Here is a 47,531-nt window from a genome sequence, read left to right as displayed (position 1 = left end):
TCGGTCACCACCGAGATGGCGGCGATCTTCGCCCACTTCAGCGTCGCGGCCGAGTAGCCGGCTGCGGTGACGGGCTTGCGATAGCCTTCACCGACCCATTGCGCGCTGCCGGCGGACGTCTTGCCCGGGATACGGCTATTGAACGGCACACGACGCAGCGCCGGAATGCCGCCGACACCGAACTGGCCAACGATGGTGCGCGGGCGCAGGAATTCGATGAACTCGCTCGACAGGTTCTGGTAGTCGACCAGATTGCCGGCCCAGGTGGGGCTGGTCGTGGTGCCGGCCGCGACGGCTGCCTTCATCACGTTCTGCAGACGCGTGTCCTGGCCGAACTTGTTCTCGGCGAAGGCCTTGGCGCTGTTCACGTCGCCCTTGGCAGCGAACATCGACAGAGCGAAACGGGCGAAGCCGATGCCCGGCTCGTCGTTGCGCTGCGTCTTGATGACGGCGGGGGCGCGCGATGCAGCGCCTTCTTCGCTGTTGCTGCCCTTCACCGGGGCGGCGCGCTGGATGTTCAGCTTCTCTTGGTCACGCAGACGGCCCAGATGCTTGTCGATCTGCTCGACTTCCGCCTTCAGCGTGTCGTAGCTTTCGGCCTCGGAATCGTCCAGAGTCCGCCCTTCGTCGGAAGCCTTCGTCATGATGCCGGCGAGCTCGGCGGCCTTGGCTTGGCGGCTGGCTTCGAACGCGCTGATCTGCTCGGCGACGGTGCGCACCTCGCCGGACATGGCGAACGGAAGCGCACCGGCAGCGCCCAAGGCGCCGAGGACATCGTGCGGGATGTAGTTGGTCACGGGGTGACCGGCGAACGCCGCCACGCAGGCGACGGCGACCACGGCCAGGAAGGCGATGGTCAGATGGTTGCGGGTGAGTTTCATGATTGCCTTTCAGTTGGAGAGATACACAGCGCCGGGACGGCGATCCTTCTTTCCCGAAGCGCCGGGAAGGTTGTTGCCGGCTGCGCCGGCATCGAGGTAAACGACACCCTTGCGCGTGAGGCCAAGCGCGGCCCGCGTTTGTGTGTCGATCGCCTTGATCGAGGTGATGGAGCAATCGGAGTTGGCAGGCACTGTTACCGCGCTCAACTCCAGAAGTTCCCATGAGAGGTATCGAAGACCATAGGTGCCTTCGATGCGCGCGCTCTCGAGCGCGTTGAACCCGATCGAAAGCCCGCGCACAAGCTTTGACTTGATCGACTGCCATGCCATGTCGAGGCGATCCTTCAGCGGACCTGGCTCGTCGATGTTCGCGATCTCGCAGTCGACTTCGATCTGCTTGGCGGAGACGCGCGCTGCGGTCACCCAACCAATCGGTTGCTTGCTGTCGTGTTGCCAAAGCAGCGGCGTCGGCAGAGTCGCGACCATGCCCTTCGGCTCTACGATGTCCGACATGCGGTCGGTGCTCACCGTGCTGGCGATGCCTGTGAAGAGACGCTTGCCGGAGGATTCATCAACGGCCTTCAGCTCCATCTTGGAATACGCGCGTGTGGACATCTTGATGCTCCAAAAAGAAAAGCCGCCTCGATCACTCAAGGTGGCTTTGCGGGGCTTAGCCCTGAAATGAAAAACCCGCCACTGGCGGGTCTGCTTACTATTCGGCGGCCAAGAGTCTCCAAGGTATCCCGGCTGCTTTCTTTGCGGCCCACGCCGCTCGAACGCTGGCGCCTCGGCGCGCTCGCTCTTCTTCCGTCTGCACTCTGCCAGCGGCGTGCTTATTGCCTAGCAACTTTGCCGCGTGTTCGGGTGCCAGCTTCCGTCCTCGCAGCTTTTCTGCGGCTTTCGCGACGGTCTCCGGCGCTCTAATGCGACCTGCAGCCTTCGCTGCAATCTTCGCTCTGGTTTCGGTGCTGCGTTTCATCCCCCTATGGGCGGAGGCGGTTGCCTCGACCGCCGCACGGTCGCGTGGCTTTCCTTTGGTTGGCGATTCAACCCCAGTTTGTTTCAAGCGCAACTTCTCGAGCGCCTCTGGTGTATGCCGATACCCCAGCGTGTGCTGGTTGCCCATTTTGGAAAGCGCCTGTTTTGCCTTAGTTTCCGGCGAGTGTCTCAATCCGAGGCAACTGCCAGCAACGCGTGCCGTGTTGTATTCGGGGATCAACGCATCCAGAAGGATCTGCTCGTAGAGAAGCAAGTTATCGCGGCTACACAGCAGAAGAATTCGAAATTCAAACTCATCCTCTCCCTGCTTTGCCCAGGAGTTTTGCAGATGCTTGCTGTGGTGCGTGCCGCGTTGCAAATGCAAACGGTGCAACTTCCATCGAAGATGGAAATTTACAGCGCTGCCGATGTACCTCTTGCCGTTGACCGTGTTGACGATCTCGTAAATCCCGGAACGCTCACGCTCCGCTAAACTGTACTCAGCCATTGTTGATCCTGATCCGATCGATGGTGGTTAGAGGCCCGCTTGTGTTGACGCACTTGCGGGCTTCGTCATTTTATTCCTCTCAGGCGAAGATGAGTTGGTACTTCTTGGCGCCCACAGCGACGGGGTTCATCGCCATGAGGGTGACAGCGTTGAAGGTGGACATCAGCGGGTCGATCTTGGCCGTCCCGGATGCCTTCTTGGTGATGTAGATCGCGTTGCCGGCGCCTTCGGTCTTGGCGTTTCCGACAACCCAGTTCATGAGCGGCGATCCGCCGTGAATCAGTTCGTTGCCGGCCAGCTTCCGCTCGGCGGTCTTGATGGCGCCGTTGAGCTTCCAGCCTTGCGAGATGGCGACGATCTGCTCGAGCTTGATGCCGCACTCAGGCGACGTCATGGCATCCACGATGTCGCCGATGCCCGCCGAGTCGGCGCCGACGGCGTTCTTCTCGGGCAGCAGGCCGGCATCCTTGATCTGCTTCGCCAGGTCGGCCACCTCTGCGACGTCGTCGCCCGGCTGATCAACTATGGTGAGCTCCTCGGCCTCCGCGAAGTCCAGCAGGACGGGAGCAATCTCCTTCCGGCGCTCAAGCACGATTCGATGCGCCCAGGCCTTCGACCACTTGAGCCAGCGGCGCGTTTCCTTCTCCCGGCCCAGGGCGGTGAAGCCCAGCAAATCGTCCAGGCCACCGCCGTCGACGCCGATCACCACAACCTCGCAGCGGCGCAGCAGTTCCTTGAAGCCCTCTGGGCCCAGGAGCCGCTCGTCTACGTTGGTCGGGCCCAGCGTTCCGGGCTTCGACCCCTTGGGCGCCGCCGCGTTGAGCCAGAAGTCCGCGCCGGCCCAGCGGTCCGCGTGCATCGCAAGACCGATCTCGACGTTCAGATGCTGCGAGGCCCAGGCCCGCAACTCGTCTTCGCTGGTGCGCTCGGCGACCTCGCACTCGGCGATCAGCCGCTCGACCGTGATCGAGCGGCCGGCGTTCGGCGTGACCATGTGCCAGTTCTTCGGATCGCGCCATGCCCGATCCTTGTCCTTCTGCATGGCCCGCGGCATCTCGTAGAGGATGGGCAAGATGGGCGCATCGAACTTGCCGTCCCGCACGTCGCGTGCCTTCTGCAGTTCGCTCTTGAACACCCCGACAGGCGCCTCCTCGCTCTGCGTCGTGATCGTCAGCAGGAAGGCTTCCGGGAATGGGAGCATGCCGCCGCGCAGCTGGCGTAGTGCGCTCGCAGCCTTGGCCATCTTCGCGATGACGTGGAGCTCGTCGATCAGAATCCCGACGGGCTTTTTGCCCGTCACCACGGCCGGATCGAAGCTCATCACCTCGAGTTCGGCCTTCGTTTCACGGTGCACGACCGTCTTCAGGTGCTCCCGAACATGCAGCTTCTTCTCCAGGACCGGGTCCAAAGCGATGGCGCCAGCGATCTGGCTGAAGGCGAGCTCGGCAGTGTCCTGCACCGGCGCCGTCAGGATGAACGGTGCGCGGGGCCGCTGGTTCAGCAGCAATGCCGTGAGCATGAGCTCGGCGCCGTAGGAGGTCTTCGAGTTCTTCTTCGGCACCAGGCAGAAGATCTCGCGGATGTAGCGCGTAGCGGTCGCCGCATCCCAGGATCCGAACAGCGCGCGAACGATGTCCCGGAACCAGTCGCCGGCCGCGTCCTCGAGGGTCGGCGTTCCAACCACGTCCGGCAGGCGCAGCTTGTTGAACACTGCCACCCCGCGGGCGGCTTGATCGTCGATCAGCGGCAGGTCCGGGACCAGGGAGCGGCCTTCACGCAGCCTCTGCTCCCAATCCGGACAGGCCAGGTTCCAGCTCATTGCAGCGGCGTGCCAGCCTTCGGCAGCAGGTCGCCCCACTCAGTCCCCACCGCGGCCGTCTTGGCATCTGCGTCAGCCTGTTCCTTCTTGCCCAGCTTGGGCGCTTTCGTACCCACTTCGGGCTCGGTAGGAGGCGGCACCGATGGCGTCGGGGTCATGGCGATGTAGGCCTTCTGTGCCGTGACGTTGCCCCCCTTTGCCGCCCGGTGCATGGCGGCGAGGACCTCCATTCGACGCTGGGACGCACCGACCGAAAGCTCGGCCTCGAAGTGCTTCTCCAGGGTGTTGCGGGAGATCCCGAGCGCGACCGCGATGTCCTGGTGTGCCATCCCGCCACCGGCGCAGATCGACACGTTCCGGCGCATCGCAGCAGTCGGTTTGAAAGAAGGTCTTGCCATATTCGATTTCTGCGCAAAAATGCGCTCCGGCCTGGATTTCGGCCAGGGGAGTAAAAAATCTCCGCGTGAGAGAACAGCAGGTCTAGGCCAAAGGCCCCCTAGGACCTCGGAACCACCCCCCCCCACCTTTGGCAATGCCACCCTGCCCGAAGAGCCCTACGCGCCTTCCAGGCGCCTCCGCAGCCATTGGCTGAGGGTCATGTCGCCCTTCGCCCCGTTGCAGTGCCGGCAAGCACACCTGGTGTTCGCATAGGAGTGAGGGCCATTGCCGGCTAGCGGCACGACGTGTTCCAGTTCCGGCGCGTCGGACTCACACGTGCCTCGCAGCCTTCTTGGGGTCGGGTCACCGCAGATGTAGCAGGTCCAGCCGTCGAGGCTGAACACCTTGTAGGGGTTGACGTCTTCCACCTGCGCGCTCAGCAGACGGGCTCTGTCCTTCGCTCGGCTTGAGCTCTTGGCCTTCCTCAGCAGGTCGGCACTGCACTCGGCAGAGCAACACTGATGGTTGCCCGAGCCGGGAAGCCGGCAGAACTTCGCGCCGCAGCCTGGGCACTGCCGATCTCGGGCGCGCATCACTTGTGCTTGTCGTACGGCGCGTGCTGCAATCTCCGCATCGAGCTTCACCTTGGCTGCCTCAGCCTTAGCGACGCGCCTTCGCTCCCTACGCTGTCCAAACTCAGGATCCTTTTGCCGCTTCCACACGTGCAGCTTGCACGCGGGGCGGCAGAACTTCGCAGCGCTGTTTACCGGACTGAAGACCGCTCCACATGCATCGCATTGGCGGTCAGGTAGATCCAGCGGCACGTACCGCTCTACCTGCCGGCGGAGCATGTACTTCTGCCTGCACTCGTCGGAGCAGTGCCGCCGAGCCAGCGGCAGGCCATCGATGGATACGCCGCAGTTCTTGCACCTGCGGCCTACCGATGAAACGCCTGCCAACTTCCGGTTGGCGCATCGCTTGCTGCACGCCTCAAGCTGGTTCTTTCTCGGCGTCCCGTCCTTGTTCAAGGTTGGCAGGACAGGGACGCCACAACCGCGGCACGACAGCCGCCTATACTCTTCCGTAGCCATATCGACCTCTCGTACAGGTTGATTGGTCAGAGCCTCGTCGGTGTTAGCGCACCTTCGAGGCTCGTCTGCTTATGGGATCTGATTGTCCTTTCTTTGGGCGTCCGAGTCATGGTGCGGCTTGCACAGCGGACGCCAATTTTTGCGATCCCAGAACAGGCCCTGATCGCCGCGGTGCGGGGTGATGTGGTCCACCACTGTCGCCGGCACCGGCAACCCGTCCTTCTCTTCACAAAGCACGCACAGAGGGTGTTCCCTCAGGAACTCTTCGCGAGCCCGCTGCCACTTCGAACCGTAGCCGCGCTCGGTGGTGGTCTTGCCAGCACGCCAGGACCCGGCGCTTGCCAGCGTCTTGACCCGAGATTCGACAGACTGGAGTCGCGGGCGCAGCGTGGTGAGGCGGGGCTTTGCCATGGTCAGGCCTGCTTCACCCGGATGCGGATGGCGCGCTGGGTTACAGCGCCGAACTTGTCCCAGTCCGGCTCGCGATGGGAAACGACCGCGACAAATATCAGCGCGCGGAAGTACCAGATCCACCACCAAGCGAAGTGAGCCTCGAGCTTGACCTCGACGTTTGCCACGGCTCAGGCCTTGACGAACTCTCGTTCGGTGCTGGCCAGGCTGGTCACATCCAGCAGGCCGGGTTCTCCGGGTCCGGGCGGATACTTGGCGGACAGGTGTAACAGCAGGGCGCGTTCCACGGCCTCGGGCAGCGACGTGCCACCGATGCGAACGACAGCCTGGATGTCGATGTCCTCGACACGAGACACCATGTGCAGGCGGACCAGGTTGGGTTCGCCCACGTGCATCTCGACATCCACGCCAGAGAGGCAGTGCTGCATTTCAGCACCATCGACCAGCACGCGAGCGCCATGGCTATGGACTTTGGGCGCTGTGATTTGGACGCGACTACCCATGGCGCACCTCGGAAAGAAGAAAGCCCGCACGAGGCGGGCAACGGCTGATTGCTCAGCCGGGAGACAGCTGCAGTCAGCGGAAAGGGTTCTCGACGCAGCGAGGCTCGGCGCTGTCTTCGTAGAAGGTCGCGACACGCAGCACCTCGGGCGTCAGGGTGAAGCCGCAGGCGCAGACGTGCGTTGGGTCGGTCGAATTCGGAGCCGGCTCCACGTCGTAGTCGATGCCGCACTGCGGGCAGTCGTATTCCATCCAGCGGTCGGTCATGGCTTTCCTCTGGCGGAAGTATGGGGCCGGCACGCCGCCCGCATCCCGAAGGAGGAGATGGGTGTGTAGCGGGCGGCGGTCGGAGGCGCACCGTTAGACCACGGGTAGGCGCTGGGCGCGAGCAGTCCGGCGGAAGTCAGCAGGCGAGGGAACGCTGGGTGCCGGGGGGTGCGCTCGGGGAATCGGGGCGGCCAGGCTGGGCTGTTGCCCACTTAGCCAACGCAGACGCATGGAGCGCTGCGTCGGGCCCTGCCGATCGAAGGTTCAGGCTGGCGTGAAGTCCACGTAGAACTGGCGGCCGGGCACGAACTGCGCTGCAGCCTCCGGGTTGATGGTGCCGAGTTGGATCTGCCCGCCGGGCGTCCACTTGAAGAACTTCTCGTTCTCCGGGCTGCCGCTGGTGACGGGCGCGAGATTGGCCGTCTTCAGGCCTCCCTCGGACTCGGTGACGCTTTGGACCTTGAACTTGGCTCGAACGGTGGTCATGGTGGTTGCTACCTTCTACTGGCGCGCTCGGACTTCCGGTCTGGGCGAGATGCCAAGCTCCGATTCCGTGCGTGCGAGTTGGGTTGCCGGTCTTTCCCGGCTGTCATTCGGACCTGTCCACCTGACCCCACGCTTCATATGCTGACGGGGCTGCTATCGGTGGCGGCGGTGTGGGGTGCCTGAATGCGGGTGAGTCCAACCGGGCCGAGGCTCCATGCAAGGCCCTACAGGTGCTTCACGCCGGCTGACCGGTCCAAAGTGATTGCGGCGGCCGGGAATCCCCAACCCTGCGCGAGGCGCTTGACCGCGAACCTGGAGCGAACCCGGGGAGTCGAACCCCGCAACGGCGGCTTGGAAGGCCTCCTGCCCCCACGGGCGACTCGCGGAAAGTCATTGACGGGCAATTGATGGCGATGCCCGATCTATCAATGAAAAAGCCACCTAGGCTTGCACCTGGGCGGCTGAGAGGTTGATGGCGGCGACCCGCGCGGTTCCCACGTCCCGAGCTTTCTGCCGTGGTTGAGTACCGGTATCGAGGAGCGAGTCACTCTTGCCGGTTCGGTTTTCGCATGCCCGTCAAAGTCGCAGTGCTGCGTTCTACTTCACCATCAAATCTGCAGCCTGCCTGACGTATGTTGCCCTTGTGGTCGCTTTCGCTCCCGCGGAGAAACGGTTCTCAAGCTGCAGACTTGATGACGGTCGGCGCCCTCTCCGACTCAACCTTGTTAAGGGTTGTCGCTCACGTAGCCCGGCGGCACCGGGCTTTCGCCATCACGGCTGCGGACTGCTTACCGTCTTCCGAACCAGAGGCACCGTTGGTACAGCGCCAAGGTTTTGGATCTTCCGGCAACCCGCATGCGTCATGGACCTGATTCGAAGACGGCTCCGCCATCACCGGCGGGCCTGATCTTGTTCTGCTCCGGAACACCCGGGCTATGTACAGGTGGGGCGGACTGTACCAGAGATTTCCCAGGATTTCCACGGATATGCATACAGGTGTCAGAGGTCGAGCGACGGCGCGATCTTCCGCATGGCGGCCGGGCCTGCGCGGGCCGATTGGCTATCCATGTACGCCGAGAGCCAGACGGCCAGTTGCCGCAGTTCGAACGGGAACTGGCTGGCGAAAGGGATGCGGCCGGTCCCGTTGCAGGGCTTGCAGATCGGGCCGCCCAAGGTCGTGCTGCCCTTGATGAGGCCTTGCCCGTGACCGCCGCAAGCCTTGCAGACGCTGTCCCGATGCCATGCGAGGCACGCTTTCGCCATGTCCGCGGCCTGCGGGCGCTTGAGCTTCACCCGGGAGTCCTTGGCCTTCTCCCAGACCTTCAAGGCCAGGATCTCCACGATCTGCATGGCGGCCTTGTTGTCGCCCATGAACAGGCGCTCGAGCGGCACGGCGATTTCTGCCTTGGGCACAGGCCGGCCGTCCCATGTCTTGCCCTCGGTCAATTCACGGTCGGCCAGACCCATGGCGCCGAGGACATCCGTGTCGGCGTAATCGGACCGCGCGTCGGTGCTCAGGTTCGAAGAGCGCACGGCGGTGGAGTAGCGTTCGATGATCTTCAAGGTGGTCCTCCAGATAGAATCAAGGCTCTCGGTTCGACTCTCTGGAAGGCCCTCGGCGCTGGCAGGCACCGGGGGCTTTTCGCTTGCTACTTCACGCTCACGAACGGCATCGGCGAGCCGGCGGCCACGTACTGCGGAAGCTTTCCATCCCACTTGGCGATCGCCTGCAACTGCACATAGCCGGCACCGCCGGACTTCTCGATTGCGGCGGACTGAATAGCGATGGCCTTGGCCTCGCCCTCCGCTTGTGCGATGCGCTGCTCGGCCTCGAACTTCGTCCGCTTGAGGTTGTTCTCGGCAGTGGCAGCCTTCTGATTGGCTGTGACCTTCTCCTCGATGGCCGCGTCGAACGCTTTGCTGAAGCCGAAGTTCACGAGGTTCACGTTCTGCACGACGAGGTGGTACTGCTTCATGCGCTGCTGCAGGTTGCGCGCAATCGCCGCGCTGACCTCCTGACGCTTCGTGACCAACTCCTCGGCGGTGTATTGCGCTACCACCGCCTTGAACGTCTCATAGGTCGCCGGCTGCAGTAGGAGTTCTGCGTAGCTCAGCGTTGGGTTCATCACGTACAGGTCACGCGCCTTCGTCGGGTCGATGACGAAGTTCACAACCAGATCGGCATGCACGCTCTGCAGGTCTTTCGACCCGGCGTCGCTCTTGGCGGCATCCACGCGCTGCTGTCCGAGGTAGATGTCGCGCGTCCGGCTCCAAGGGGCGATGAAGTGCGCTCCTTCTCCCAGGAGTTCCGGGGACACCTTCCCAAAGGTCGTGACCACGGCAACATTCGACGCCGGGACGGTGGTGAACATGCTGGACGCAAAGGACACCACCGCAAGCACGAAGAAGACGCCGGCCACGAGGCGAGGCACCGTTCGACCGCCGGGCCGCAAGACGAATGTTGAAGCGACCGTCAAGACGGCCAGCAGAATCAAGATCAGAGAGGCAATGAACATGGGCTTTCCTTTTGAAATGCGCCGTCAGGGGTGGCGCCGGACCCGTTGATTCAGCTGCGCCAGCACAAGTCCAGCGCTTGTGCCTCAGTGAAGCCTTCCTTCACCAAAGCCAAGTACTTCGCGCGCGTGACCTGCGCATTGAGTTGCGCCATTTCCAGCATCGCTGGCAGGTTCTCGCGGATGGTCTTGACGCCCTGCGCCAAGTTGATGCGGTCTTGTTCTTTCATGACGGTCTTTCAGGCAACGCAGACCTTCACGCTCGGGTGAGCGCTGCGGATCCGGTTGAGGGTTCGTTCGATGGCGGTCTCGTACTCGGAGCGGGCCACGCTGGTGCGCTGGAGGTGGTGCCACTGCTGGAGCTCGCGCATGGCTTGCAGGCCTACGCCGGTCGTACCCATGCGCGCCGTGGCTTGGTAGCGCTGATGCGACTCCTGCAGGACGCTCTCGACCTCCAAGGCGGCCGGCAACACCTCAGGCCCGATGCCCATCTCGCACATCGTCTCGGCGAGATTCACGATGTCAGCGATGGCGCGCCAGTCGTCCACCGTCGCTGCGCCGGTGGCGAAAGACTGGATCGCCGACAGCTCGCGCAGTTGCAGCTTGTCGAGGCGACCATCGTCAGTGATGCAAGCGCCAGCGATGGCGAGCGGGATGGGGTTGGTCAGCGCCCAGACCTTGCGCCGGCACTTCTTCCGGCTCATCGTTGAGGCTCCTCGCGGTAGAAGTCCCTCACCAGAACCGCGCAAATGTGCGGCTGGCCAGCAGCGTCCACAACGAGGGCGGCATCGACGAAGGTCAGCGGTGTGGTGGCCGGCTGGTCAGGGTCAGGCCTGCGGCGGCCGAAGCCGACCTCGAGCACGTCGCTCAGGGCCTGGTTCTGGTCGACGTTCACGTCCGCTCTCCGAATGGACGAGGATCAGCGAACACCGGATACAGGTCCTTGACGCAATCCGGGAGCTTGGCCCAGGCAGCGAAGAAGCCCTCCGAATAAGGCCGCGTTCCGATGAAGTCGTAGAAGCCGACGAATTCGCCGTCGTGGACGCGCGCTTCGACTTGGTGGTAGCCATCGCACTGGTTGAAGCAGATGCAATCGCAGGTCTCCGTCGGCTCAATGTCCATACTCTGGAACGTGAGTTCGAAGGTCTTCGCAGTCATGCCACCTCCCGGAGAAGCGCTTCCGCCGCAGGCGTCAACGTGACATGCACCCAAGGGTAGCCGCAAGAATGGTCGGTCTCGATCAGCTTGCCGTGGTTGGTGCGAACTCCGTCCTTGATCGTGGTCAGTCCTTTGTGGATGAGTCGCGTCATCGTGCGAGCAATAACCATGTTCTCTGAAGCCTCAAAGGCGCTGAATCGGCCCGTTCGCTTGAGCACACGCAACACCGCGATGTGGTCAGCCTGCTGCTTGCGGGTCAGGCCGTCGAGCCCTGCAGAGAACGAGCAGGCAATGAATCTCGTCATGCCATCACCTCATCTCGGCTTGGGGCCGACAGGCGCTGCAGAGTCTCGTCTACCGCGTCTTCGCCGGGGTCGCGGATGGGGCGAAGCCACCTGTCATGGATCGGACCACCAGGGACGGTTTCGATTCCGCCTTCGATGCCCTGCGCCGACAACCGGCCCTCCACCGCCCAAAACCCTTCGCCGCTAACCGGCTGAAAGGTGACGCCTTGGATCGTCATCTCTTCGCCGCGCACGAGAAGGCGAATGCAGCGCACCAGCCTGTCGCGGTTGATGCTCCTTGGGCAAACGATCCGCGCCAAGTCTCCAGGCTTGCAGTTCACAGCGTCTCTCCTTGCCCTACGGGCGTTGCGTTGAGTTGATCGAGTGCCCACTGCGCGGCAGCCCGGTCTTTCGGGTCGGCTTGAGTGCTGCCAGCAATGGCTCGCCATTCGCAGACCTGGGCAAGATGGCCGAGCATGAAAGCCGCAGCCTTCTGCGCCTTCGTCGCGCCGCCGTAGGCGTCCGTGTAGTGGTTGCAGGCACTGCAGCCCCAGCAGGTCAGCGCGTCGCTTACCTTGTAGGCCATGCCCTTGCCGTTGGCGACGCCGCCGCCGTGGCAGGCGACAGTCGTCTCAGGGTCGAAGTTGCATAGCGGGCTGCGGATCAGGCAGGGCTTGCCCTTCGCCATGCGCAGGAGGTGCGGGTTCTCGGCGCGGGGGTGCTTTGGTACTGGCGCGGCCGGCGGTGGCGCGGCGTAGCTACCGCGGCGCAGCGGCTTTGTGGCGGCCTGCTGCTGGTGCCCAAACGTGCCCGAATCGTCGGCAAAGCCGCATGCAGCCTCGATTTCTGCTGGTGTCCGAGTGGCCTGCTCGCGACGCCGAAAGCCCTGGCCGCGCGCCATTGGTTTGCGCTGCCTGAGGCCGTTCATTCCACACGCTCCACGCCGTGCCGGCCAGGCCCGGTCTCAGCAAAGCGAAACTTCGTCTTGTTGGCGCGCATGTGCCGGCCGCATTCAGCCTTCATCGTCGGCAGGTGCACCTCATCGAATTCGGCGCTGTCGCCCACGTCGAACTGCCCGAACCACTCTGCGAACTCTGCGCGGCGGCGCTCTTCCTTGGTCATCAGGCGCACGCCCTTGCGCACGGCGATGTCCTTGAGGTCGAGCTTCACCGGCGGCACCGAGGGAAACATAGACGAGCGCGGCGGCGTGTAGGTCGGCTCCTCGCCCACGTCGTCGCTTGCTTCATGTTCGACGGCGGCACGCCGGGTGCTGGGATAGCAGCGCGCCGGCAACTTGATGGGCTGTGCGTCGGACTGGTCGAGAACGAAGTCCTTGCTGTTCCCCAAGCACCAGACGACTTCCATCTCGCTGTTGCGCTTGCGAGTCAGGATGCCGCGCGAGGTGGGCAGGTTCAGAAGCGTGTCGACGGAACTGCTGGGAACGTCGAACTTGAGTCCGACGTCCTTGCGGGTGAGCTCCTCTTCCGGGTTCAGGAGCATCCAGGTCAGCACCCTGTAGGGAAGCGACCCAGGCTTCGGGTTGTATGGTGCAGTGGTGCTCGTGGTTTCCATCATTTCCAGTACCCCTGGTAAGACTCCCAGTCCTTGATCTCGAACGTCACGCCGAACTCGGTGGCGCCAATGGAAAGCACCTGCTCGAGGTAGTCCGACATGGCTTTGACCTTCAAGTCCTTGGTGGAGCGCAGTTCGCGCGTGATGCGCGGTCGCTTGCTGCCGGGAACGCGGGTCTTCGTGACCCGGTAGCCGAGCACGCGCCGCTTGAAGAAGAAGTTCCACCCCTGCTCGTCCGAGCCGATGCCGTCGATCACAGCCTGCTGGCTGATGCTCTTCAGCACGTAGCCCCAGTAGAAGGCGTTCTGCCGAAACGAGCGGTTGTCCTCGATCTCGCGAGCGATGACTTCGATCTCGCGCCCGGCTTCAAGCTGTTGGCCGAGCCACGGTAGGAGGCGACTCGTGACGACCTGGCGGCCCTGAGTCTTGTCGTGCAGTTCGATGCGCAGTGCTTCGCTCATGGCTGCTGCTCCTTGAAGAGGTCGGCTTGCCGAGGGTCGGGCGCTGGCGGGAGGCGGTCCAGCAACGATCGACGGCGCGGCTTCGGGCCGGCAACCGCGGCGGCGCAGCGAGGGCCGAAGGCCATGCCGCCGAGCTGGACAGGCGGGCGCGCGAGAGTGCGATGGCAGCGGCAGCAAATGGTCGTCATAACGTGTTGCCTTGGTGATAACGCCGCTTAGCCGACAGATATGCTTGATGGGCATCAGCCGGGCTATCAAAGCTCCCGAGATACATGCGGGTGCCATTGGCCATGATTCGGGCGCCCCACTTGCGGTGCAGCGGATACACACCCAGCAGGCCACTTCGATTCCTCGCTTGAGCACGCACGAGGTTCTGGCTGTTGATTGCCTGTGTGGCTTCTCTCAGGTTGCCAATCGCATTGTTTGTGCGGTTGTGGTCGATGTGGTCAATCAAGCCTTCGGGCCACACTCCATAGTGAATCGCCCATGCCACGCGATGAGCCTTGTACTGCCGGCCATCCAAAGCCAAAGTCCGGTAGCCTTTTGCATCCAGTCCGCCGCAGCGTTCACCGGCTTTCGCCCAACGCCCGTTGACGGTCTTTTTCCAGCGGAGTTCTCCGTTCACCGGGTCGTAGGCGATTGCGTGCCTGAGCCTTTCGATCTCATTCATTGGTCGCACCCCTTTCCCACCGAACCCTTGTCGCGCGCATCGGTGAAGTCCTTCCAGTGCACGAAGCCCTGCGGGCAGAGGAAGCCCCAAGGCCGGATGCGGGGACCTGTGATGAACAGCGTCCAGCAAGGCACGGGCTGAACGTTGTCCGGTTGCGAAGAGACGAAGTCACCGATGCTCAGCAGTTCGACGCGGTGCGCCGCGGCACCCCACCGAAACTTCCAATCCCCAGCGCGTCGATGGAATGCGCCTTCGGCCGTGTGCTCGCGGTACTGGCCATCCATGAGGAAGGAGCAGTTGAACAGCCACGGGTGCGTGTGTAGGGCACGGTCGTCATCGCTACGCAGGAACTCATGCACGTAGACGTTGAATACGGGATTGCGGGGGATCAGCCACCAGCGCCGGAGGTAAGGCTCGGCTCCCCCAATCACGAAATCGGGGTTGCGCGCGCGGGCCCATGCAAGGAGTCGGTCGCGGACGCTCATGACTTGTTGACCTTTCCCCAGTGCCCGAGCAGCAGGCTCTCGGCGCGGTTGTGATGGCTTGCGAGGGCCAACGGCGCCTCGGGGTACAGCGCGCGGGCGGTGGCCAGCGACTTCTTCTTATCGGCCTTGAGCCCGTACATGCGCTTCCACTTCTGCGGGCTCAACATGGTCACGGGGATGCCCATGCACTCGAACACGGTCTCGATGGCGCCAAGGGTCCGCATCAGCGAGCCTTGCGTCTGGACAGCGTTGTTCTTGCCGCCCATCGTTGCGACTTGCTCGAGGAAAACCTCGGCCTTCTCGCCGGCCGGCACGTTCGCCCGGACCAGCTTCGCGAGCGCGCGGCCGTCAATGCGGCGCTTTATCAACCCGTTGCCCGGCAGCGGAGTGGTGGGAAGGTCCTCGACCACCAGCGTGTTCGGGGAGATGAAGGTGATGGCGCCGGTCAGGCCGGGGTCTACGCCGATGTGGATCATTGGGAAGCTCCCCTGCTCGCCGACACAGGCACACTTGGAGCAACCTGTCCTAGCGGCGGAAGTGGAATCAGACCGTGTTGTGCACCGAAGAAGATCTCCGCTGCGCTGAGAGGCGTCTCCCCGGGCATCGGACGGCGCATTCCCATATTTGCCGCTCTCCGCTTTCCGGTAGCAGCTGCAACGACGCGGCGGCGAAATTGCCACGCTTCGAACTGGCGGCTCATGCTGCAACTCCCCTCGTTGCCTGCAGAACGCGCGCTTCCAAGAAGCACTCGAGTCGGCGTCCCCAGCTGTCGTACTGCTCTCTTGCCTTAGGCTGAAGTTCTTCCAGCCACGGGCCACCAAGCAAATCAGTGCGCAGCCTGGTCCACGCACTGGCAAGGTGCTGGTTTTGCGCCTTGGCATCCGTCATCGTCTCCGGTGCGACCAGCACTCGGCGGCACAGCAGAGCCTCGTCGCTAACGCACTTCCAATCAGCGAGTGCGCGCGTCACTCGACCCCAATCGGCTGGAAGCACCCCGTAGTGATATGAGCAGACCCCTGTAGAGCTTCCGCCTACGAAGATTGCGCCGGGCATCGGGCAGCCGTGGGCGCGACATGCGCACCGCGACGCAGAGCCACGTTCCTCAGTCATGACCGGCTCCCACTCTGGCGATGGCTGGCCCAGTTGCAGGGCACCATGACGGCGCCCTCCCGAAGCCTGTCGTACGCTCGATCGCCGAGCACCGGCTTGAGCTCAGACGCGGGCAAATTGGACAGCAGCACGGTCGGAAGCTGGTTCTTGTAGCGGAGGTCGAGCACATCGAAAAGCTGCACCGTTTCGCTCTCGCTGCCAAACGAGACACCGACCTCGTCCAACACGAGGAGCGCGCACGTGCCGAGATCCTGGATGACTTCTGCTTCTGTCTGCGGAGCGTCGTGCCCGTTATTTCGGCTATGGCGGTTCCCCCACGTGGCACGAAGCATTCGCACGATCTCGCGGGCACTGAGAATCGCGGCCCACCGCTTTTGTCGGATGACATGGTTGACCATCGCGCTGCCAAGGTGGGTCTTGCCCGTTCCCGGTGGGCCGATGAGCCAGAGCCCACCAGTGCGGCCCTCCACGTTCTCTGCGAAGTCCCTGCACATGGTGGCGGCGCGAACCTGGGCAGGATCGACGGCCGCGAAGTTGTCGAACGTCGCGCTCAGGAAGCGTCCGACCAGACCGCTCTGTGCGATGCGGCGTTGCAAGGCCTCTTCGGCCAACTGCGCATCAGCACGTCGGCGGCTTTCGGCTTCTTCGGCTGCACGCTGTGCTTCCGTAGCTGCTGCGCAGACTGGACAAGGCGTCCAGATACGGCCAACCACGTGCCGCGCGGAGTACTCGCCATGCTCCGGGCATTGGACAGTGCGATCTCCTTCGCGACGCATCACGTCGCCGAGCGAGCGCACAGGCTCACGCTGGGATTGAACCATCGGGTTCTCCTTCGTAGTTGCGTTGATCGAAGCCGGTGTGTCGACTCGGTTGATTGCTGCGGTCTTGCTTGCCGCCACTTGCCACCCACTCCGCGTTGAACCCGCGCCAGCTGCGCTCACAACACATCCGCATGACATCCGTCAGCGTCATGCCGGCTTTCTTGGCCTCGCGGACGAGGCCAGCGACAGCGGTATCCGTCAACGGTGCTTTGAGCTTGGTCCTCAACTTCCTGAAGTCGGCCAGCACCTTCGGATCAACATCGGTGAACGGACCTCCGAAGAAATCAGCGCTCTCTTCTTTGGGTTCCTTTGGTGTCCTTGATGTGTCCTTGATGGTTCCGACCCCCGTTTTTGGGGGTGTTTCATGGGAAATTTGGGGGTCTTGCGTGGGAAAAACGGGGGTCTTAACGGGAAAAACGGGGGTCTTTGGAGCGACGGAAACAACACCGTTTTCGGGGCTCTTACTGGGAATTTCGGGGGTCTTTTCCATCGGCCTAACACCACCAAATTCGGGGGTGTTGAGTCGGTAGACGATCACCTGGCCGGTTGACCCTTTTCGCTCGCCGGTATCCGTGATGTAGCCGTCATCACGCAGTCGACGCAGTCCCGCCTGGACTGTCTTGATGTCCTGAGCAGTGGCTGAGGTCAAGTGCTTGTACGAAGGCCAGCAAGTCATGTCGGCGCCCGCGAGGTTTGCCATCGCCACCAATACGAACTTGGCGGACGACTTGCTCACTGGCTGCCCCAAAGCCCAGTTGATCGCTTCATTGCTCAAGCGCCCTGCCCTTCCTCAGTCCGGCGTGCAAGTTCTCCAGCAGTGCAGAAGAAGCAGTCGCTCGTGCCATCGCAGTCCGGGATCTGTGTCAGCCATAGGGCTAGGCCCTGCTGCTCGCGGTCACGCGCGATCTTGATTTGCAGGGGAGTCATGCCGCACCCCACACAGTTGCCAGCGCCGGCCGCACGCGGATAGCGCGCGCCACGATCGGCTCGGTGATAGTGGACTCATCGGGGACCGGAGCAACCAACGCCCTACCCCTGGGCGTGAGCACGAAGAAGGCTTCTTCGTTCAGGCCGGCAGTAGGGTTGGCGCGGTCGAGGTAACCGTGGCGGCGCAGGCGCGACGCACGGGCGAGCAACGTGCGCCTTTGCGCGCCCAGGGCCTCGGACATCTGCGCGTACCCCACGGCCGCGCCGGTTTCCTCTTCGATAGAGCCGATGGTGCTCAACAAAGAGAGAAGGGATGCGGCGAGGCTCATGGGCGCTCCTGGTCCAGCGCTACGCCGTCTGCTGCGTCGCAGTGATCTGCTCGAGCACTGTCAACTTCGCGCGGAAGGCGAGCCACTGGCTTACCAGCGTGTTGCCAACCCACGACTCGAAGTCCGGGATCTCGGTGGCCGGCAGGCTGCGACGCATCTTGCGGTCGTCCTCCGCCAGCCAGTCGCTGATGTGCTGGGCGTAGAAGCCCATGTCCCGCGCCATGTCCGAAGGCTTTGCAGCCTTCATGCGCCGCAGGGTCCATGCAACCCGCACAGCCTCGCGGTAGCTCTTTGCAAACTTCACCCATTGTTCAGGGACGACGCTCGGAGCGTGAACACGCTCCAAGAGCCGGAACTCCAGTTGGTCCATCAAGGGGCCTCTCGATAGGAAGAAATCAACGTCTAACCAGTTCGCTAACCGGTTCGCGGCAGCGAAAAATAAAAGCCATGACGACGCGAAAAATCACGACCTTTCTGATGTGCCCAGGCAGCGCACGCGCCCCCATGGGAGGCCCCCCGCAGGAACGCGGAGACGCTGGTGGGCACATCAGGAAGGACGCGGAGGGATGGGTGCATGTCGGTGCTCTGGCCGATGACCTACTCGCCGCGATGCAGGCCCGCAGGGCCCTCGGGCAGGTCGCGGGTCGCCATGTAGAGAGCGGCGCACAGGGCCGACAAAAAGCCGATCACCACGGCGATCCACAGCGTGGCGGTGATGGCCAATGCATAGAGCGCGAAAGCGAACGCGGCAGTGAAGACCGCGTAGCTGAGGACCTGGAGGAACGTTCGCATCACCGCACCCTCTCAGTCTTGAAGGTGCGGGCGAGGCTCTTGCTGATCTGCGAGTTCGGATCGGCGAAGGCAGCGGCGATCTCTTTCGAGGTCAGCGTGCTGACGGTGACCGAGCGCTTCGACTCGCGGAGCTCGAGCGCCGGCTCGATCAGCCAGAGGACGATGCGGGCGTACAGCTGGCGCATGTCAGCCTTCCGCTCTAGCAGGCTGCTGCTGAGCGCGCAGAAAGATGTGCGGGAACGTGAGCTTGACCTCCGCAGGGATGCCCCGCTTCAGCCAGTTCTGCACGCGCTGGACGCCGCCGTTGGCCTTGTCGTAACCGAGAAGCTCGGCAACTTTGGTGGGGCCGCCAAGGGCACGAATGAGATCAGTGTCGGTCATGAGGCGCGATTTAAACATGGCGTTTACACACATGTCAACGCCATGTTTATCAACACTCTGTTTACTGCCAGAGAATCGACCGATGCATGAATCCGTGAGCCGGCTGCTGGACTACGCCCGTCGAAAGACAAAGGGCGCACCCGTGGTCATCGCCGATTTCCAAGCGCTCCAGGTCGTTTTGGACGCGTCCTCGGCCAAGATGACGAACTGGAAGAGCCGCGGCATCTCCAAGGAGGGAGCCATCAAGGCGGAACGTGAGCTCGGCGTGTCCGCAAACTGGCTGCTTACCGGCGAAGGTGACGAAGACGCGACCGCCGCGTCACGTCAGCGCGCACTAACAGGTCGCGCCGAAGCCGTCACCGAGGAGTTGCCGTTTCTGCCAGGCTTCAAGGCACTGAGCATTCCCGTGATGGCTCAAGCCGGCTCCATGGGGCACGGCGCGGAGCAACTGCCCGACGATGTGGTCGTGGGCCGCCTAACGGTGTCGCCACAATGGGTCGCGCGCACCCTGAAGCCTCTCAGCGACATCAAAAACCTTCGCTTCATCCACGGCTACGGCGATTCGATGGAGGGGACCTTCAGCGACGGGGACATCCTTCTAGTCGACAGTGGCGTGGTGGACCCGGACATCGATGGCGTCTACGTGCTGGAGGCGAACGACCGGCTGTACATAAAGCGCGTGCGGCAAAGGATGGATGGCAAGTACGAGATCAGCAGCGATAACCCGAATGTCAGGACGGTGGACGTCCTCGACGGGTCTCAGCAGGTCAACGTCCGGGGCCGCGTCATTTGGGCGTGGAACGGCAAGAAGCTTTAGTAAGGTGCATCTTGTGATCAAACTGGCCGCGCTGGTACTGGTATCCGTTGTAGCAACGGGATGCGTGTCAACCCTTGACGCGTCGAACAGCGTCCCGTTTGAGATCAAGTCGCCATATTCTTCCGAGACAACCTACCGGAACATCGTGCGTGCACTCAACGAGTGCTATCCAGTCAGCAGCACGATCGCGGCGCAGTATTACCCTGAAGCGAGGGAAGGCGAGATCAAGTTTTCTGGCACCGCGGATAGCGTCAGGCTCGACTACATCAGTGCATTGGTCAAGCCCAGCGAGAGCGGCGCGACAGTGCTCTTCAACCGGCACAAGTGGTACCAGGGCTTCGAGGAAGCCGCTATTCCGTGGATCGACGGGAAGATTACTCGCTGCCCGTACAGCGCCACCCGGGACCCACGCCCGCCGGGGTCTGTGACCAACCAACAGAATATGCCGGGACGATGAGAAAGCTGTGGGGTATGGCGTTCGCAGTGGGCGCCGTGGTGCTGACAGCCTGCTCATCCGGGCAGGGAGAGGCTGAGACAGCAGTCAGGGGACTCCTCAACGATCCCGACAGCGCCAAGTTCACGGGGGTCAAGCCTGGCACCGACAAGGGGAGCTATTGCGGCTTCGTGAACGCCAAGAACCGCATGGGGGGCTATGGCGGTCCGACGCCCTTCTTCTACGAGAAGAGCACGGGACTGGCCGGCATCGTGGCGCCCGTTGCCGATCGCGACTTCCGTTCGCTGTGGCTGGCCATTCAAGCCGGATCGGCGAGCGACGAGGTAGCAGAGGTCGGTCTGCGCTGCCTTCATTCAGGCAGATGGAAAGCGGTGTGCGGAACCGAGTACCCAGCTACGCGAGACCGCCTCTGCTTGGCGATGGACGGTGACGGCAAGGATCTTTACGAGCAGTTGAAGGCGCAGTTCGGCGGTTAGCCCCTCAGCGAGAGCCCGATACCTAGACGGTGACGCGGCCACATCGACCAGATGCAGATCCACCAGCCCGTCCTTCGCGGGCTTTTTCCGTTGGCTGCAGCACCATCATCAAGCTGTCGATGCATCCAGGTCGAGAAGAACTAGCGCAAGGCCATTCTCTCCTCTGTCGCCAACGCTATGAGCAAGAAAATCGGGAGCGGCGCGGCCTTGCTGTTCCGCCGGTTGCTTACTGTTATCCACAAACAAGTTCACCGGTTATCCACAACCTTGTCCAGGTGACGCTGCAAGGGCTGCGGTCTATGGTGTGCCCAGATCTGGATGGGCGCTCAGGCTGACTGCGCGTACAGTAAGGATCGAGCGGCCAAAAAAAAACCGACCCGCAAGGGTCGGTGGTTGCTTCTTCCCGTGGTCAATATGTCTTGGCGGACCGACCACGGAACTTGTAACAGCGAAGGTGATTGTATGTTGCACTTGCTCGGGCCTGCAAGCCGAAAAAGGTAACACCCGTCACCAACGCGAGGCACTAAACAGGAGGAATCCTATGCCTACGCCACGAAAATCGAGCGGTCGAGCACCAGCAAAAACCGTTTCGGGTCAACTAGTTAGCTCAATTTATCTACCTTCCGAGCACCAGCCCCAACTGGCACTCTTCCCCATAGCCGAGGTCGAACGGGATGGGGTGGCAATGGGCGTTTTGAGCGATGGGACCCCCTATCTCCATCTCCGCGGACTTGCTCGACTTTGCGGAGTCGATCACTCGGTTCTGCAGCGCCTGATTTCCAACTGGAACGAGGAACGACGGAAGCCTCGCGGCGCCAGGCTCCAGGAACTTCTCGTAGCCCAAGGTCACCACGCAGACTCGCTGTTTCTTCGGACCATCGGCGCCAATGGCGAGACGCTCGCGATCACTGATGCGGTATGTATGGCCATCCTCGAGTACTACGCATTCGAGGCCACGCAATCCAGCAGCGGCATTGCGCTCAAGAACTACCGCCTGCTGGCGCGCACGTCGTTCCGAGCCTTCATCTATCAGGGATGCGGCTATGTTCCGGACGCTCACATCCCGGATTCGTGGCGTACCTTTCACGAGCGAATTCTTCTCAACGATCAAATCCCATTTGGCTTCTTTTCCATCTTCCGGGAGATAGCCGACTTGGTGGTGCACATGATCAAAGCAGGGTGCAAGTTGGACAGCCACACGGTGCCTGACGGAAGCGTGGGCATCCGTTGGTCGAACCACTGGAATCAGAAGGGTTTGGCACGGCGCTTCGGAGACCGAGAAAAGATGGGCCACAACTACCCGAACTCGTTTCCCCAGTCGGTTGCCAATCCGGTCCCAGCATGGGTCTATCCTGTAGATGCTCTCGGCGAGTTTCGGAAGTGGCTCTACGAGGAGTACGTCCCGGATTGCTTCCCAAGCTACATCATGAGCAAAGTCAAGCAGGGCGCTGTTCTCCCTGCTTACGGCAAGGCCCTGATTAGCGCAGTCCAGCGGCCCGCCCTCCCCGCCCCTCGCTGAGCGCCACCGATCTGCTCCAGCCCGCTCCGGCGGGCTCTTTTACGCCTGCTCGTCGCCTTTCACCTGGCGCTCCAGGATCCCGCGCAGCACCGCCTCTAGGGTTGGCCAGCTGCCGAACACAAGCGCCTTGTCGCGCGCGTCCCAGCGACCTCCCGCGGCCTTGAGCGCCTTCGCGATCTCGCCCTTCGCACCCTGCACTGCCGGCCGGCTGTGACCGAACGAAATCGGCGGCACCTCGCCCACGCGAATGCCCAGCTGCTTGCCGAGCGCTTCCGCGGGCTCGCCCCAGCTTGGCGGCCGGTCCATCTCAGTCGGTATGGCGCGCTGCCACGCCATCGAAGAAGGTGCTCATGCGCGCAGTTTGCCGTGTCGCCCACCGCATGCGGAAGAAAAAATAAACACGGTGTTGACAGATAACTTAAACGTCGTGTTTAATAAGACCCATCGAACAGGAGATGGGCACCATGCAAGCAGACACAGTGGCACTGGTCGCAAGGACCGGGAAGCTTCTATCCACGGCGGAGTACGACGAAGCGGCGGTTGAGTATCAACTGACGGTCGCGCTCAACGCGCTGCGCCAAGCGCAGACCAGCGCGGCGAAGGCCGGCTACGGCGACCAGTTCATCGGCTCGATCGATGAAGCGGTTAAGCAGGTTGAGTACACGAAGGGGATGCTGTCGTGAGCGCCCCGCAAACCGCCCGTCTCCTCGCAGCGCTTCGCATGGTGCTGCCGCTGGTGGACGCCGAAGGTCAGCGCTGGCAGTCGGAGGAGATCAGCGCGGCCATCGCTGAGGTCGAGGGGACGCCGGCCGAGATCACTGCCGACTTAGAGCTTGAACCTCTGGCGCCGTCGCATCGCGGCTTCGAGTACCGCCTGCCGCCCGTCACGCAAGAGGAGCGACTGCTCGCCGCTGATCGCGCGCACAACCGCGCCAAGGCTTCGCCCGACTACCGAGCCCTCCCACTCGCGTTCGAACTGGCTCAGCAGAACGGGAGGTCCGCATGACCGATCAAGTGCGCCAAGCCCGTCCGAAACGCACTGCTGCACAGACGGGGCAACTCGCTCCGTTCCCCTTCCGGATCCTCCCCGATCTGAAAGAAGAGATTGAAAGTTCAGCGCGTGAGAACGGCCGCTCGATGAACGCCGAAATCAATCACCGCCTTAAGAACTCGATGCTCGACCCGTCGCCAAGCCTGCGCGATCACTATGCCGGTCTTGCTATGCAGGCCTTTCTATCCGGTCACATCGCGCACCACGGCCACGAGAGCCACTGGCCCTACGAAGCAATGGCGGCCGAGGCAGTGGAAGTTGCCGACGCCATGCTGAAAGCGAGGTCCGCATGAGCACGGACCTGCTCCCGGCACTCGAAGGCCTCCTCCTTGCTTGGGAGGCAAAAGCCGCCAAAGGCGTCGGCACCATGATCAACGACGCCACGACGTCACGCGAGCACGCCGCCGCAGTGCGCGCCGCCCTCGTTTCAGATCTCTCCCAACTGCAGTCCATAGCGGCGCTCGCGGGTGAATGGGAAGGCTGCTGCGATCTGATCGACAGAGTCATGTCTGATCCGCAGTCCATTGGTGAATCACGAGCCATGCGCACATGCGCTCGTGAGTTGCGCGAGTTGGCCGTCAACCTCGCCAAAGGCGCGAGTCATGGCTAAGAAGTCCCCAACCCAGCGCATCGCGCGCCTTGAAGACATCGTGGTAGGCGCAGGCCTCCTGCTGATGAAGCTCCAGTCCCGCTACGGCAGAGACTTCGGCGAGGGCATGCATGAGCAAGTGATCGACTGCATTCGCGATTGCCAGCGGGTCGGTGAGGCGCGTGCGCAGCGTCAGGCCGCCACCGGCCAGAAAGGCGGTGCCAAGTGAAAGCCTACGCCGTCATCGTGGGCCCGCGCCGCAAGGTGCTGGCTGTCTCCCTGCACAGGTGGACCGCGCGGCATGAAGCTGCGGCGGCGCTCGACTACCAAGCAATCTGCGGGCTCACCGGCTCGCACCATGCGATGGACCGCGTTCTGCGCGAGCACAAAGCCAAGGTGGTGCGCGTGGAGTTCGACTTCTTGCCGGTCAAGTTGGAAGTGAGGGCCGAAGCATGAGCACGATCACCAAACGCAGAGCGTCCCAACTGGTCGAAGAGGTCCGCTCGGTCAACGTCAGCAGTCATGCGCACGCATCGCGCTGCCGAGATCGCCAAGGCCAGTTGGCTTTCTTCGTGGGCGACCTGGAAGTTGTCTTGCAGCACTTCCTTCGCGAGAACGGCTGCTCTGAGGCGGCCGAAGCTCTGCGAGTCGCAATGAACGACGTGCCGACCTCCGCAGAGATCGACGCTCACAACGCCAAGCATGCAGCGCTGTTCTCACGCAAGACAGGGAGCACCGCATGAGCCGCAGCATGGCCGACCAACTGCGCGCGGCGTTGCCGAAGCGCACCGGGCCCGTCACTCCGTGGAACCCTTCGCGCCGTGCCGTGGCGCGCGTGAAGAACCCACTGCCCGTGCCCGACCAGTGCCCGCACTGCCGCTCGCGCGTCTGGATCGGATCCAACGCTGCCATCTACGGCCGCGAGTACGGCGAATGGCCCTGGGCGCTCATGTGCACTGGCTGCGACTCCTACGTGGGCTTGCACCCGTTCACGGGCATCCCGCTTGGCACGCTGGCGACGCCCGCGATGCGCCATGCCCGCAGCTTGGCGAAGGACCACTTCAACCAGCTATGGCAGCAGGGCTCCATGACGCGCAGCGAGGCCTATGCCTGGCTGGCCGGCGCTCTCGGTATCGCCGATGTCGAGCAATGCCACATCGGCTGGTTCGACGTCGCCCAGTGCTCTGCGGTTGTTGCCGCTGTGAAAGCGAGGCAGGCATGACCCGTATCCGCCCCACCACCCCGGTGAGCAACACCGTGCGCAGCTACCCGCGCTCAATGGTTCCTGTTGCTGCAGGCGATCGATTTGGGCGCCTCACTGTCATCGAAGAAGCACCTCGCCAACGCAAAGCGAACGGCGCATCTATGCGCGCCATGGTGTGCCGCTGTGAATGCGGCACCCAGAAAGTTGTGCGCCTTGCCAGTTTGCGCGAAGGCACGACGGTGAGCTGCGGTTGCTTTCATCGTCAACAGGTCAATGCCACCATCTCCAAGTTGGCCCAGACGCACGGCCAATCAAAGACGGCTGTCTACCACGTATGGCAAGGAATGAAGCGCCGATGCGGCAATCCGGCAGACAAGGCCTACAACCGCTACGGCGCGCGAGGCATCAAGGTGTGCGCCGAATGGCTCGATGACTTTGAGGCATTCGCTGCATACATGGGGCCGCGTCCGACGGGGATGACGATAGAGCGCCTCAACAACCTAGGCAACTACGAACCTGGGAATGTGCGCTGGGCCACCTACACCGAGCAGGCGCGCAATACGCGCCGCAATCACCTCCACACCATCGATGGCGTTACGCGATGCCTTGCCGAATGGTGCGAAGTCCTCGGGGAACCCTGGGGAACTGTAAAGAAGCGCGTGGCTGCAGGCCGCGATCCGTTCACAAGGATTCGTGCAAGGAGGATGGCATGAAAAACAGCAGTTGGACCGGACGCGCCGCTCGCGACCTTGAAGGAGCCTTCGGCCCGCATATCCGCTCATCGCAATGCCGCGTCGAGCCCATGCCTGAGCAGCGCTCGGCCTTCGATCGCGCCCTTCCCTACGTCTACGCCGCATGCGCTGTTGGCGCGGTCGCGGCTCTGGTCTTAAACAACTTTCACTGAGGAGAACGCCATGCCCATAGAAGCAGACGCGGGTGAGGATTGCCCGACGCTCGCAGAAGTCCGATCAATGAGCCGAAGCGACCTTGAACGGCTACGGACACTCGCGGACAGGCTGGACTGCCTCACCGAAGCTGACGTGATCTTGCTGGCGAAAGCCTCGCCCGCGACAGTCGAGACCTGGCGCAAGCGCGGCACCGGTCCGGAGCACATCTTCTTCGGCAATCGCCCGCTCTATCCCAAGGACTCACTGAAAAAGTTCCTGGATGCGCGTCGCAAGCCGCGCTACAGCGGCAACGGAGGTGTCTTGTGAACGACATCTTCAGCCCCATCGGCGCCAACGCCAGCCCTGGCGGCCCCTTCTGGCCGATGTTCTGGTGCATCGCCGCCCCCTTCGTCATCGCACTGATCGTGCACTTCTTCTCTCGCTGAAAGGACCATCGTGAACACCGTCGTTGCTCTGCAGCCGCAACACAGCGCGCTCGCTCAAACCCAAGCGCCGGGCCGCATGGCCGTCGCCGACATCATCAGCCACGTGGCGATGGTCCAGGAAGTCATGCGCGCCGTCATGAAGCCCGAGGTTCACTACGGCGTGATCCCCGGCACCGACAAGCCCACGTTGTACAAGCAAGGCGCCGAGGTGCTGTGCATGGCCTTCCGCGTCGCCGACTCCTACCAGGTCGAGGACCTATCGACCGACGAGATCGTCCGCTACCGCGTGACGTGCACCGGCGTGCACCAGGGCACCGGCCTCGTGCTCGGCACTGGAATGGGCGAGGCCTCGAGCGGCGAGGAGAAGTACAAGTGGCGCAAGGCCTACAAGGAAGAGTTCGAGTCCACGCCGGCCAACATGCGCCGCGAGAAGAAGGGCTTCAACAAGCAAAAGAAGGAGAGCTACTCCACCTACCAAGTCCGCACCGAACCGGCCGACCTTGCGAACACCATCCTCAAGATGGCGAACAAGCGCGCCAAGATCGCCATGACGATCAACGTCACGGCGTGCGGCGACATGTTCGGCCAGGACCTCGAAGACATGGACGAGGCGCTGCGTGACCACCTGACGCGCCACAACCCCGAGGGCGCCGCTGCAGGCGCCAACGCCAAGCCTTCGCTGCCCGGCCAGAGCGACGAAGAGTTCAAGAAGAACATGCTCATCTGGACCAAGGTCATCAAGACGGGCAAGAAGGACGTCGACGGCGTCCTGGCGGCGGTGGCCACGGTCGCGACGCTGACCGAGGACCAGATCGCGGCCATCCGCAACATCCCGACCGAGCTCGCCAAGGCAACCGCCGCGGTGCCGAACTACGCGCAGATCGCCGACGCGATCGCCAAGGCCGACACCGACGACGCGCTCGACGTCGCCGGCAGCCTCATCACCGAGGCCGCCATTCCCGACGAGCAGCAACGCAAGGAGCTGCACTCCAAGTACGACGCGCGCCGCGCCGAGATCAACGCCTGAGCGAATCCGATGAGCAACATCCCCGAACGCATGGAGCGGAAGATTGTCCGCGTGCCTTTTTCAGGCTGCTGGATATGGATGGGTTCAGCAGGCCGGTACGGCCATGCGCATCTGAATGGCCGCGTGGTTAGGGCTCACCGAGCGCTGTTTCAACTTGCAGGGGGAACGATCCCCGACGGAATGGAGTTGCTGCACTCGTGCGACATCGGCGTGTGCGTGAATCCCGATCACCTCTCTGTCGGGACGCATCAAGAAAACATGTCCGACATGGTGCGCAAGGGCCGCGCTCGCGCGCCGACTGGAGCCAACCACTGGACTTCTAGTGATCCGGAGCGTGCGCGCCAGGTCGCTCGCCGAAATATCGCGAACGCACATGGTAGTGGCGTATGCAACAGCAATGCCAAGGCGAGCCCTGAAATTGCCGAACTTATCCGTGCGGCCCACGCCGCTAACCCCACTCAACCCATGGAGGCGCTGGGAAAGGCGTTCGGCTTGGGGCGAGAAACCACTCGAAAGATCGTGAAAGGTATCTCATGGCAATCGTAGAAATTTTGCAGGGCAGCGATGCGTGGCATCAGTTCCGTCTCACGCACTTCGGCGCCAGCGAGGCTGCGGCCATGCTCGGACTGTCGAAGAAGACCACGCGCAACGAACTGCTGCGCATGAAGAAGACGGGTATCGCCAAGGAGTTCAGCGACTGGGTGCAGGAGAACGTACTGGATCGGGGCCACGAGGTGGAGGCTTCGGCGCGCAAGATCATGGAAGAGGTGATCGGGCAGACGCTCTACCCGGTCACTTGCTCCGACGGCGAAATCTCGGCCTCCTGCGACGGCTTGGATATGCCGGAAGAATGCGCTTGGGAAAACAAGCTGTGGAACGAGGAACACGCCGCGTTGGTCCGCGCCAAGCAAGTGCCGGAAGAGCACATGCCGCAGTGCCAACAAGTGCTCATGGTCACTAAGGCGGAGAAGCTCTACTTCTCCATCTCGGACGGCACGCGCGAGCGTACCGTCTGGGTCGAAGTCCTACCTGACCCCGACTGGTTCGCTCGACTCCGGGCTGGGTGGAAGCAGTTCGCCACCGACCTCGCCACCTACACGCCTTCCGAGAAGGTCGCCGCTGTCGTAGCAGCAGCGCCTGAGACGCTGCCGGCAGTCTCGGTTCGCATCCAAGGATCACTGGCTGTTGCCAGCAATCTGCCCGACTTCGGCACTGCCCTGCGCGCGTTCATCGGCCGCATGGTGCCGAAGCCCTCGACTGACCAGGAGTTCGCCGATGCGGAGGCCGAGTGCAAGGCGCTGAAGAAGGCCGAAGAAGCGCTGGACGCATCCGAGGACAACGCGCTCGCCGAACTGACGGATGTGGACGCGATGCGCCGCACGGTTGCGGACCTGCGCAACCTGGCGCGCACCACCCGCTTGGCGCGCGAGAAGATCGTCGCTGCCGAGAAAGATAACCGCCGCGGCGAGATCGTGGCCAGTGGCGTCTCGGCATTGCGCGAGCACATCGCCACTCTGAACGCCCGACTGGGCAGGCCCTACATGCCGGCCGTCACTGCCGACTTCGCCGGCGCCATCAAAGGCAAGAAGAACCTCGACAGCATGCAAGATGCTGTGGACGCGGCGCTTGCGAACGCCAAGATCGAAGCCAGCGGCATCGCAGACCGCATCCAGATCAACTTGGGCACGCTGCGTGAGCTCGCCACTGGCCTGCCGCAGTTGTTCCCGGACACCGCGCAGATCGTCCTGAAAGCGCCCGACGACTTGACCGCACTGGTGAAGTCTCGCGTTGCCGACCATCGCGCGGCCGAGGCCAAGAAAGAGGAAGAGCAACGGGAGCGGATCCGGGCCGAAGAGGTCGCCCGCCTCGAGCGCCACCAAGAAGCCGAGCGGCAGCGTGTGGCGCGCGAGCAGGCCGCAGCCGCAGCGCCTGCCTCGGCCCCAGTTGCTGCAGCGCCCGCCGCGCCCGCCCCACCCCCGACCGTGATTGCCATGCCCACCAGGACGCAGCCGCCGGCCTCGTCCGCTCCCACCCTGAGCATCGGCGCCATCAATGAGCGGCTGGTGCACTTCACGACGACCGAAGCGGGCCTGCGCGGCCTGGGCTTTGAGCCCGCTGGTCGTGAGCGCAGCGCCCCGCGCTACCACGAGTCCGACTTCGGTCACATGTTGGCTGCCATCGTGGCCCACGTGCAATCCATCCAGGCCAAGCAGGCCGCCTGAGGAGCAACCATGCCCAAGACTTTCCCCACCCCGGCCGCTTTCTCGAAGAAGCCCTTCATTGACATCCCGATGACGGCGGTCGAGAGCCATCAGGACGCCGCGGTCGGCTACGACGCCGAGCGCCGCATGCTGCAGGTGACCTTCACCCGCGGCAGCAACGTCTACCAGTACCCGGACGTCGCGCCCGAGGTGCATGCCGCCTTCATGGCCGCCGAGTCGAAGGGCAAGTACTTCGGCGAGCACATCAAGCCGCTGGATTTCGACAAGTTCCCTGGGCCGGTCACGGCCTAACCAGTTTCGGGCGTGCCTGGCAGGGCCTTCATCTCCTCCTCCCAACCCTACTTCCCTGCCAGCGCCGAGAGATCGGCCGCCCTCTTTCTTCACCCACCGCTGAAAGGCTGATGATGAATTTCCAGTTCCCCGAAGTCACCGAGTGCAAGGTCACGCATGTCCATGTCCGCCGCGAGTTCCGTGGCAAAGACAGCGGCGTGCCCGCCTTCGACCTGTCCTTCAGCAAGGAAGGTTCGAACGAGCTCCTCGACCTGATCGACCCCGCGCTGCGCACCACGCTGTACTTCAACGCTGCAGCTGACCAGGGACAGGCCGCGATGCCCGACGTGCTGGCCGTGCTGCCGAACCTTCGCGTGCCGAAGCTCAATGCCGGCAAGTTCAAGTACGGCGACAAAGACAAGTGGAAGGGCTTCCGCTTCGTCCTGGACTATGGCCTCGGTGACGCGCAGAGCAACATCGACGTCGCCGACACCACGGTGCAGGTCGTGGAGTTCGAGTGCAAGGAAGGCGGATCCTGCGTCATCAAATGGAAGGTCAGCTTCGAAGCGGACAAGCTGTCCGACGAACTGCGCGGCCGGCTCACGGGCCTGACGGACGAGACGGTGTTCATCCAGCTGATCCCGTCCTCCAACGTGCAGCAGGCCAGCGGCAAGCAGGCGAAGGTGCCGGAGAGCGAGGAAGACAAGGACGCAACCGACCTCTTCCGCGAGGCTCACGGCGACGACAGCGACGCCGATGCGGACGCTGACGCTGACAGCGAAGACAGCAGCGACAGCCCGGAGTGAGCCATGGACTTCGCTGTCATCCCCGTGGAGAAGATCACCGCGGCCCTGCTGCGGGCCGAAAAGGCCGGCGCTCAAGACATCGACGCTGCCAGCCGTGCGGCTGCTGCCGAGCTCGGCATTCCCGTTGAATCCGTGCTCGGCGTGGTGCTCACGCCGGTGCAGGGAGAGGCTTGATGGCGCCGCCTGAAGTCGTCAGCAAGGAGCCTTTCCCGCCGGTGCCGACCGGCATGCTGCACCTCCCGCTCAAGCGCGAGTACTTCGAGCAGATCCGCGACGGCAAGAAGCGCTTCGAGTACCGACTGCGCACGCCTTACTGGTGTCGCCGGCTCGAGGGACGCTTCTACAGCGGGATCGTGCTCACCATGGGCTACCCGGCGGCCGACGACACCGCACGCCGGCTCGATCTGCCTTTCCGCGGCTACGAGCTCGACACCATCACCCACGAGCACTTCGGCCCGGCGGCGGTCGACGTGTTCGCGATCAGGGTCTGGCCATGACACGTCCCGGCTTCGGCGCGCTCTCCAGCGCCATTTCTCAGGTCCAAGCCGCGATCCGCCGGCAGCACTGCCCGCCGCCGAGCTACTCCCCTGCCCAGCAGGTCAAGGCCTCCATGCGCTGCCTCAAGTGCGGCGGCCTGCTGACCTACGAAGTCTCCCCCATCAACGCTCGGACCTCCGGTCACTGCTCGACGTCGGGCTGCATCCGGTGGAACGACTGACTCCCACATCCCACCATGACCATCACCGCCTATCCCCTAGCTTGGCCTGAGCACCGGCCTCGGACCGCAGCTCATCGTGTGGAACGATCTGGCTTCGATCGCAAGCGGACCTTCGCAGTGGTTCGCGACGAGCTCGTGCGTGAGATCACCCGTCTTGGCGGCCGGAATCTGATCATCTCCACCAACATTCCTCTGCGCCAGGACGGGTTGCCCTACGCGACCTACAGGCAGATTCAGGACTACGGTGTTGCCGTGTACTTCAAGTACAGCGGGAAAGACGTCTGCTTCGCTTGCGACCGCTGGGCCCGCATCGAGGACAACATGCACGCGATCGTGAAGACCATCGACGCGCTTCGCGGCATCGCACGGTGGGGTTCGGGCGACATGATGGCTGCAGCCTTCACAGGCTTCACGGCGCTGCCTTCGCCGACTGCAGATGCGCGGCGCCACTGGCGCGACGTGCTCGGATTTGCACTCGGCGACACCGTGCATGCCGCTCTCATCACCGAGCGCTATCGCACTCTCGCCAGCCAGGCACATCCCGACAAGGGCGGCAGCAATGCCGCCATGGCCGAACTCAACCGGGCGCGCGACGAAGCCTTGCGCTCGCTGTCATGAAAGCACCCATGCCCTCCCCATCCCAATCTCTGACCCGCGAAGCGCTGATCGAACTCGTTGAAGAACGACTCACGTCCGTCTACCACTGCACCCGCGTGTGGCAAGCATGGCAGTACGGCACGATGAGCGAAAGCGACTTCGTTGAAGCGCGCGGCACCGACCTTGCACCGGACATTGCCGATGCAGTGCTCGCCCTCTCCCGCCCCACCCCACCAGAAGCGCAGGCAGGGGCGGGGATGGAGGTGACGGACGAGCAGATCATCGATCTTGCAGACGACTACAAGTCCCAGTACCAACACGGCGGCACCACGTTTGACGAGTTCGACTATTTCGGCTTCGCTCGCGCGCTCCTCGCCCTTGCCGCCCCCAAGGCTGTGGCGCAGGGCTGGCAAAGCATCGAGACGGCGCCGAAGGATGAGTTGTATCGAGACGGCACCAACGCCTATGGAGAGCACATCCTGGCGTGGTGGCCGGGCACCCTAAAGCCCGCCCGCGTGCGCTGGTGGTTCAGTGATAGCGGCGCGTCGAACTTCCTGGCTGACGGTGGCTACGCCGTGTTTCCCACCCACTGGCAGCCCCTGCCTTCGGCCCCATCCGAGGAGAAGAAGGCATGAGCAAGGTCAAGTACTACGACGCGCAGAAGGAAGCCGACAAAGAGGCTCGCCGACTCGTGCGCATTGCCTATGCAACCGGTGGCACCGCTCCCTACAGCCTGTCTCGACTGCTCGAACTCAAGATCTCCACAAAGGTGATCCGGGCGGTGTACCGGGCGCCTCAAGCGCCAGCCAGCAAGCTCTCGGGAGCCCGCCATGGGTGAGCGGGAGATGCTGGAGAGGGCGGCGAAGGCTGCGGGGATCGAGATCGTCGGCTATGCGGATCGCATGCTGGCACTGCCGAAGTACGACGGCAGCTTGATCGTCCGTCATCCGGCTGGCGGCGATGTCGAGTGGAACTCGCGTGAGGACGACGGCGACGCGCTGCGGCTGGCCGTGAAGCTGTCGATCACCTTGGATTTCAGTGGACGCAGCGAGACCGTGCAAGCCCGCGTGTATGCCCATCTACCCAAGAAATATCGCTGGTGGGCAAGCTCCGGTCCGCATTGGGTGAGGCAGGAATACGTGCCTGAGGAAATGTGGACAACCGGCAGGGCAGAGGACGTCCGTTTTGCCGAATGGTATCTCCAGAACGAGCCCGAAGTGGTGCGTGGCCTTGAAGCCGCCACCCGTCTCGCGATCACCCGCGCCGCAGCATCCCTGACACCCGCACCCGAACACGGAGAGAACCATGGCTGACACCACCACCAAGGCATATCGCCGCTACAAGGCCGCGCTGATCAACCTCGTTGAACAGGACGGCATCAAAGAGGCGCTGTCCGCCGTCACGGCATCGTTCGTCGGTCTGACCACCTTCGCGCTCGAACAGGCAGGCCACAAGCTCGAAGGTCAGATCGTCATCGACGGCGGCCCGACCTCGCGCGACATCACCATCCACGCGCCGAAGGAGCCCACCAATGGCTGACACCACCAATCCCGCCCTCCAGACCGTGAAGCCGCAGGCCGGCGAGGTCTTGACCGGAGGCGATGCGGCATGGCAGATGGAGATGGCTCACCGCCAGCTCGACCGCATGGGCATCCCGCGCGCAGACGACGAGTGCTACCTGTCGGCCTGGGGGCGCTTCAGCCTCGCGTTCCAACAGATCGCAGGCTTGCGCATCACCATTCCGCTGACCGGCCCTGCAAGGTTCGATGCTGTCGCCGCCCCGGCGCAGGCCGCTATCGATGCGCGCGAGCCCATGAAACTGGGGTCTGACGGCTACCTCAACGACCGCGCGCTGATTCGTTTGTGGGATTCGATGCCCGACGAAGATGTCGGCCCTTGGGAGCGGGCGCATGCGTTCGTGCTTCAGGTGCGCGAGGCCGAAGCAAAGCTCGCCTCGCTCGATGCCGCCCCGGCACCCGCTGAGGATGGGGGAGTGACCGACGAGCGCGCAGCGTTCGAGGCCGACTACATGCGTCGATTCAACAAGCCCGGCTACCTCGGGCCGGATGGCGCCGGCGGTTACGGTCACTCGCTCACGCAGGCCCGCTGGGAAGGCTGGTGCAGCCGTGCCGCCCTCGCCCTCGCACAGCCCGCGCCCGTTCCCTACGCCTGGGCCGTGAGTGGTATCGGAACGCCGTTCTACGGCGATTTCGCCGAACAGGATGCGCACTCCGTGGCTCGCCATGTAGGCGGCAATGCGTATGCGTTTCCTCTGTATCGGGCGGCGCCCGTGCAGCAGGAGGCGGCGGGCGATGCGATCAACGACATCATCCGAGACGCCAGCGAGAGCGAGGCGCCTGACATGTGCGACACGAGTGCAATCACGATCCGCGTGGATGACCTTCGGGTGCTTCTGGAACGACACCTTTGCATCGTCGGCGATGAAGGGAGGGCCGCGTAATGGCCTTCAAGATCAAAGAACGCCCCGGCTGCATCACCGCCGCTGAAATGCGTGCGCTGTTCGAGGAATCGATCCGTCAGACCAAGGTCTTCGCCGACAACACGCCCATGGGGACCATGGAGGTCAACGGCGAGTTCTCGCACTACATGGACTCCACGACCGATTCGATGTGGATCGGGTTCGCCATTGGCATGCGATGCGCCGAACGGCGCGCCGCCCTCACGCCCCCGGCCGTGGCAGCACCTGCGCAAGCGGGGGAGACGAAGGGAGGTGCGTGATGGCGCGGATCGAGTTTTCTGCCCTTGGCCCCACCCTGGCTGAGCAGTGCGAGCAACAGGGTCTCTATGCGCTGGATCTGCCCATTGACATGGCCGATAAGCTGGCCCACGCCGTGACGCTCTGCCACCTTCGCGGCGTGCTCACCGACACGGAGGCGAATCGCGCCCGCGCTCGCATCCTCAAGCTGATGAACCTGCGACAGGTCCGCGCCGCCCTCCAGTCATCGGCAGCGAAGACGGGGGAGGTGTGATGGCTGACCCGATCCGCTGCTGCGACGGCTGCAAGCGCTCCGTTGCCAATCAGTCCGAAGCCGAGGCCAAGGCCTGGGCCTTCCTCGAGATCTCGAAGCGCTGGCGCTGCCCGTCCTGTGCGCGCGAGCTGGCGCAGGCGAATGCGGCGCACGCTGCAAGCCCGGGAGGTGAGGCGTGACCAACTGGCAATCGTTCTGGTGCGTCGTCGCGGTCTTCATCGTGTGCGAACTCGTGCTCACTTTGCACGGCATTGACACCTTCCTATGGCGGTTCAAGACGCCGGCCGAGAAGGTCATTCAGCAACAGTTGAGCGGAGCGTGCAAGCCATGACCGCCGCCGCCTTCGAGGAAGTACCGATGCCGGAGGCGAACGACTTCCGCTATATGTCGCATGGTCACAGCAAGCGATGGGTTCTGGCAGGCGCTGCAGTCCCTCCCAACGCTGAACCCCTCTACACCGCCGACCAGCTCCGCGCCTACGGCGACCAGCGTGCCAATGCGGCGCTGGAGCAAGCCTACGACGCCATGTTCAGCCTCAAGGGCGACAAGGTGACTCGATTCGATGCACAGACCGCCATCCGGAAGCTCAAGACCGATTCGACCACCGCGCGCGGATGCCCCTGGACCCCAGACTCCGACGGCTACTGGAAGACCGCATGCGGCAAGAGCCACTCTTTCACCGACGGCGGGCCCACCGAGAACAACCACCGCTTCTGCTGCTACTGCGGCGGGAGGATCAGCATGAAGGAGAACGGCGATGCCTGAGCGCATTCAGCTGAGCCGCGCCAAGGGATGGCGTATGCCCGAGAACACAGTTTCCGTGGCGCGTCCTGGGCGGTGGGGCAATCCGTTCTACGTCTCTCGCTGGCGCGACGTGGCGACCTGTGTTGCCCTGTTCCGCGACACTGTTCGAGGCCTATGGGACCCCGCCACTAGCGCCCATCTGCCGCAGGCTTGGAGCGGCTACGACGAGCACCAGCGATGGCTGGCGCGCATCGGCGGTCACCCGTTGGAGTGCATCCACGAACTGCGCGGCAAGAACCTCGCCTGCTGGTGCAAGTTGGGCACGCCCTGCCACGCCGACGTGCTCCTCGAACTCGCCAACAAGGACCCCTCCCATGACCACTGACTTCAAAACCTATCTGTTCGAGTACGCCTACCAAGGCTCGACCTGGGTCCTCGAGATCAAGGCCGAGTCGCCGGAGGACGCACGACTGCGCGCGCGGCAGTCCCTGACTTACCTTGGCGAGGTGCAGGCCAAGGTCACGGCCCCGCCGCTCCTGGGCTGGCTGCGCAAGCTGTTCGGAATCCGCCATGACCACTGACATCCACGCCGCCACGGAAAGCCTGCGCCGATGCCTCCGCGATGGAGTGCTTCCCAAATCGGGACTGCTCTCAATGTTCGATGCGATCGCGGTCGACACGGTGCTCAAATCTCACGACGTCATGGAGACCCGCGCAGAGCTCGCCGAGTGCAACTACGTCTCCGCGTCCGAAGAGCGCGACATGCTGCGCACGCACCGCGACGAACTCCTCGCAGCCCTTGAGGCTCGGGATGCAGAGATTGCGGCGCTCAGGGAGGATGCGGAGCGGTATCGGTGGCTGCGCGATTGGCTAGGAGCCGCGGCGCCGCTCGTGGAACACAGTTGCAGCGGAGAAGATCTCGACGCCGCCATTGACCGCGCTCGCGAAATCGACTCGCAGCCACCCAAGCCACCCCCACGCTACCCCTCCACCGAAGGGCAGCGCATCGCTCGGCAGATCAGGGAGGGGAAAGAGAAGGGAGAATTGAAGCCATGACCACGGATCAAAAGCTGCTGGTGCCCGATCGCGAAGCCGCGGGCATGCTCTCCATGGGTCGGTCGACCTTCTGGCGCGAGGTCAAGGCCGGCAAGCTGCCGCAGCCAATCAAGATCGGCGGCCTCACTCGCTGGCGGGTGGCTGACCTGCAGCGCTGTGTTGCTGATCCAGCCAGTCAGCCCACCACTGCATGAGCTCGCGTCGTTGCGGCAGGTACTGCGCGCGGTTGTAGGCCGCGCGCACGTCATCGCTCTCCTGGTGGGCCAGTTGCCGCTCGATGACGTCCTTGTCGAAGCCCGATTGCTCGTTCAGCACCGTTGAGGCCAGCGCGCGGAAGCCGTGCGCCGTCATGCGGCCTCGATACCCCAGCCGGTACAGCGCAAACAGCAGCGTGTTCTCCGAGATCGGATGCCCGCGGCGCAGCGGCGATTCCATCACCAGCGGCTGATCGCTCACGATCTGCAGCAGTTCCTGCACCACGGCGCGCGCCTGGCGGGACATCGGCACGACATGCGGCAGCTTGGCCACCTTCTCGCCCTTCACGCGCAGCGGCGGCACGACCCAGATCGCACCGTCCTCCTTGAACTCGTCGCGGCACATTCCGCGGAGCTCGCCAACCCGGACGAAGGTGTAGGCCATCAAGCGCAGTCCCAAGCGCGTCACCGGCTCCTCGTAGCCATCGATCGCGCGCAGCAACTTGCCGGCCTCCTCCGGCGGGATGCTCGGCATGGGCGTCTTCGTCTTGCGCGGGATCAAGACCCGGGTCAGCCCTGCGGCGCCGTGCTGCTGGATGTAGCCCAGATCCTGGGCATGGTCGAAGACAGCGGTGATCCGCCCGGCGACGCGGTGGGCGGTCTCGACTTTCCCGCCTTCCTGTGTGGCCTTCACGACCTTCACCAGGACCGTGCGAGGAACAGAGTCGATCGGCAGGTCGCCAAGGACCGGGAACGCATGGCGCTCGAGCGTCTTCTGCACCTGGCCTTGGTGCTTCCCATTGGACAGCCCGGGCAGCTTCACCTTCAGCCACTCCATGGTCACGGCCTTGAAGGTCGGCACCGCCTTGACCACGGGCGCCGCGCCGGGCGATGGCCGGCCACGCGCCGCGGCGTGTGCACTTCGCGCGCCAGCCAGGGTAATCTCCGGGTAGGTGCCGTAGGTCCGAGTCTTCTGCTTCCCCGCCTCGGTGTAGTTCGCCCGCCAGCTTTTCCCCCCAGCCGGCGTGACGTACAGGTACAGGCCCTGGCCGTCAGCGAGCTTGTAGCCCTTCTCTCGCGGCTTGGCCGCATCCACCTCTTTCACCGTCAAAGTCATGGTATCGCCGCCTCGTGATACCCCGGCCCGTACCATGATCAGCGCGTGGCTGTAGCGGGACGACCTGGGAAGATTTCGGCGGGATTATGGACGATGTCCCAATGAAAAAGCCCCGACGCTTGGAAGCATCGGGGCTTAGTGGGATCGCTTTGGACAATCCTTGGCGGAACCGGAGGGATTCGAACCCTCGATGAGGCTCTACACCCCATACTCCCTTAGCAGGGGAGCACCTTCGGCCACTCGGTCACAGTTCCTGAAAGAAGCCGAGATTATGCCATCACTCAGGCGGCTGGTTGGTCCAGATCGAAGGCTTTGTGCAACGCGCGCACCGCCAACTCCATATATTTTTCGTCGATCACGACCGAGGTCTTGATCTCGCTGGTCGAAATCATCTGGATGTTGATGCCCTCTTCGCTCAGCACGCGGAACATCTTGCTCGCCACGCCCACGTGGCTGCGCATGCCGATGCCCACGATGCTGACCTTGCAGATCTTGGTGTCGCCGACGATCTCGGTCGCGCCCAGCGAAGGCATGACCTTGGCCTGCAGCAGGTCGACGGTGCGCGCGTACTCGTTGCGGTGCACCGTGAAGCTGAAGTCGGTCTTCCCGTCCTTGCTGAGGTTCTGGATGATCACGTCGACCTCGATGTTGGCGTCGGCCACCGCACCGAGGATGTGATACGCGATGCCCGGCTTGTCGGGCACGCCGAGCACCGAGATCTTGGCTTCGTCGCGGTTGAAAGCGATGCCGGATACGACGGCTTGTTCCATGTTTTCGTCTTCCTCGAAAGTGATCAGCGTGCCGGACTTGGCCTCTTCATTGATGTCGATGTCCCAGGGCGTGAAGCTGGACAGCACGCGCAGCGGCACCTTGTACTTGCCGGCGAATTCCACCGAGCGGATCTGCAGCACCTTGGAGCCCAGGCTCGCCATCTCGAGCATCTCCTCGAAGCTCACGGTCGAGAGGCGGCGCGCATCGGGCTCGACGCGCGGGTCGGTGGTGTAGACGCCGTCGACGTCGGTGTAGATCAGGCACTCGTTGGCCTTCATCGCGGCCGCGATCGCCACCGCCGAGGTGTCGCTGCCGCCGCGGCCCAGCGTCGTGATGTTGCCGGCATCGTCCACGCCCTGGAAGCCGGTGATGACGACCACGCGGCCGACCGCGAGGTCGGCGCGCACGCGGGCATCGTCGATGCTCTCGATGCGGGCCTTGGTGTAGGAGCTGTCGGTGCGCACCGACACCTGCCAGCCCGCGTAGCTCACGGCCTCCACGCCCTCGGCCTGCAGCGCGATCGCCAGCAGCGCCGACGAGGCCTGCTCGCCCGTGGAGGCGAGCATGTCGAGCTCGCGGTTGTGCGCCTCGGCCGGTTTGCTGGGCGCGAGCTCTTTCGCCAGGCCGAGCAGGCGATTGGTTTCGCCGCTCATGGCACTCGGGACCACGATCATCTGGTGGCCGGCGCGCGCCCACTTGGCGACGCGCTTGGCGACATTGCGGATGCGCTCGGTCGAGCCCATCGACGTGCCGCCGTATTTGTGAACGATCAATGCCATGGGTGAATTCTGAGAGAAGAAAAATCCCGCGCTTCAACCATATGCGGCGCATGCGGCGAAGGCGGCGCCCCGCAGGCTGTCAGCGCGAGGCTGGTGGCGAGGGCGGGGCATTGTACCAATGCAGCCGATCCCCCCTGCGTTCGGCGAAACCGTCGGCCACCTTGAGGTGGATCCGGTGGCCGCGCGTGGTGCAGGCGCGGACCTGGTCGAGCCACTGGTCGAGCTGCGCCGCGCTCGGTGCGCGACCGTGCACGCGCGCGAGCCAATGGCGCAATACGTTGGCCTGCCGGGCACGCGACAACGCCTGCAGCGCGGCGATCCGCGGCGGCTCGCCGACGGTCTCCAGATCCTGCGCCGCGACCTCGTCGAGCAGTTGCTGCGCCTGCGCCGCATGGCCGGCACTGCGCGCGAAGGTGCCGCGGAACTGCGGGAAGGCCTCGGCCAGCGCGGGCAGCAGCACGGCGCGGATGCGGTTGCGCGTGAAGCGCGCGTCGGTGTTCGTCGGATCCTCGATCCACGGCAGCCCGGTGGCCTCGAGCCACGCGCGGATCTCGCTGCCAGGCACCGCGAGCAGCGGCCGATGGAAGTCGATGCCGCCGCGCAGCGCATGCGCGGGCATGGCCGAAAGACCCGGCAGCCCCGCGCCGCGCGACAGCGCCAGCAGCAGGGTCTCGACCTGGTCGTCGGCGTGATGGCCCAGCGCGATGGCGCGCACCCCCTGCTCGCTCGCCATCGCGGCCAGGGCCTCGTAGCGCGCGCGCCGCGCCGCGTCCTCGGGGCTGTCGCCGGCCGCATGGCGCGCATCGACGCGCCGCACGCTCGCGGGCACGCCGAGCCGCTCGCAGACCGCGCGGCAATGGCGTTCGAAATCGTCGGCCGCCGACTGCAGGCCGTGATGCACGTGCAAGGCACGCACCTGGCCCGGCCAGCGCTCGGCGCAGGCGGCCAGCAGTGCGGTGGAATCGGCCCCGCCGCTGAAGCCCACGGCCAGCGGCAGATGCGCCGGCTCGAACGCGGCCAGGGCCCGTTCGAAGGCGGCGGTCATGAAAGCTGCGTCGGCCGGCTCAGCGGCCGGCGTCGGCCTTGGTGTCGGTGAAGCGGCCGTAGCTCTGGAGGCGCTCGTAGCGGCGGTCGAGCAGTTCGCGCGGCTTCAGGTCGCTGACCTGGCGGAACGCATCGTTGAGCGCGCGCTTGAGGAAGGCGGACATCTGGCGATGGTCGCGGTGCGCGCCGCCGACCGGCTCGCTCACGATCTTGTCGACCAGGCCCAGGGCCTTGAGGCGGTGCGCGGTGATGCCGAGCGCGTCGGCGGCTTCCTGCGCCTTCTCGCTGGTCTTCCAGAGGATCGAGGCGCAGCCTTCGGGGCTGATCACCGAATACACGGAGTACTGCAGCATCAGCACCTGGTCGCCGACCGAGATCGCCAGCGCGCCGCCGGAGCCGCCCTCGCCGATGATGGTCACGATGATCGGCACCTCGAGCTGCGCCATCTCGAAGATGTTGCGGCCGATGGCCTCGGACTGGCCACGCTCCTCGGCGTCGATGCCGGGATAGGCACCGGGCGTGTCGACGAAGGTGAAGACCGGCAGCTTGAACTTCTCGGCCGTCTTCATGAGGCGCAGCGCCTTGCGGTAGCCCTCGGGCTTGCTCATGCCGAAGTTGCGCGCGGTGCGCTCCTTGGTGTCGCGGCCCTTCTGGTGGCCGAGCACCATGCAGGGCGTGCCGTTGAAGCGCGCGAGGCCGCCGACGATCGAGAGGTCGTCAGAGAAGTGGCGGTCGCCGTGCAGTTCGACGAAGTCGGTGAAGATCTCGTGGACGTAGTCGAGCGTGTAGGGGCGTTCCGGATGCCGCGCGATCTTGGTGATCTGCCAGGGCGTCAGGTCGCTGTAGATGTCCTTGGTGAGTTGCTGGCTCTTTTTGCCGAGCTGATCGATTTCTTCCGAGATGTCGACCGCGGATTCGGTCTGCACATAGCGCAATTCTTCGATCTTGGTTTCGAGCTCCGCGATGGGTTGCTCGAAGTCTAGGAAGGTTCGTTTCGCCAACGTCTTCTCCTGTTTTTCAGTATGCGACGACCGGCGCCGGGTCGAGAGAGCGCCAAATATACCAAGTCGCCACGCTGCAATACGGGGCCCAGGCCACGGCCACGTCGCGGGCATCGCTGCGGCTGACGGGGTCGCCCGAAAAATAGTTGACGCTGATGCCGTTGAGCAGCCCCAGGTCGTCCACGGGCAGCACGTTGGGCCGCATCAGGTGGAAGATCAGGAACATCTCGGCAGTCCAGCGCCCGATGCCGCGGATGGCGACGAGCTCTTCGATGATCAGCTCGTCGGCCATGTCCTTCCAGGCATCGACGTGCACCTTGCCCGAGTCGAAATGCAGCGCGAGGTCGACCAGGTAGTCGATCTTGCGCACCGACAGGCCGGCCGCGCGCATGTCGTCGACCTTGAGCTTGAGCACGTTGCGCGGCGTGAGCTTGCGCGGCAGCGCGGCGAAGCGGTCCCAGACCGACTGCGCGGCCTTCACCGAGATCTGCTGCCCGACGATGCTGCGCGCCAGCGTGACGAAGGCGTCGCCATGCGATTCGAGGCAGGCGTCGCCGAACTGCGGAATCAACCGCTTCATCACGCGGTCTTTCTTGGACAGATGCCTGCAGGCCTCCTCCCAATAGTCCGGCGTGATGATCTCGACGCTCGTCTTGGGCAGGGTGGGCATGGGATTGGTCGTTCCGTTCACTGGGCAACGGCCCAGGTGGTGCCGGTGGGCGAGTCCTTGAGCACGATGCCCTGGTCGAGCAGCTCCTTGCGGATGCGGTCGGCCTCGGCGAAGTTCTTCGCGGCCTTGGCATCGGCACGCTGTGCGATCAGCACCTGGATGGCCGCGTCGTCGAGCGCGCTGCCCGCCTGCAGGAAGGCCTGCGGGCTGCCCTGCAGCAGGCCGAGCACGCCGCCCAGCGCCTTGAGCAGGCCCGCGACCTCGGCCGAGCGCGTGCGGTTGACCTCGCCCGCGAGCTCGAACAGCACGGCGATCGCCTCGGGCGTGCCGAAGTCCTCGTCCATCGCGGCCTTGAAGCGCGCCGCGTGCGATTGTGTCCAGTCGATCGCCACGTTCGCGGGCGCCACCGCGTCGAGCGCGGTGTAGAGGCGCTTGAGCGAGTTGCGTGCATCGTCGAGATGCACGTTGCTGTAGTTCAGCGGGCTGCGGTAGTGCGTGCGCGCGACGAAGAAGCGGATGGTCTCGGCGTCGTACTTCTCGAGCACGTCGCGGATCAGGAAGAAGTTGCCCAGGCTCTTGGACATCTTCTCGTCGTCGACGTTGATGAAGCCGTTGTGCATCCAGGTGCGCGCGAACGGCGCCTGGCCGGTCGCGCCCTCGGATTGCGCGATCTCGTTCTCGTGGTGCGGGAACTGCAGGTCGGCGCCGCCGCCGTGGATGTCGAAGCGTTCGCCCAGCAGGTCGCAGGCCATGGCCGAGCACTCGATGTGCCAGCCCGGGCGGCCGGGCCCGAACTCGCTGGCCCACTTCACCTCGTCGGGCTCGCTGGGCTTGGCGCTCTTCCAGAGCACCGGGTCGAGCGGATCGTCCTTGCCGTCGAGCACGGCCACGCGCTCGCCCGCATGCAGCTCGTCGAGCGACTTGCCGCTGAGCTTGCCGTAGCCGGGAAACTTGCGCACCGCGTAGTTCACGTCGCCGTTGGGCGCGCGATAGGCCAGGCCCTTCTGCTCGAGCGTGCCGATCATCGCGAGCATCTGCGGAATGAACTCGGTGGCGCGCGGCTCGTGCGTGGGGCGCTCGATGCCGAGCGCATCGGCGTCCTCGTGCAGCGCATCGATCATGCGGTCGGTCAGCGAACGGATGCTCTCGCCATTCTCGACCGCGCGGCGGATGATCTTGTCGTCGATGTCGGTGATGTTGCGCACGTAGGTCACGGCGAAGCCGCTGGTCTTGAGCCAGCGCTGCACCACGTCGAAGGCGATCATCGAGCGCGCATGGCCCAGGTGGCAGAAGTCGTAGACCGTCATGCCGCAGACGTACATGCGCACCTGACCGGGCAGCAAAGGGGAGAACTCCTCCAGTTCACGCGAAAGCGTGTTGTAGATGCGCAGACTCATGAGATTCGGAAAGCGTCGTGTCGCGCTCGTGCGATGCGGGCGAACGACGGTGTTTTCAGGGGTGATGGGGCTGTGGCGACGAGGCGGCTGGACAGGGGCCCTCGGCTACAATGCCGGGCAGTATAAACGGCTGCCGCCGAGTCTTCTTCCGGGTGTTTTCGAGCCCTTGCGCAGCGCAAGGCTTGCTCCCGACCCGGCTCCACCCCGCCCCCAATTCCGCGGCATTCGTGCCGCACTTTTGCAGAGGCTTCATGAAGAACGCCGTGTTTCCCAGACTTTCGATCGCCATCGCCCTGCTGTTCGGCCTGTGGGCCTCCGCGGCCCAGGCCAACGACTACGACGACGTCAACCTGCTGCTGCGCCAGGGCAAATCGAACGAGGCGCTGGCCAAGGCCGACACCTACATCGCCGGCAAGCCGCGCGATCCGCAGATGCGCTTCCTGCGCGGCGTGATCCTCACCGAGCAGGGCAAGAAGGACGAGGCCGTCAAGACCTTCACCCAGCTCACGCAGGACTTCCCCGAACTGCCCGAGCCCTACAACAACCTCGCGGCGCTCTATGCCTCGCAGAGCCAGTTCGACAAGGCGCGCGATGCGCTCGAGACCGCGCTCAAGCTCAACCCCAACTACGCCACGGCCGAGGAGAACCTCGGCGACGTGTATGCGCGCCTCGCCGCCCAGTCCTACACCAAGGCGCAGCGCTTCGCGACCACCAACACCAGCGTCGCGCCGAAGCTCGAACTGATCCGCCAGATCTTCACGCCGAAGGCCGAAGCCGACGCGGCCGCGCTGCCCGGCGCCGCGCCCGTGGTGCGCAAGCCGGTGGGCCGCACCAGCAAGTAGGCGACGCGAGCCGCCGTCGAAACGCGGCCTCGCGCCGGAACGTTTTTCGCAGGCTCGCGCTCCCACGGCCAGCCTTCATCCTTTTCATCCCTCGGACACGGAGCTCTTTCCTTGACGATCCAAGCCCTCTCCCGTTTCAGCCGCCGCGGCGCCCTCGTGTTCGCGGCCACCCTCGCCTTCGCCGCCGCGGGCCATGCCCAGGCACAGCAGCGCGTGAAGCTCGCGACCTCGGCCGGCGACATCGTGGTCGAGCTCGATGCGGCCAAGGCGCCGAAGACGGTCGAGAACTTCCTGCAGTACGTCAAGGACAAGCACTACGACGGCACCGTGTTCCACCGCGTGATCGACGGCTTCATGATCCAGGGCGGCGGCTTCACGGCCGACCTGCAGCAGAAGCCCACGCGCGCGCCGATCCCGCTCGAGGCGAGCAACGGCCTGAAGAACGACAAGTACACGATCGCCATGGCGCGCACCGGCAACCCGAACTCGGCCACCTCGCAGTTCTTCATCAACGTGAAGAACAACGACTCGCTCAACGCCCCCAACCCCGACGGCTACGGCTACACGGTGTTCGGCAAGGTGGTGGCGGGCACCGACGTGGTCGACAAGATCCGCGGCGTCGCCACCGGCAACAAGAACGGCATGCAGAACGTGCCGGTCACGCCGGTCGTGATCCAGTCCGCCACCCTGGCGAAGTAAGCCAGCCCCACCCCTTTCAAGGAGCATCCAGCATGAGCAATCCCCAAGTCGACCTGCACATCCAAAACCTCGGCGTGATCACGCTCGAACTCGACGCCGAGAAGGCGCCGAAGTCGACCGCCAACTTCATCGAGTACGTGAAGAAGGGCCACTACGACAACACGGTGTTCCACCGCGTGATCCCCGGCTTCATGGTTCAAGGCGGCGGCTTCGAGCCCGGCATGAAGCAGAAGCCCACCGGCGCGGAGATCGAGAACGAGGCCAACAACGGCCTGAAGAACGCGGTCTATACCGTGGCGATGGCCCGCACCAGCGCGCCGCACTCGGCCACCGCCCAGTTCTTCATCAACGTGGCCGACAACGGCTTCCTCAACCACACCGCCCCCTCGGCCCAGGGCTGGGGCTACGCCGTGTTCGGCAAGGTGGTCAAGGGCACCGAGGTGGTCGACAAGATCAAGGCCGTGAAGACCGGCCGCAAGGGCTTCCATGACGACGTGCCGCTCGAGGACGTCGTGATCGAGAAGGCCGTCGTCGTCGGCGAATGACGACAGGGCCGGCGGCGGCATGAGCATGGCAGCCACTGCACCCGCGGCCTTCGCGGAACTGGTGGCGCCTGCCTCCTGGCGCACCGTCGACCTGATCTCCGACCTGCACCTGCAGGCCGGCGAGCCCGCCACCTTCGAGGCCTGGCGCGGCTATCTCGAGACCACGCCGGCCGACGCGCTGGTGATCCTCGGCGACCTGTTCGAGGTCTGGGTCGGCGACGACGCGGCCGACGAGCCGGGCTTCGAGGCCCAGTGCGCCGAGCTGCTGCGCCGCACGGCCGCGCGGCTGCCGGTGTTCTTCATGCACGGCAACCGCGACTTCCTCGTCGGCGCCGCGCTCGCGGCCCGAAGCGGTCTCACGCTGCTCGACGATCCCACGGTGCTGGTGCTGCACGGCGAACGCTGGCTGCTGAGCCATGGCGACGCGCTGTGCCTGGACGACACCGACTACCTGCGCTTTCGCGCCCAGGTGCGCACGCCCGAGTGGCAATCGGCCTTTCTCGCGCGCCCGCTCGCCGAGCGCCGCGCCCTCGCGCGCGCGATGCGCGTGCAGAGCGAGGACCGCAAGCGCGATCCCTCGGTGGTCTGGGCCGACGTCGATGCCGATGCGGCGCGCGACTGGCTCGCGCGTGGCAACGCACGCACGCTGATCCACGGCCACACGCACCGCCCCGCCGACCACGACCTCGGCAACGGCCTGCGCCGCCTCGTGCTCAGCGACTGGGATGCCGCCGCGCATCCGCCGCGCGCGCAGCTGCTGTGCCTGTCCCCGGCGGGCGCCCAGCGCGTCGATCTGCGCTAGACACACCCCACGCGATGCTCGACTGGCTGCGCCGCCTGCGCCATCCGCGCGCCCTGCCCCCGATTCCCGAAGCCGCCTGGCAGGCCACGCTCGCGCGCTATGCCTTCCTGGCCGAGCGCCCGGTCGCCGACGTCGAGCGGCTGCGCGCGCTCACGGCGCAGTTCCTGCGCGACAAGCAGTTCCATGGTGCCCAGGGCTTCGTCATCACCGACGAGGTCGCGCTCGCGATCGCGACGCAAGCCGTGCTGCCCGTGCTGCACCTGCGCGGCGGCCTGGCCTGGTACGACGATTTCGTCGGCATCGTGGTGCATCCCTCCGAGGTGGTCGCCCAGCGCAAGGTGGTCGACGAGGCCTCGGTGGTGCACGAATACGAGGAAGTCGTGGCCGGCGAGGCCATGGACCACGGTCCGGTGATGCTGAGCTGGCAGGACGTGCTCGCCAGCGGCGCCACCAGCGAGGGCGGCTACAACGTGGTGATCCACGAGTTCGCCCACAAGATCGACATGCGCGGCGGCGATGCCGACGGCTGCCCGCCGCTGCCGCCGGGCTTCGCGGGCAGCCGCAATGCGCGCGAGGCGCGAGCGGCCTGGCTCGGCGTGCTGCAGCCCGCCTACGAGGCCTTCCGCGAGCAGACCATCATGGCCGAGCGCTTCGGCGCCGAGCCGCCCTGGCTCGACGACTATGGCGCGACCTCGATCGGCGAATTCTTCGCGGTGGCCTGCGAGGCCTACTTCGTGAACCGCGCGAACTTCGGGCGCGACTTTCCGGGCGTGCTCGAACTGTTCGACCGCTTCTTCGGCCCGCCGCCGAGCCGAGGCTAGGCGGCGATCCTCGCGCCCGGCGCGATCGTCGACGGCGCCGCGTTGAGGGTCTCGATCGCGAAGCCGGCCGCGGCCTTGTAGCGCGCCATGTAGGCTTCGCGCTCGGCCGCCGGAATGACCTGCTCGATGTCGTCGAACACGCCGCCGCAGCGC

84 protein-coding genes and 2 tRNA genes (2 of these 86 only partly in view) are annotated in these 47,531 nt (G+C 64.3%); 44 read left to right on the top strand and 42 right to left on the bottom strand.

Annotated elements, in window-relative coordinates:
- The 33 genes from ACEN9J_RS03085 to ACEN9J_RS02925 form a co-directional block, all read right to left on the bottom strand.
- Positions 1 to 881, bottom strand: the 5' portion of a protein-coding gene (locus ACEN9J_RS03085) for a phage major capsid protein (protein WP_413763291.1). Its footprint begins 667 nt before the window's first position; 881 of the gene's 1,548 nt are visible here — the first part of the coding sequence; it begins with the start codon at positions 879 to 881; the stop codon falls past the left edge of the window.
- A gap of 9 nt (positions 882 to 890) precedes the next feature.
- A complete protein-coding gene (locus ACEN9J_RS03080) occupies positions 891 to 1,496 on the bottom strand; it encodes an HK97 family phage prohead protease (RefSeq protein WP_413763290.1) in 606 nt (201 codons plus the stop codon).
- Positions 1,497 to 1,593: 97 nt separating this feature from the next.
- The gene (locus ACEN9J_RS03075; protein ID WP_413763289.1) at positions 1,594 to 2,367 is read right to left on the bottom strand and encodes a GIY-YIG nuclease family protein; all 774 of its coding nucleotides are present in this window, start codon (positions 2,365 to 2,367) and stop codon (positions 1,594 to 1,596) included.
- Positions 2,368 to 2,446: 79 nt separating this feature from the next.
- Positions 2,447 to 4,186: a terminase large subunit gene (locus ACEN9J_RS03070; RefSeq protein ID WP_413763288.1), complete on the bottom strand. Its 1,740-nt coding sequence runs from the start codon at positions 4,184 to 4,186 to the stop codon at positions 2,447 to 2,449.
- Positions 4,183 to 4,584 carry a hypothetical protein gene (locus ACEN9J_RS03065; protein WP_413763287.1) on the bottom strand — a complete coding sequence of 134 codons (402 nt, stop codon included), beginning with the start codon at positions 4,582 to 4,584 and terminating at the stop codon, positions 4,183 to 4,185. Before ACEN9J_RS03065 ends, ACEN9J_RS03070 begins: the two co-directional genes overlap by 4 nt.
- A gap of 156 nt (positions 4,585 to 4,740) precedes the next feature.
- On the bottom strand, positions 4,741 to 5,157 hold the full coding sequence (locus ACEN9J_RS03060; RefSeq protein WP_413764537.1) for an HNH endonuclease: 417 nt from the start codon (positions 5,155 to 5,157) through the stop codon (positions 4,741 to 4,743).
- A gap of 567 nt (positions 5,158 to 5,724) precedes the next feature.
- Positions 5,725 to 6,066, bottom strand: coding sequence for an HNH endonuclease signature motif containing protein (locus tag ACEN9J_RS03055; RefSeq protein WP_413763286.1), 342 nt, complete (start codon positions 6,064 to 6,066; stop codon positions 5,725 to 5,727).
- A 2-nt stretch (positions 6,067 to 6,068) separates the two neighbouring features.
- A complete protein-coding gene (locus tag ACEN9J_RS03050) occupies positions 6,069 to 6,233 on the bottom strand; it encodes a hypothetical protein (RefSeq protein ID WP_413763285.1) in 165 nt (54 codons plus the stop codon).
- A gap of 3 nt (positions 6,234 to 6,236) precedes the next feature.
- Positions 6,237 to 6,515 carry a hypothetical protein gene (locus ACEN9J_RS03045; RefSeq protein WP_413763284.1) on the bottom strand — a complete coding sequence of 93 codons (279 nt, stop codon included), beginning with the start codon at positions 6,513 to 6,515 and terminating at the stop codon, positions 6,237 to 6,239.
- 127 nt (positions 6,516 to 6,642) lie between these two features.
- On the bottom strand, positions 6,643 to 6,834 hold the full coding sequence (locus tag ACEN9J_RS03040; protein ID WP_413763283.1) for a hypothetical protein: 192 nt from the start codon (positions 6,832 to 6,834) through the stop codon (positions 6,643 to 6,645).
- A gap of 264 nt (positions 6,835 to 7,098) precedes the next feature.
- A complete protein-coding gene (locus tag ACEN9J_RS03035) occupies positions 7,099 to 7,320 on the bottom strand; it encodes a hypothetical protein (RefSeq protein WP_413763282.1) in 222 nt (73 codons plus the stop codon).
- Between the two features lie 313 nt (positions 7,321 to 7,633).
- Positions 7,634 to 7,704 (bottom strand) — tRNA-Gly (locus ACEN9J_RS03030).
- Between the two features lie 615 nt (positions 7,705 to 8,319).
- On the bottom strand, positions 8,320 to 8,883 hold the full coding sequence (locus ACEN9J_RS03025) for a hypothetical protein (protein WP_413763281.1): 564 nt from the start codon (positions 8,881 to 8,883) through the stop codon (positions 8,320 to 8,322).
- An 86-nt stretch (positions 8,884 to 8,969) separates the two neighbouring features.
- On the bottom strand, positions 8,970 to 9,836 hold the full coding sequence (locus ACEN9J_RS03020; RefSeq protein ID WP_413763280.1) for a prohibitin family protein: 867 nt from the start codon (positions 9,834 to 9,836) through the stop codon (positions 8,970 to 8,972).
- Positions 9,837 to 9,886: 50 nt separating this feature from the next.
- The gene (locus tag ACEN9J_RS03015) at positions 9,887 to 10,063 is read right to left on the bottom strand and encodes a hypothetical protein (RefSeq protein WP_413763279.1); all 177 of its coding nucleotides are present in this window, start codon (positions 10,061 to 10,063) and stop codon (positions 9,887 to 9,889) included.
- A gap of 9 nt (positions 10,064 to 10,072) precedes the next feature.
- The gene (locus ACEN9J_RS03010; RefSeq protein WP_413763278.1) at positions 10,073 to 10,537 is read right to left on the bottom strand and encodes a hypothetical protein; all 465 of its coding nucleotides are present in this window, start codon (positions 10,535 to 10,537) and stop codon (positions 10,073 to 10,075) included.
- Positions 10,534 to 10,728, bottom strand: a complete 195-nt coding sequence (locus ACEN9J_RS03005) for a hypothetical protein (protein WP_413763277.1) — start codon at positions 10,726 to 10,728, stop codon at positions 10,534 to 10,536. The genes ACEN9J_RS03010 and ACEN9J_RS03005 overlap by 4 nt, the downstream gene beginning before the upstream one ends.
- On the bottom strand, positions 10,725 to 10,991 hold the full coding sequence (locus ACEN9J_RS03000; RefSeq protein ID WP_413763276.1) for a hypothetical protein: 267 nt from the start codon (positions 10,989 to 10,991) through the stop codon (positions 10,725 to 10,727). The genes ACEN9J_RS03005 and ACEN9J_RS03000 overlap by 4 nt, the downstream gene beginning before the upstream one ends.
- Complete coding sequence (locus tag ACEN9J_RS02995; RefSeq protein ID WP_413763275.1) at positions 10,988 to 11,296, bottom strand: hypothetical protein; 309 nt, start codon at positions 11,294 to 11,296, stop codon at positions 10,988 to 10,990. Before ACEN9J_RS02995 ends, ACEN9J_RS03000 begins: the two co-directional genes overlap by 4 nt.
- Positions 11,293 to 11,616, bottom strand: coding sequence for a hypothetical protein (locus ACEN9J_RS02990; protein WP_413763274.1), 324 nt, complete (start codon positions 11,614 to 11,616; stop codon positions 11,293 to 11,295). Before ACEN9J_RS02990 ends, ACEN9J_RS02995 begins: the two co-directional genes overlap by 4 nt.
- On the bottom strand, positions 11,613 to 12,203 hold the full coding sequence (locus ACEN9J_RS02985; protein WP_413763273.1) for a nuclease domain-containing protein: 591 nt from the start codon (positions 12,201 to 12,203) through the stop codon (positions 11,613 to 11,615). The genes ACEN9J_RS02990 and ACEN9J_RS02985 overlap by 4 nt, the downstream gene beginning before the upstream one ends.
- Positions 12,200 to 12,847 (bottom strand): hypothetical protein, encoded by a 648-nt coding sequence (locus ACEN9J_RS02980; protein WP_413763272.1) that lies wholly within the window; start codon positions 12,845 to 12,847, stop codon positions 12,200 to 12,202. The genes ACEN9J_RS02985 and ACEN9J_RS02980 overlap by 4 nt, the downstream gene beginning before the upstream one ends.
- Entirely contained in the window at positions 12,847 to 13,308 is a 462-nt protein-coding gene (locus ACEN9J_RS02975; protein ID WP_413763271.1) for a hypothetical protein, read from the bottom strand. The genes ACEN9J_RS02980 and ACEN9J_RS02975 overlap by 1 nt, the downstream gene beginning before the upstream one ends.
- 184 nt (positions 13,309 to 13,492) lie before the next feature.
- Positions 13,493 to 13,978 carry an HNH endonuclease gene (locus ACEN9J_RS02970; RefSeq protein ID WP_413763270.1) on the bottom strand — a complete coding sequence of 162 codons (486 nt, stop codon included), beginning with the start codon at positions 13,976 to 13,978 and terminating at the stop codon, positions 13,493 to 13,495.
- Positions 13,975 to 14,463, bottom strand: coding sequence for a hypothetical protein (locus ACEN9J_RS02965; protein WP_413763269.1), 489 nt, complete (start codon positions 14,461 to 14,463; stop codon positions 13,975 to 13,977). The genes ACEN9J_RS02970 and ACEN9J_RS02965 overlap by 4 nt, the downstream gene beginning before the upstream one ends.
- Positions 14,460 to 14,939 carry a hypothetical protein gene (locus ACEN9J_RS02960; protein WP_413763268.1) on the bottom strand — a complete coding sequence of 160 codons (480 nt, stop codon included), beginning with the start codon at positions 14,937 to 14,939 and terminating at the stop codon, positions 14,460 to 14,462. Before ACEN9J_RS02960 ends, ACEN9J_RS02965 begins: the two co-directional genes overlap by 4 nt.
- Before the next feature lie 630 nt (positions 14,940 to 15,569).
- Positions 15,570 to 16,394: an ATP-binding protein gene (locus ACEN9J_RS02955; RefSeq protein WP_413763267.1), complete on the bottom strand. Its 825-nt coding sequence runs from the start codon at positions 16,392 to 16,394 to the stop codon at positions 15,570 to 15,572.
- Positions 16,375 to 17,169, bottom strand: a complete 795-nt coding sequence (locus tag ACEN9J_RS02950; RefSeq protein WP_413763266.1) for a helix-turn-helix domain-containing protein — start codon at positions 17,167 to 17,169, stop codon at positions 16,375 to 16,377. The genes ACEN9J_RS02955 and ACEN9J_RS02950 overlap by 20 nt, the downstream gene beginning before the upstream one ends.
- Positions 17,170 to 17,317: 148 nt before the next feature.
- Complete coding sequence (locus tag ACEN9J_RS02945) at positions 17,318 to 17,650, bottom strand: hypothetical protein (RefSeq protein ID WP_413763265.1); 333 nt, start codon at positions 17,648 to 17,650, stop codon at positions 17,318 to 17,320.
- A gap of 19 nt (positions 17,651 to 17,669) precedes the next feature.
- A complete protein-coding gene (locus tag ACEN9J_RS02940) occupies positions 17,670 to 18,020 on the bottom strand; it encodes a hypothetical protein (RefSeq protein WP_413763264.1) in 351 nt (116 codons plus the stop codon).
- A 227-nt stretch (positions 18,021 to 18,247) separates the two neighbouring features.
- Positions 18,248 to 18,442, bottom strand: a complete 195-nt coding sequence (locus ACEN9J_RS02935; RefSeq protein ID WP_413763263.1) for a hypothetical protein — start codon at positions 18,440 to 18,442, stop codon at positions 18,248 to 18,250.
- On the bottom strand, positions 18,442 to 18,627 hold the full coding sequence (locus ACEN9J_RS02930) for a hypothetical protein (RefSeq protein WP_413763262.1): 186 nt from the start codon (positions 18,625 to 18,627) through the stop codon (positions 18,442 to 18,444). The genes ACEN9J_RS02935 and ACEN9J_RS02930 overlap by 1 nt, the downstream gene beginning before the upstream one ends.
- A gap of 1 nt (position 18,628) precedes the next feature.
- Positions 18,629 to 18,823, bottom strand: coding sequence for a hypothetical protein (locus ACEN9J_RS02925; RefSeq protein WP_413763261.1), 195 nt, complete (start codon positions 18,821 to 18,823; stop codon positions 18,629 to 18,631).
- Between the two features lie 82 nt (positions 18,824 to 18,905).
- On the opposite strand from ACEN9J_RS02925, the gene ACEN9J_RS02920 reads away from it, so the two are divergent.
- The 4 genes from ACEN9J_RS02920 to ACEN9J_RS02905 all read left to right on the top strand — a co-directional run bounded on the left by ACEN9J_RS02920 (position 18,906) and on the right by ACEN9J_RS02905 (position 22,089).
- Positions 18,906 to 19,640: a LexA family transcriptional regulator gene (locus tag ACEN9J_RS02920; protein WP_413763260.1), complete on the top strand. Its 735-nt coding sequence runs from the start codon at positions 18,906 to 18,908 to the stop codon at positions 19,638 to 19,640.
- Between the two features lie 13 nt (positions 19,641 to 19,653).
- A complete protein-coding gene (locus tag ACEN9J_RS02915; RefSeq protein ID WP_413763259.1) occupies positions 19,654 to 20,097 on the top strand; it encodes a hypothetical protein in 444 nt (147 codons plus the stop codon).
- On the top strand, positions 20,094 to 20,570 hold the full coding sequence (locus ACEN9J_RS02910) for a hypothetical protein (protein WP_413763258.1): 477 nt from the start codon (positions 20,094 to 20,096) through the stop codon (positions 20,568 to 20,570). The genes ACEN9J_RS02915 and ACEN9J_RS02910 overlap by 4 nt, the downstream gene beginning before the upstream one ends.
- 922 nt (positions 20,571 to 21,492) lie before the next feature.
- The gene (locus ACEN9J_RS02905) at positions 21,493 to 22,089 is read left to right on the top strand and encodes a hypothetical protein (RefSeq protein WP_413763257.1); all 597 of its coding nucleotides are present in this window, start codon (positions 21,493 to 21,495) and stop codon (positions 22,087 to 22,089) included.
- 39 nt (positions 22,090 to 22,128) lie between these two features.
- Here the strand turns inward: ACEN9J_RS02905 and ACEN9J_RS02900 are convergent, their stop codons facing one another.
- The gene (locus ACEN9J_RS02900) at positions 22,129 to 22,395 is read right to left on the bottom strand and encodes a hypothetical protein (RefSeq protein WP_413763256.1); all 267 of its coding nucleotides are present in this window, start codon (positions 22,393 to 22,395) and stop codon (positions 22,129 to 22,131) included.
- 158 nt (positions 22,396 to 22,553) lie between these two features.
- On the opposite strand from ACEN9J_RS02900, the gene ACEN9J_RS02895 reads away from it, so the two are divergent.
- From ACEN9J_RS02895 to ACEN9J_RS02725, 35 genes are all read left to right on the top strand, one after another.
- Positions 22,554 to 22,772, top strand: a complete 219-nt coding sequence (locus ACEN9J_RS02895) for a hypothetical protein (protein ID WP_413763255.1) — start codon at positions 22,554 to 22,556, stop codon at positions 22,770 to 22,772.
- A complete protein-coding gene (locus tag ACEN9J_RS02890; protein WP_413763254.1) occupies positions 22,769 to 23,095 on the top strand; it encodes a hypothetical protein in 327 nt (108 codons plus the stop codon). Before ACEN9J_RS02895 ends, ACEN9J_RS02890 begins: the two co-directional genes overlap by 4 nt.
- Entirely contained in the window at positions 23,092 to 23,433 is a 342-nt protein-coding gene (locus tag ACEN9J_RS02885) for an Arc family DNA-binding protein (protein ID WP_413763253.1), read from the top strand. The genes ACEN9J_RS02890 and ACEN9J_RS02885 overlap by 4 nt, the downstream gene beginning before the upstream one ends.
- Entirely contained in the window at positions 23,430 to 23,750 is a 321-nt protein-coding gene (locus tag ACEN9J_RS02880) for a hypothetical protein (RefSeq protein ID WP_413763252.1), read from the top strand. The genes ACEN9J_RS02885 and ACEN9J_RS02880 overlap by 4 nt, the downstream gene beginning before the upstream one ends.
- On the top strand, positions 23,743 to 23,958 hold the full coding sequence (locus ACEN9J_RS02875; protein ID WP_413763251.1) for a hypothetical protein: 216 nt from the start codon (positions 23,743 to 23,745) through the stop codon (positions 23,956 to 23,958). The genes ACEN9J_RS02880 and ACEN9J_RS02875 overlap by 8 nt, the downstream gene beginning before the upstream one ends.
- Positions 23,955 to 24,185: a hypothetical protein gene (locus ACEN9J_RS02870; RefSeq protein ID WP_413763250.1), complete on the top strand. Its 231-nt coding sequence runs from the start codon at positions 23,955 to 23,957 to the stop codon at positions 24,183 to 24,185. The genes ACEN9J_RS02875 and ACEN9J_RS02870 overlap by 4 nt, the downstream gene beginning before the upstream one ends.
- Positions 24,182 to 24,472, top strand: a complete 291-nt coding sequence (locus tag ACEN9J_RS02865; protein WP_413763249.1) for a hypothetical protein — start codon at positions 24,182 to 24,184, stop codon at positions 24,470 to 24,472. Before ACEN9J_RS02870 ends, ACEN9J_RS02865 begins: the two co-directional genes overlap by 4 nt.
- Positions 24,469 to 24,951, top strand: coding sequence for a zinc-finger-containing protein (locus ACEN9J_RS02860; protein WP_413763248.1), 483 nt, complete (start codon positions 24,469 to 24,471; stop codon positions 24,949 to 24,951). The genes ACEN9J_RS02865 and ACEN9J_RS02860 overlap by 4 nt, the downstream gene beginning before the upstream one ends.
- On the top strand, positions 24,948 to 25,646 hold the full coding sequence (locus ACEN9J_RS02855) for a hypothetical protein (RefSeq protein WP_413763247.1): 699 nt from the start codon (positions 24,948 to 24,950) through the stop codon (positions 25,644 to 25,646). Before ACEN9J_RS02860 ends, ACEN9J_RS02855 begins: the two co-directional genes overlap by 4 nt.
- The gene (locus ACEN9J_RS02850) at positions 25,643 to 25,837 is read left to right on the top strand and encodes a hypothetical protein (RefSeq protein ID WP_413763246.1); all 195 of its coding nucleotides are present in this window, start codon (positions 25,643 to 25,645) and stop codon (positions 25,835 to 25,837) included. The genes ACEN9J_RS02855 and ACEN9J_RS02850 overlap by 4 nt, the downstream gene beginning before the upstream one ends.
- Positions 25,838 to 25,847: 10 nt before the next feature.
- Positions 25,848 to 26,147 (top strand): hypothetical protein, encoded by a 300-nt coding sequence (locus ACEN9J_RS02845; protein WP_413763245.1) that lies wholly within the window; start codon positions 25,848 to 25,850, stop codon positions 26,145 to 26,147.
- A complete protein-coding gene (locus ACEN9J_RS02840) occupies positions 26,144 to 26,266 on the top strand; it encodes a hypothetical protein (RefSeq protein ID WP_413763244.1) in 123 nt (40 codons plus the stop codon). The genes ACEN9J_RS02845 and ACEN9J_RS02840 overlap by 4 nt, the downstream gene beginning before the upstream one ends.
- A 10-nt stretch (positions 26,267 to 26,276) precedes the next feature.
- Positions 26,277 to 27,293 carry a hypothetical protein gene (locus ACEN9J_RS02835; protein WP_413763243.1) on the top strand — a complete coding sequence of 339 codons (1,017 nt, stop codon included), beginning with the start codon at positions 26,277 to 26,279 and terminating at the stop codon, positions 27,291 to 27,293.
- A 9-nt stretch (positions 27,294 to 27,302) separates the two neighbouring features.
- On the top strand, positions 27,303 to 27,839 hold the full coding sequence (locus tag ACEN9J_RS02830; protein WP_413763242.1) for an HNH endonuclease signature motif containing protein: 537 nt from the start codon (positions 27,303 to 27,305) through the stop codon (positions 27,837 to 27,839).
- Positions 27,827 to 29,515, top strand: coding sequence for a YqaJ viral recombinase family protein (locus tag ACEN9J_RS02825; RefSeq protein ID WP_413763241.1), 1,689 nt, complete (start codon positions 27,827 to 27,829; stop codon positions 29,513 to 29,515). The genes ACEN9J_RS02830 and ACEN9J_RS02825 overlap by 13 nt, the downstream gene beginning before the upstream one ends.
- 9 nt (positions 29,516 to 29,524) lie before the next feature.
- Positions 29,525 to 29,806 carry a KTSC domain-containing protein gene (locus ACEN9J_RS02820; protein WP_413763240.1) on the top strand — a complete coding sequence of 94 codons (282 nt, stop codon included), beginning with the start codon at positions 29,525 to 29,527 and terminating at the stop codon, positions 29,804 to 29,806.
- A gap of 113 nt (positions 29,807 to 29,919) precedes the next feature.
- A complete protein-coding gene (locus ACEN9J_RS02815; protein ID WP_413763239.1) occupies positions 29,920 to 30,591 on the top strand; it encodes a hypothetical protein in 672 nt (223 codons plus the stop codon).
- Positions 30,592 to 30,594: 3 nt separating this feature from the next.
- On the top strand, positions 30,595 to 30,765 hold the full coding sequence (locus ACEN9J_RS02810) for a hypothetical protein (RefSeq protein WP_413763238.1): 171 nt from the start codon (positions 30,595 to 30,597) through the stop codon (positions 30,763 to 30,765).
- On the top strand, positions 30,765 to 31,088 hold the full coding sequence (locus ACEN9J_RS02805; RefSeq protein ID WP_413763237.1) for an ASCH domain-containing protein: 324 nt from the start codon (positions 30,765 to 30,767) through the stop codon (positions 31,086 to 31,088). The genes ACEN9J_RS02810 and ACEN9J_RS02805 overlap by 1 nt, the downstream gene beginning before the upstream one ends.
- Positions 31,085 to 31,309: a hypothetical protein gene (locus ACEN9J_RS02800; protein WP_413763236.1), complete on the top strand. Its 225-nt coding sequence runs from the start codon at positions 31,085 to 31,087 to the stop codon at positions 31,307 to 31,309. Before ACEN9J_RS02805 ends, ACEN9J_RS02800 begins: the two co-directional genes overlap by 4 nt.
- 15 nt (positions 31,310 to 31,324) lie before the next feature.
- Complete coding sequence (locus tag ACEN9J_RS02795; RefSeq protein ID WP_413763235.1) at positions 31,325 to 31,927, top strand: J domain-containing protein; 603 nt, start codon at positions 31,325 to 31,327, stop codon at positions 31,925 to 31,927.
- Positions 31,928 to 31,935: 8 nt separating this feature from the next.
- Positions 31,936 to 32,541: a hypothetical protein gene (locus ACEN9J_RS02790; RefSeq protein ID WP_413763234.1), complete on the top strand. Its 606-nt coding sequence runs from the start codon at positions 31,936 to 31,938 to the stop codon at positions 32,539 to 32,541.
- The gene (locus ACEN9J_RS02785) at positions 32,538 to 32,744 is read left to right on the top strand and encodes a hypothetical protein (protein WP_413763233.1); all 207 of its coding nucleotides are present in this window, start codon (positions 32,538 to 32,540) and stop codon (positions 32,742 to 32,744) included. The genes ACEN9J_RS02790 and ACEN9J_RS02785 overlap by 4 nt, the downstream gene beginning before the upstream one ends.
- The gene (locus ACEN9J_RS02780) at positions 32,737 to 33,219 is read left to right on the top strand and encodes a hypothetical protein (RefSeq protein WP_413763232.1); all 483 of its coding nucleotides are present in this window, start codon (positions 32,737 to 32,739) and stop codon (positions 33,217 to 33,219) included. The genes ACEN9J_RS02785 and ACEN9J_RS02780 overlap by 8 nt, the downstream gene beginning before the upstream one ends.
- On the top strand, positions 33,212 to 33,445 hold the full coding sequence (locus ACEN9J_RS02775) for a hypothetical protein (RefSeq protein WP_413763231.1): 234 nt from the start codon (positions 33,212 to 33,214) through the stop codon (positions 33,443 to 33,445). Before ACEN9J_RS02780 ends, ACEN9J_RS02775 begins: the two co-directional genes overlap by 8 nt.
- Positions 33,438 to 34,367 (top strand): hypothetical protein, encoded by a 930-nt coding sequence (locus ACEN9J_RS02770; protein WP_413763230.1) that lies wholly within the window; start codon positions 33,438 to 33,440, stop codon positions 34,365 to 34,367. The genes ACEN9J_RS02775 and ACEN9J_RS02770 overlap by 8 nt, the downstream gene beginning before the upstream one ends.
- Positions 34,367 to 34,645, top strand: coding sequence for a hypothetical protein (locus ACEN9J_RS02765; RefSeq protein WP_413763229.1), 279 nt, complete (start codon positions 34,367 to 34,369; stop codon positions 34,643 to 34,645). Before ACEN9J_RS02770 ends, ACEN9J_RS02765 begins: the two co-directional genes overlap by 1 nt.
- Entirely contained in the window at positions 34,645 to 34,896 is a 252-nt protein-coding gene (locus tag ACEN9J_RS02760; RefSeq protein ID WP_413763228.1) for a hypothetical protein, read from the top strand. Before ACEN9J_RS02765 ends, ACEN9J_RS02760 begins: the two co-directional genes overlap by 1 nt.
- Positions 34,896 to 35,075, top strand: coding sequence for a hypothetical protein (locus tag ACEN9J_RS02755; RefSeq protein WP_413763227.1), 180 nt, complete (start codon positions 34,896 to 34,898; stop codon positions 35,073 to 35,075). The genes ACEN9J_RS02760 and ACEN9J_RS02755 overlap by 1 nt, the downstream gene beginning before the upstream one ends.
- Positions 35,072 to 35,227, top strand: a complete 156-nt coding sequence (locus ACEN9J_RS02750) for a hypothetical protein (protein ID WP_413763226.1) — start codon at positions 35,072 to 35,074, stop codon at positions 35,225 to 35,227. Before ACEN9J_RS02755 ends, ACEN9J_RS02750 begins: the two co-directional genes overlap by 4 nt.
- Positions 35,224 to 35,661: a hypothetical protein gene (locus ACEN9J_RS02745; RefSeq protein WP_413763225.1), complete on the top strand. Its 438-nt coding sequence runs from the start codon at positions 35,224 to 35,226 to the stop codon at positions 35,659 to 35,661. The genes ACEN9J_RS02750 and ACEN9J_RS02745 overlap by 4 nt, the downstream gene beginning before the upstream one ends.
- Positions 35,654 to 36,025, top strand: a complete 372-nt coding sequence (locus tag ACEN9J_RS02740; RefSeq protein ID WP_413763224.1) for a DUF4326 domain-containing protein — start codon at positions 35,654 to 35,656, stop codon at positions 36,023 to 36,025. Before ACEN9J_RS02745 ends, ACEN9J_RS02740 begins: the two co-directional genes overlap by 8 nt.
- Entirely contained in the window at positions 36,015 to 36,221 is a 207-nt protein-coding gene (locus ACEN9J_RS02735) for a hypothetical protein (protein WP_413763223.1), read from the top strand. The genes ACEN9J_RS02740 and ACEN9J_RS02735 overlap by 11 nt, the downstream gene beginning before the upstream one ends.
- Positions 36,211 to 36,696, top strand: a complete 486-nt coding sequence (locus ACEN9J_RS02730; RefSeq protein WP_413763222.1) for a hypothetical protein — start codon at positions 36,211 to 36,213, stop codon at positions 36,694 to 36,696. The genes ACEN9J_RS02735 and ACEN9J_RS02730 overlap by 11 nt, the downstream gene beginning before the upstream one ends.
- On the top strand, positions 36,693 to 36,890 hold the full coding sequence (locus ACEN9J_RS02725) for a helix-turn-helix transcriptional regulator (RefSeq protein ID WP_413763221.1): 198 nt from the start codon (positions 36,693 to 36,695) through the stop codon (positions 36,888 to 36,890). The genes ACEN9J_RS02730 and ACEN9J_RS02725 overlap by 4 nt, the downstream gene beginning before the upstream one ends.
- Here ACEN9J_RS02725 and ACEN9J_RS02720 read toward each other — a convergent pair.
- The 7 genes from ACEN9J_RS02720 to cysS all read right to left on the bottom strand — a co-directional run bounded on the left by ACEN9J_RS02720 (position 36,820) and on the right by cysS (position 43,669).
- Positions 36,820 to 38,007 (bottom strand): tyrosine-type recombinase/integrase, encoded by a 1,188-nt coding sequence (locus tag ACEN9J_RS02720; protein WP_413763220.1) that lies wholly within the window; start codon positions 38,005 to 38,007, stop codon positions 36,820 to 36,822. The two genes, ACEN9J_RS02725 and ACEN9J_RS02720, sit on opposite strands and share 71 nt — an antisense overlap.
- 161 nt (positions 38,008 to 38,168) lie before the next feature.
- Positions 38,169 to 38,261: transfer RNA gene (locus ACEN9J_RS02715), tRNA-Ser, on the bottom strand.
- A gap of 27 nt (positions 38,262 to 38,288) precedes the next feature.
- Positions 38,289 to 39,557 (bottom strand): aspartate kinase, encoded by a 1,269-nt coding sequence (locus ACEN9J_RS02710; RefSeq protein ID WP_057594462.1) that lies wholly within the window; start codon positions 39,555 to 39,557, stop codon positions 38,289 to 38,291.
- A gap of 79 nt (positions 39,558 to 39,636) precedes the next feature.
- Positions 39,637 to 40,602 (bottom strand): tRNA lysidine(34) synthetase TilS, encoded by a 966-nt coding sequence (gene tilS, locus ACEN9J_RS02705; RefSeq protein WP_413763219.1) that lies wholly within the window; start codon positions 40,600 to 40,602, stop codon positions 39,637 to 39,639.
- 19 nt (positions 40,603 to 40,621) lie between these two features.
- Positions 40,622 to 41,602, bottom strand: a complete 981-nt coding sequence (locus ACEN9J_RS02700) for an acetyl-CoA carboxylase carboxyltransferase subunit alpha (protein WP_057594464.1) — start codon at positions 41,600 to 41,602, stop codon at positions 40,622 to 40,624.
- Positions 41,603 to 41,618: 16 nt separating this feature from the next.
- Positions 41,619 to 42,272 carry a DNA-3-methyladenine glycosylase family protein gene (locus ACEN9J_RS02695; RefSeq protein WP_057594465.1) on the bottom strand — a complete coding sequence of 218 codons (654 nt, stop codon included), beginning with the start codon at positions 42,270 to 42,272 and terminating at the stop codon, positions 41,619 to 41,621.
- A gap of 17 nt (positions 42,273 to 42,289) precedes the next feature.
- A complete protein-coding gene (cysS, locus tag ACEN9J_RS02690) occupies positions 42,290 to 43,669 on the bottom strand; it encodes a cysteine--tRNA ligase (protein ID WP_413763218.1) in 1,380 nt (459 codons plus the stop codon).
- A 251-nt stretch (positions 43,670 to 43,920) separates the two neighbouring features.
- On the opposite strand from cysS, the gene ACEN9J_RS02685 reads away from it, so the two are divergent.
- The 5 genes from ACEN9J_RS02685 to ACEN9J_RS02665 all read left to right on the top strand — a co-directional run bounded on the left by ACEN9J_RS02685 (position 43,921) and on the right by ACEN9J_RS02665 (position 47,378).
- The gene (locus ACEN9J_RS02685; RefSeq protein ID WP_057594467.1) at positions 43,921 to 44,511 is read left to right on the top strand and encodes a tetratricopeptide repeat protein; all 591 of its coding nucleotides are present in this window, start codon (positions 43,921 to 43,923) and stop codon (positions 44,509 to 44,511) included.
- 111 nt (positions 44,512 to 44,622) lie between these two features.
- Positions 44,623 to 45,210 (top strand): peptidylprolyl isomerase, encoded by a 588-nt coding sequence (locus tag ACEN9J_RS02680; RefSeq protein ID WP_082321896.1) that lies wholly within the window; start codon positions 44,623 to 44,625, stop codon positions 45,208 to 45,210.
- A gap of 32 nt (positions 45,211 to 45,242) precedes the next feature.
- A complete protein-coding gene (locus ACEN9J_RS02675; RefSeq protein WP_057594469.1) occupies positions 45,243 to 45,755 on the top strand; it encodes a peptidylprolyl isomerase in 513 nt (170 codons plus the stop codon).
- 25 nt (positions 45,756 to 45,780) lie between these two features.
- Complete coding sequence (locus ACEN9J_RS02670; RefSeq protein ID WP_261212802.1) at positions 45,781 to 46,557, top strand: UDP-2,3-diacylglucosamine diphosphatase; 777 nt, start codon at positions 45,781 to 45,783, stop codon at positions 46,555 to 46,557.
- Between the two features lie 14 nt (positions 46,558 to 46,571).
- The gene (locus ACEN9J_RS02665) at positions 46,572 to 47,378 is read left to right on the top strand and encodes a zinc-dependent peptidase (protein WP_413763217.1); all 807 of its coding nucleotides are present in this window, start codon (positions 46,572 to 46,574) and stop codon (positions 47,376 to 47,378) included.
- On the opposite strand, the gene ACEN9J_RS02660 is transcribed toward ACEN9J_RS02665, so the two are convergent.
- Positions 47,375 to 47,531: the end of a flavin-dependent oxidoreductase gene (locus ACEN9J_RS02660; protein ID WP_413763216.1), read on the bottom strand. Its footprint extends 1,139 nt past the window's final position; the window shows 157 of its 1,296 coding nt (coding positions 1,140-1,296); the start codon falls outside the window, past its right edge; its stop codon occupies positions 47,375 to 47,377. The two genes, ACEN9J_RS02665 and ACEN9J_RS02660, sit on opposite strands and share 4 nt — an antisense overlap.

The organism is Variovorax sp. Varisp41 (genome assembly GCF_047325085.1).
In the GTDB taxonomy this organism is placed as follows: domain Bacteria; phylum Pseudomonadota; class Gammaproteobacteria; order Burkholderiales; family Burkholderiaceae_C; genus Variovorax.
Note: the sequence above shows the minus strand (reverse complement) of the source record. Positions and strands in the feature narration are given on the sequence as shown.

Coding starts and splice junctions, on each gene's coding strand:
- ACEN9J_RS02665 (WP_413763217.1), top strand. CDS start 46,572: ATGCTCGACTGGCTGCGCCGCCTGCGCCATCCGCGCGCCCTGCCCCCG.
- ACEN9J_RS03040 (WP_413763283.1), bottom strand. CDS start 6,834: ATGACCGACCGCTGGATGGAATACGACTGCCCGCAGTGCGGCATCGAC.
- ACEN9J_RS02910 (WP_413763258.1), top strand. CDS start 20,094: ATGAGAAAGCTGTGGGGTATGGCGTTCGCAGTGGGCGCCGTGGTGCTG.
- ACEN9J_RS03065 (WP_413763287.1), bottom strand. CDS start 4,584: ATGGCAAGACCTTCTTTCAAACCGACTGCTGCGATGCGCCGGAACGTG.
- ACEN9J_RS02970 (WP_413763270.1), bottom strand. CDS start 13,978: ATGAATGAGATCGAAAGGCTCAGGCACGCAATCGCCTACGACCCGGTG.
- ACEN9J_RS02985 (WP_413763273.1), bottom strand. CDS start 12,203: ATGAACGGCCTCAGGCAGCGCAAACCAATGGCGCGCGGCCAGGGCTTT.
- ACEN9J_RS02800 (WP_413763236.1), top strand. CDS start 31,085: ATGACACGTCCCGGCTTCGGCGCGCTCTCCAGCGCCATTTCTCAGGTC.
- ACEN9J_RS02960 (WP_413763268.1), bottom strand. CDS start 14,939: ATGATCCACATCGGCGTAGACCCCGGCCTGACCGGCGCCATCACCTTC.
- ACEN9J_RS02855 (WP_413763247.1), top strand. CDS start 24,948: ATGACCCGTATCCGCCCCACCACCCCGGTGAGCAACACCGTGCGCAGC.
- ACEN9J_RS02895 (WP_413763255.1), top strand. CDS start 22,554: ATGCAAGCAGACACAGTGGCACTGGTCGCAAGGACCGGGAAGCTTCTA.
- ACEN9J_RS02815 (WP_413763239.1), top strand. CDS start 29,920: ATGAATTTCCAGTTCCCCGAAGTCACCGAGTGCAAGGTCACGCATGTC.
- ACEN9J_RS02875 (WP_413763251.1), top strand. CDS start 23,743: ATGGCTAAGAAGTCCCCAACCCAGCGCATCGCGCGCCTTGAAGACATC.
- ACEN9J_RS02795 (WP_413763235.1), top strand. CDS start 31,325: ATGACCATCACCGCCTATCCCCTAGCTTGGCCTGAGCACCGGCCTCGG.
- ACEN9J_RS02720 (WP_413763220.1), bottom strand. CDS start 38,007: ATGACTTTGACGGTGAAAGAGGTGGATGCGGCCAAGCCGCGAGAGAAG.
- ACEN9J_RS02995 (WP_413763275.1), bottom strand. CDS start 11,296: ATGACGAGATTCATTGCCTGCTCGTTCTCTGCAGGGCTCGACGGCCTG.
- ACEN9J_RS02940 (WP_413763264.1), bottom strand. CDS start 18,020: ATGGACCAACTGGAGTTCCGGCTCTTGGAGCGTGTTCACGCTCCGAGC.
- ACEN9J_RS03010 (WP_413763278.1), bottom strand. CDS start 10,537: ATGAGCCGGAAGAAGTGCCGGCGCAAGGTCTGGGCGCTGACCAACCCC.
- ACEN9J_RS02860 (WP_413763248.1), top strand. CDS start 24,469: ATGAGCCGCAGCATGGCCGACCAACTGCGCGCGGCGTTGCCGAAGCGC.
- ACEN9J_RS02770 (WP_413763230.1), top strand. CDS start 33,438: ATGGCTGACACCACCAATCCCGCCCTCCAGACCGTGAAGCCGCAGGCC.
- ACEN9J_RS03000 (WP_413763276.1), bottom strand. CDS start 10,991: ATGACTGCGAAGACCTTCGAACTCACGTTCCAGAGTATGGACATTGAG.
- ACEN9J_RS02810 (WP_413763238.1), top strand. CDS start 30,595: ATGGACTTCGCTGTCATCCCCGTGGAGAAGATCACCGCGGCCCTGCTG.
- ACEN9J_RS03080 (WP_413763290.1), bottom strand. CDS start 1,496: ATGTCCACACGCGCGTATTCCAAGATGGAGCTGAAGGCCGTTGATGAA.
- ACEN9J_RS03075 (WP_413763289.1), bottom strand. CDS start 2,367: ATGGCTGAGTACAGTTTAGCGGAGCGTGAGCGTTCCGGGATTTACGAG.
- ACEN9J_RS02730 (WP_413763222.1), top strand. CDS start 36,211: ATGACCACTGACATCCACGCCGCCACGGAAAGCCTGCGCCGATGCCTC.
- ACEN9J_RS02755 (WP_413763227.1), top strand. CDS start 34,896: ATGGCTGACCCGATCCGCTGCTGCGACGGCTGCAAGCGCTCCGTTGCC.
- ACEN9J_RS02850 (WP_413763246.1), top strand. CDS start 25,643: ATGAAAAACAGCAGTTGGACCGGACGCGCCGCTCGCGACCTTGAAGGA.
- ACEN9J_RS02920 (WP_413763260.1), top strand. CDS start 18,906: ATGCATGAATCCGTGAGCCGGCTGCTGGACTACGCCCGTCGAAAGACA.
- ACEN9J_RS02980 (WP_413763272.1), bottom strand. CDS start 12,847: ATGGAAACCACGAGCACCACTGCACCATACAACCCGAAGCCTGGGTCG.
- ACEN9J_RS02710 (WP_057594462.1), bottom strand. CDS start 39,557: ATGGCATTGATCGTTCACAAATACGGCGGCACGTCGATGGGCTCGACC.
- ACEN9J_RS02975 (WP_413763271.1), bottom strand. CDS start 13,308: ATGAGCGAAGCACTGCGCATCGAACTGCACGACAAGACTCAGGGCCGC.
- ACEN9J_RS02820 (WP_413763240.1), top strand. CDS start 29,525: ATGCCCAAGACTTTCCCCACCCCGGCCGCTTTCTCGAAGAAGCCCTTC.
- ACEN9J_RS02880 (WP_413763252.1), top strand. CDS start 23,430: ATGAGCACGGACCTGCTCCCGGCACTCGAAGGCCTCCTCCTTGCTTGG.
- ACEN9J_RS02945 (WP_413763265.1), bottom strand. CDS start 17,650: ATGAGCCTCGCCGCATCCCTTCTCTCTTTGTTGAGCACCATCGGCTCT.
- ACEN9J_RS03020 (WP_413763280.1), bottom strand. CDS start 9,836: ATGTTCATTGCCTCTCTGATCTTGATTCTGCTGGCCGTCTTGACGGTC.
- ACEN9J_RS02780 (WP_413763232.1), top strand. CDS start 32,737: ATGGGTGAGCGGGAGATGCTGGAGAGGGCGGCGAAGGCTGCGGGGATC.
- ACEN9J_RS03070 (WP_413763288.1), bottom strand. CDS start 4,186: ATGAGCTGGAACCTGGCCTGTCCGGATTGGGAGCAGAGGCTGCGTGAA.
- ACEN9J_RS02865 (WP_413763249.1), top strand. CDS start 24,182: ATGAGCACGATCACCAAACGCAGAGCGTCCCAACTGGTCGAAGAGGTC.
- ACEN9J_RS03035 (WP_413763282.1), bottom strand. CDS start 7,320: ATGACCACCGTTCGAGCCAAGTTCAAGGTCCAAAGCGTCACCGAGTCC.
- ACEN9J_RS02775 (WP_413763231.1), top strand. CDS start 33,212: ATGGCTGACACCACCACCAAGGCATATCGCCGCTACAAGGCCGCGCTG.
- ACEN9J_RS02905 (WP_413763257.1), top strand. CDS start 21,493: ATGGCCATCCTCGAGTACTACGCATTCGAGGCCACGCAATCCAGCAGC.
- ACEN9J_RS02935 (WP_413763263.1), bottom strand. CDS start 18,442: ATGCGAACGTTCCTCCAGGTCCTCAGCTACGCGGTCTTCACTGCCGCG.
- ACEN9J_RS02740 (WP_413763224.1), top strand. CDS start 35,654: ATGCCTGAGCGCATTCAGCTGAGCCGCGCCAAGGGATGGCGTATGCCC.
- ACEN9J_RS02955 (WP_413763267.1), bottom strand. CDS start 16,394: ATGGTTCAATCCCAGCGTGAGCCTGTGCGCTCGCTCGGCGACGTGATG.
- ACEN9J_RS02900 (WP_413763256.1), bottom strand. CDS start 22,395: ATGGACCGGCCGCCAAGCTGGGGCGAGCCCGCGGAAGCGCTCGGCAAG.
- ACEN9J_RS02675 (WP_057594469.1), top strand. CDS start 45,243: ATGAGCAATCCCCAAGTCGACCTGCACATCCAAAACCTCGGCGTGATC.
- ACEN9J_RS02805 (WP_413763237.1), top strand. CDS start 30,765: ATGGCGCCGCCTGAAGTCGTCAGCAAGGAGCCTTTCCCGCCGGTGCCG.
- ACEN9J_RS03060 (WP_413764537.1), bottom strand. CDS start 5,157: ATGCGCGCCCGAGATCGGCAGTGCCCAGGCTGCGGCGCGAAGTTCTGC.
- ACEN9J_RS03015 (WP_413763279.1), bottom strand. CDS start 10,063: ATGAAAGAACAAGACCGCATCAACTTGGCGCAGGGCGTCAAGACCATC.
- ACEN9J_RS02745 (WP_413763225.1), top strand. CDS start 35,224: ATGACCGCCGCCGCCTTCGAGGAAGTACCGATGCCGGAGGCGAACGAC.
- ACEN9J_RS02965 (WP_413763269.1), bottom strand. CDS start 14,463: ATGAGCGTCCGCGACCGACTCCTTGCATGGGCCCGCGCGCGCAACCCC.
- tilS (WP_413763219.1), bottom strand. CDS start 40,602: ATGACCGCCGCCTTCGAACGGGCCCTGGCCGCGTTCGAGCCGGCGCAT.
- ACEN9J_RS02925 (WP_413763261.1), bottom strand. CDS start 18,823: ATGACCGACACTGATCTCATTCGTGCCCTTGGCGGCCCCACCAAAGTT.
- ACEN9J_RS02785 (WP_413763233.1), top strand. CDS start 32,538: ATGAGCAAGGTCAAGTACTACGACGCGCAGAAGGAAGCCGACAAAGAG.
- ACEN9J_RS02825 (WP_413763241.1), top strand. CDS start 27,827: ATGGCAATCGTAGAAATTTTGCAGGGCAGCGATGCGTGGCATCAGTTC.
- ACEN9J_RS02790 (WP_413763234.1), top strand. CDS start 31,936: ATGCCCTCCCCATCCCAATCTCTGACCCGCGAAGCGCTGATCGAACTC.
- ACEN9J_RS02885 (WP_413763253.1), top strand. CDS start 23,092: ATGACCGATCAAGTGCGCCAAGCCCGTCCGAAACGCACTGCTGCACAG.
- ACEN9J_RS02845 (WP_413763245.1), top strand. CDS start 25,848: ATGCCCATAGAAGCAGACGCGGGTGAGGATTGCCCGACGCTCGCAGAA.
- ACEN9J_RS02695 (WP_057594465.1), bottom strand. CDS start 42,272: ATGCCCACCCTGCCCAAGACGAGCGTCGAGATCATCACGCCGGACTAT.
- ACEN9J_RS02725 (WP_413763221.1), top strand. CDS start 36,693: ATGACCACGGATCAAAAGCTGCTGGTGCCCGATCGCGAAGCCGCGGGC.
- ACEN9J_RS03055 (WP_413763286.1), bottom strand. CDS start 6,066: ATGGCAAAGCCCCGCCTCACCACGCTGCGCCCGCGACTCCAGTCTGTC.
- ACEN9J_RS02765 (WP_413763229.1), top strand. CDS start 34,367: ATGGCCTTCAAGATCAAAGAACGCCCCGGCTGCATCACCGCCGCTGAA.
- ACEN9J_RS02830 (WP_413763242.1), top strand. CDS start 27,303: ATGAGCAACATCCCCGAACGCATGGAGCGGAAGATTGTCCGCGTGCCT.
- cysS (WP_413763218.1), bottom strand. CDS start 43,669: ATGAGTCTGCGCATCTACAACACGCTTTCGCGTGAACTGGAGGAGTTC.
- ACEN9J_RS02685 (WP_057594467.1), top strand. CDS start 43,921: ATGAAGAACGCCGTGTTTCCCAGACTTTCGATCGCCATCGCCCTGCTG.
- ACEN9J_RS02930 (WP_413763262.1), bottom strand. CDS start 18,627: ATGCGCCAGCTGTACGCCCGCATCGTCCTCTGGCTGATCGAGCCGGCG.
- ACEN9J_RS02760 (WP_413763228.1), top strand. CDS start 34,645: ATGGCGCGGATCGAGTTTTCTGCCCTTGGCCCCACCCTGGCTGAGCAG.
- ACEN9J_RS02670 (WP_261212802.1), top strand. CDS start 45,781: ATGGCAGCCACTGCACCCGCGGCCTTCGCGGAACTGGTGGCGCCTGCC.
- ACEN9J_RS02735 (WP_413763223.1), top strand. CDS start 36,015: ATGACCACTGACTTCAAAACCTATCTGTTCGAGTACGCCTACCAAGGC.